The organism is Seongchinamella unica (genome assembly GCF_004354085.1).
GTDB lineage: Bacteria > Pseudomonadota > Gammaproteobacteria > Pseudomonadales > Halieaceae > Halioglobus > Halioglobus unicus.
In genome coordinates, this window is record NZ_SMSE01000002.1 from 979147 (window position 1) to 1036817 (window position 57671).

Here is a 57671-nt window from a genome sequence, read left to right on the forward strand (position 1 = left end):
TGCGCAGGCTTCAGGCACTGTTTCCTGATTCGCGAACCCGCCCAGGTCATCGCCTCTTACGTGCAGAAAATGCCCAACGTCAATGAGGACGCTATCGGTATCCGGCGACAGGCCGAGTTGTTCGAGCAGATCGCGGACCTCAGTGGTGAGGTGCCACTGGTTATCGACTCAAACGACGTGTTGAAAAACCCGGAAAGGGTCCTCGCCGAGCTGTGCCAGCGCCTGGGGATCCACTTTTACCGGGATGCCATGCTCAACTGGCCCACCGGTCGGCGTGACTCCGATGGCATCTGGGCCAGTCACTGGTATCACAACGTGGAACAATCCACCGGCTTTGGCCCCTACAGCCGACGCGATCCCGAGCTCAATGCCGGCCAGCGCGAACTGGCGGACCGCATGAGGCCCTATTACCTGCAATTGGCAAAGCAGCGAATTCTGCCTTGAGGCAGGGGGCACCGCATTAACAAGCCCCCAGCCGGCAAGTCGCGGCGGGGCCGGCTAGCCAAAATCAAGGGGATAGTGCCGGCCAAACTCTGACCTGACTTGCTGGTGATCGATTTTATTGCCCCAGTTTATGATAGTGAAACCCCTGTCCCGCAGCGACTCGAGTGGCGGTAAATGCCCTGAAAAAAAACCTTTGCGAAAGTTGCGGGCGAGCTCCGGTCGTATCCCGGCGTTGTGCCACGCCCAGAGCAGGTAGGTCGGCTCGAACAACAGCCGCTTGCGATTCCAGTTGTCAGGGATGCTCTCAAACAGGTCTCGCCTGATCAATCGCGGGGTATGCAGCACAGGATTCGGCGCATAGATATTCTGGCAACGAAAAAATGCCAGGGTTTCCCAGAGCCAGTTTTCCCAGTTCCGCAACTCCTTGTTGGGGCGCTTGCGCTGCCGGTGGGCGACCAGCGGTTCATCAAAGGTCGCAACCGGATCGGCCAGCGGGCGCAGCAGCAACATGTCGTCGTGCCACCAGATCCAGGCGTCGAAGTGTTTGGCAAAAATACTCTGGTGCTCCCAAAGCCTCAGCACCTTTCCTGCACCCGCGCTGTGGCTCCAGTCGGTGATTGAGGCGATCGAGTTTGCCTGCAACCAGCGGTGATCCGGCAGGGTCTGTTTTTCGGTCAGCAATACAATGGGCCAGTCGCCAAGATGCTCCCGTATAGCCGCAACTACCACTGGCAGATAGTCGTTTTCCTTGGGGCGATAGCTGATCGCTATCGGAGGCCTGGAATGTCTGTTCACAATTTTCCTGCTTTCATTGACCAGTCACATGGACTGGCATCCGTATTTTGACTAGGATTTGAGCATGTGACACGCCTGCTCGGCAAATATTAGAGGAATTGGATATGAAGAAGTTTTTCGCCGGATCGCTGATGGCCATCGGGGTGGCCTCTGCCAATGTCAGTGCAGCACCCACAGTACAGGTAAAAGGATTGTCCGGAGGCACCACCCTGTTCTTTTCCAGCCTCCTCATGAGCGAGCTTGAAGCTGCGGGAATCAGTGTCGACCAGGTCAAGCCCGCCAGGCTCAACCCATCCAAGCCACGAATTCGCTTTCCCATCGGTGGTGGTGTCCTCGACCTGGATGGGACAGTGGGGGAAATTGACCACAACGGCGGCCTTCGGCTGGAAAGCGCTGACGGCACCTCAGTCGTGCTGCATAACCTGACGATTGAGGCCCAGCCGGGCGATGTCTTTGTCACCGGCGCGGTGGAAGTAAACGGCGACCTCATCGGTCGCTCCAGGCTGTTTGACGTTAACCAGGATCTCAGCGATATCGAGATCAGGGCAGACGGCAAGGTTAGAATCCGCAAGCTGGTTCTGCTCGTTTCCGCGGATGCTGAGGACGTGCTGGCCATGCTGGGCCTGAACCTCGTCGAGTCCAACAAGGCCGGCGTGGTTTATAGCGGGATCGTCATTGACGAAGGAGATGATTCGGACGACTCCGACGACTCGGACGACTCGGATGACTCGGATGACTCGGATGACTCGGATGACTCGGATGACTCGGATGACTCGGACGATTCGGACGACTCGGATGACTCGGATGACTCGGATGACTCGGATGACTCGGATGACTCTGACGACATCGGATGAGCCCGATGCTTATCCCTGGGGATAAGCACTCGTTTAAAGAGGTCCGGGAGAACCGCCGCTGCACTGAGACCCGGCGGCGCCAGCATCAACCAGCGCTGCCACACCCGGGGGGGCGGCTGATGCGCTCAGGGCCACCCGTTGGTATCGTTCCTGCCCGGATGCGTGACATTTTGCACAATCGCTAGCCGATACCGGAAATCTCGTTGACGTGTTCCAGCGCCTCCGCATATTCGCTAAGCAGGCTGTACATGATGTCGCGGCAGGACTGCTCCTCGTTCATCTGGCCCACCACCTGCCCCACGGGGTTGAACGCCACTTTCTGGCAATCACCCACACCGGCGTAGCGATGGGTGCGGCGCACGGCATCAAAGGTGAGGTAACCCTGCAAGGGCATCGGCAGGGGATCGGGGGTATCCTCGCGCTCCCAGGCTTCCGTCCACTCATTTTTCAGCATACGTGCGGTCTTGCCGGTAAATGAGCGGGAGCGCACCGTGTCCTCGGAGGTCGCCGCCTTGTAGGATTCGCGCTGGGCGGGTTCGGCCTGGGCCTCCAGGGAAATTAGCCAGCGGGACCCCATCCAGACGCCCTGGGCGCCCATCGCCATGGCGGCCAACATCTGGCGACCGTTGGCAATCCCCCCCGCGGCCAGTACAGGCAGTGGTGCCACGGCATCGATCATCTGCGGCCAGAGCACCATGGAAGACACCTCGCCGGCGTGCCCACCCCCCTCGCCTCCCTGGCAGACCACAAAGTCGAGGCCAGCGTTTTTATGGTTAATGCCGTGCTTAAGCCGCCCGGCCAGGGCGCCGATCAGGCGGCCGGAGTCGTGGACCTGCCGGATCACATCCGCAGGCGGCGTACCCAGGGCGTTGACGATCATCCGGCACTTGGGCCGGGTCAGCGCCTCGTCCACCAGTGCCTGGGCCTGCACAGCGGAAAAACTCAGGGTGACATCGTCATCACCGTCGGGCCATTCGGGAACGCCCGCGTCGGCGAGCAGTTTCTCGGCAAACTTCCGGTGCTGTTCAGGAATCGCGTCCTGCAACATGGCCACCAGCTCCTCGGCGGAGGTCTTGTCCATGCCCTCGTACTTCTGGGGAATGGCGGTATCAACACCGTAAATGTGGTCGCCGATATGGGCGTCTATCCAGTCCAGCTCTTCCTTGAGCTGGGCGGCGGAAAACCCTACTGCGCCCAGCACGCCAATACCTCCCGCCTTGGACACTTCAACCACCACGTCGCGGCAGTGAGTGAAGGCAAAAATGGGGGCATCAACCCCCAGTTGCTTACAAAATTCAGTTTGCACGGACAATCCTCCTTTAGCGCTTTCAGCTTCAACAATGGCGGATATCGCCGCACTATAGAATGACGGGAAAGGCCGAAAGGCATGGCAGGAATTACGCCGCCACCCTCCGGCTCGCCGATTATTCCTGCAGGCTGAATAACTGGGTGTTACCGCCCTTGGCCACCACGTTGTCGGTCCGGGTCTTTTCGGTGACAAAACGCAACAGGTAATGGGGGCCGCCGGCTTTGGGGCCGGTGCCTGAGAGGCCCTGGCCGCCGAAGGGATTCACCCCGACCACGGCACCGACCATATTGCGATTGATGTAGGTATTACCGACCCGGGTGGCCTTGAACACCTCCCTGGCAAAGCCGTCGATACGGCTGTGCACACCCAGAGTGAGGCCATAGCCGGACGCATTGATATCCGCGAGTACCTCGGGAATATCGGCGACCTTGTAGCGGATCACGTGCAGCACGGGGCCGAACACTTCTCGCTCCAGCTGCGCCAGTGATTCGATTTCATACACCTGGGGGGCGACGAAATACCCCGCGCTGTGGCTTTCATCGAGTTTGCAGCTCGCCAGAACTTTAGCCTCCCGGCGCATCCGCTGCTCATGGCGCTCCAGCATCTGCCGGGCATCGAGGTCTATCACCGGGCCGATATCGGTGCTGAGGGCCGCGGGATTGCCAATCTTCAACTCCGCCATGGCACCGCGCAGCATGGCGATCACCTTATCGGCGATGTCCTCCTGCAAGTACAGTACCCGCAGGGCGCTGCAGCGCTGTCCGGCGCTCTGGAAAGCGGAGGTAATCACATCATCAACCACCTGCTCAGGCAGCGCTGTCGCATCCACCAGCATTACATTGAGGCCGCCGGTCTCGGCAATCAGGGGCACAATGGGACCGTCACGATCGGCAAGCTGGCGATTGATCAGTTTGGCTGTTTCGGTGCTGCCGGTGAAGGCCACTCCGGCAATCCGCTGATCGGCCAGTAGCGCACCACCGACGGCGGCGCCCTCGCCCGGCAGCAAGTGCAGCACATCGCCGGGGATACCCGCGGCGTGCAGCAGCTGCACTGCTCGCGCCGCTATCAACGGGGTCTGTTCTGCGGGCTTGGCGATAACACTGTTACCGGCCGCCAGCGCCGCCGTCACCTGGCCGACAAAAATAGCCAGGGGGAAGTTCCAGGGACTGATACACAGCCATACGCCGCGCCCGTGCAGGCTCAACTCGTTGACCTCGCCTGTGGGACCGGGCAGGGCCTCGGGGCTGCCCATATGAGCCCTGGCCTGCTGTGCGTAATAGCGGCAGAAATCGACCGCTTCACGGACCTCGGACAGGGCATCATCAATCGTTCTGCCCGCCTCGGCGGCGATGAGGCCGATCAGCGACTCACTCTGCTCCTCCATCAGGTTTGCCGCCTGTTCCAGGCACTGGGCCCTGAACCGGGCTCCCCTGGCGTCCCAGCCAGGCTGGACGGCACTGGCCCGCGCCAGCGCTGTGTCGATGGTTTGCCGACCGGTTTCCACGACTTCACCGACCTGCACACTGTGATCTGCCGGATTCATCACCGCCCGGGCCTCCCCCGGCAACAGTTGACCGCCGACAATCGGTGCGGCCCGGTGCCGGGTGGCGGCAGTGTCCTCTACGATTTTTAGCAAGGGCACAACCTCCAGCGGGTCCGCCAGGTCGATGCCGGCAGCGTTGGCCCAGGGATACTGCTCATCGCGGTACAGCTCTCGCGGCACGGGAATGCGGCTGTGGCGGGCCACCGGGTAGGAGCGGGTTTCTGCTACCGGGTCCTGCAGCAGGTCTTCCGGCGGCACCTTGGCATCGAGGAAGCGGTTCACGAAGGAACTGTTGGCGCCGTTCTCCAGCAACCTGCGCACCAGGTAGGGCAGCAGATCACGATGATTACCCACCGGTGCGTACACGCGCACCGCCACGTCCGGTCGACTGTCCAGCACCTCGTCATACAGCAGGTGACCCATGCCGTGCAGGCGCTGGAATTCAAAGCGGTCTGCCTGCGCGCCCAGTTCCAGGATGAGGGCCACAGTGTAGGCATTGTGAGTGGCAAACTGGGGATAGATTTCATCCGGCGCAGATAGCAGGATGCCGGCGCAGGCCTGGTAGGACACATCGGTGTGGCACTTGCGGGTAAACACCGGATAGTCAGGCATCCCCTGCTCCTGGGCATGCTTGATTTCACCGTCCCAATAGGCCCCTTTGACCAGCCGCACCATGAAGCGCCTGTCGCAGCTGCTCGCCAGCTCTATCAACCAGCGAGCCACATGGGTCGCCCGCTTCTGGTACGCCTGCAGCACAAAGCCCAGGCCGTCCCAGCCTGCCAGGTCAGGATCCCGCGCCAGGGCTTCGAATATATCCAGGGAGATATCCAGCCGGTCACACTCCTCGGCATCAATACTGAACCCGATGCGCCCCTGTTTTGCCATCAGCGCCAGTTCACGAACCCGGGGCAGGACCTCGTTCATCACCCGCTGCTTCTGGCGGAACTCATAGCGCGGATGCAGGGCCGACAGTTTTACCGAGATACCGTTTGCCTGCACCACACTGGCGCCGTCGCCGGTGGCAATGATTCTGCGAATCGCCTCGGCATAAGCGTCAAAGTAACGTTGGGCGTCCTCGCCGGTACGAGCGCCCTCGCCCAGCATATCGAATGAAAAACGGGTGCCCGGTCGATTGGCCTTGCTGCCCTTGTCGATGGCTTCTTCGATGTTGCGCCCCAGCACGTACTGCCCACCCATGATGCGCATGGCCTGCAGCACTGCCCGACGAACCACTGGCTCACCCAGGGAGCTGACCAGTTTTTTCATCCAGGAGTTGGTCTCACGGGTGATCTCGTCATCCAGGGTGACCACCCTACCGGTCAGCATCAGGCCCCATACCGAGGCGTTCACGAACCGCGAGCCGGACTTACCCTTGTGGGCAGCCCAGTCGCCGGAGAGGATTTTTTCCGCGATCAGCCGATCTGCGGTTTCCTCGTCGGGAACCCGAAGCAAGGACTCCGCCAGGCACATGAGGGCAATACCCTCGTTGTTCGACAGGCCGAATTCCTGCAGGAAGGCGTCCAGGGTGCCGGCCTTGTCGCTTTTGCCGCGGCAGCGCTCGACCAGCTCAATGGCGCAGCTGCGCACTGCCTCGCTGCTTTCCGGCTCCAGCGTCGCGCGGACCAGCAGCTGCTCAACCAGGGCGGGCTCATCGGCGTAGGTGGCCTGGCGAATGTCGTTTCTCAGTTGTGACAGCGTGTCCTGCACGGTGCATCTCCCATAGAGTGAATCGCTATATTTTCCACACTTTTACCGATATATGACTCTGTAATTCCTGTTAAAACAGATTATTATCCTGAATTAAATTCATACACAGGAAAATCTGTCGCATGAGTAAGGCGAAAACCCTGGATCGCACCGACCGCCTCATCCTCAGCGTGCTGCAGCGCGATGGGCGTATATCCAACGTGGACCTGGCCAAAAAGGTAGCACTTAGTCCGACACCTTGCCTGGAGCGAGTGAGAAGGCTGGAAAAGGCGGGCTATATCAAGGGCTATGTCGCGTTACTGGACCCGAACAAACTGAATGCTGACACCCAGGCGTTTATCCAGGTGTCCCTGGCCAACACCAGCACCCGCAACCTGCGGGAGTTCAACCAGCGCATGCGCGAGTTGGAGGAAGTGGTAGGCTGCCATATGGTCGCGGGAGGCTTCGACTACCTGCTGCAAATACGTTGTGCCGACATGCAGGACTACCAGCGGTTCCTGGGCGAGAAGCTGGCGACGATACCGCTCATCGCCCAGACCCACACCTACGTGGTCATTGAGGAGGTGAAGTCCGAAACCGCCATCAGCCTCGACTATATCGACCGCTGAGGGCCCCGGGCTCAGGCAGCAGCCGGAGCCCGGTTGAGTTCAGGCACCGCGCGCCGGATCACTTCCAGGTAGCTGCCGGCCAGGGCGCCCTCATGCCCGACGTAGAAGCCGCGTTGCAACAGCAGCTGGTGCAGGGCCTTCAGGTGGTGCACCGGGACGCTCGCGAGGAGGTGATGCTCGAGGTGGTAATTGACCCGATTGGGACACAGAATCAATCGCTCCAGCGGATTGGCATAGGTGGTGCGGGTATGGCGCCGCGGATCGGGGTCATAGAGATCCGGGACATTGCCGTGTTCCGCGACCTGGCGGATGCGGGCAACCAGCGGATAGGTCGTGAGGTAGGCAACGACCCACAGCAGGTAGTAGCCGCCGACACCCAGGGCCAGCATCAGCAGGAACAGAGCCGCGTTAACCAGCAGCCCGCGTTTTTCAGCGTTGGTTTTTTCACCCTCCCGGAGCATCAGGTTGCGGCCTTCGCCGCCGAACAGCATACGCAGCAGGGAGAAGCCGGTCTGGCCGCTGAGGTCACGGCGGATTTTACGCAGGAAGCTGGCGCGGCTCACCGGGTAGGCGCGGTAATTGGGCAGGTCGGGATCCTGTTCGGTACCGGCATGGCGGTGGTGTACCCGGTGAGAGGCGCCGTAGGCGGCCACATCCCCCAATACCGGATAGGCGCACAACCACTGCCCCACCACCTCGTTGAGGCGATCACTGCGGAACAGCATCTTGTGGCCCGCCTCATGCATCAGCACTGCCAACCCCAGTTGCCTGCCACCGAGGACCAGGACTGCCAACACCACCGTGACAGGATTGGTCCAGTTAATGACCACTGCGAACACGCCGGCGATCAACAGCCAGTTGCTGGCCACCAGCCACCAGCCCATCAGGTCGCTACGGGCAGTAAACTGCTTGATTTCTTCCTTACTCAGGTAGTCTGTTGCTTTCACCATCGCCTCACTCACTGGCCCAGTCACCGTCCATTTATAACATTCATATACTTTTTAGTCCATTTTGTGTTATATGCATATTGCATAACAACGACATCCCGCTATGACCAGAGCTGAATTTCCCTCCGCCAAACGCCTGATCCTGTCCATGCTCGCAGCGCCCAGCATTCGGGAGGCTGAAATCGGGACACTGGTTACCTGGGGCGCGCTATTCGACATTGATAGTGCCACTATCCGGGTAACCGCCAGCCGCCTGGTGCGCCAGGGAATACTCACCTCCCCGGCCCGCGGCCTGTACCGGATTGGCCCGCAGGGACAACTCCTCACCGAGACCGCCCGCGCCTGGGTAGCGGCGGAACAGCGGGTATGCGGCTGGCGGGGTGACTGGCTACTGGTGCATACGGCGCATCTTGGCCGCAGCAACAAAACCGCCCTGCGCGCCCGGGAGCGCGCCTTCCGGCTGAGCGGCTTCGGTCAGTGGAGACCGGGCCTGCACTGCCGACCGGCCAACCTGGTCGAACCCGCAGCGGACACCAGACAACGATTGCTGAAACTGGGTCTGGAAAGCGATGCGATTATTATCGTTGCCAGCGCCCTGCCGGGCAGCAAACCGTCGGAGCTGTCCAGGCTGTGGCCAAGGAAACAGCTGGAAGCAGCATACAGCCAGCACATCAGGGCCATGCAGCGCAGCCTGAAGCGACTGTCAGCCATGTCGTTGCCTGACGCCGCCCGCGAAACCGTTCAGATCGGGGAAGCCGTCATCCGGCAAATCACCACCGACCCCTTGCTACCCCGGGAGCTGACCAATACCGCCCGTCGACGGCAAATGACCGAACTGATGATTGAGTATGACCAGGCCGGACGCTTGATCTGGGAACAATTCAGCGAGCAGGCGTAACCATTACTCTGCGCGTTATACTGCAGTGACATCGCCAGCGCCGAGATCGTGAGTGAGCGAACCACCATGGAAGATTATCAGCCCGTACCCCTGCCTGACCGCAACAACTACAGCGAAGCACAGATTCAACAGCGGGCCGACGACTACTACCGATTGATCAGGCGTCGACACTCGGTGCGCCACTTTAGCGACAAGCCCGTGGCGAGGTCGGTGATCGAAACCTGTATTCGCTCAGCGGGCACCGCCCCCAGCGGCGCCAATCACCAGCCCTGGCACTTCGTTTGCGTTAACGACGCTGATACCAAGCGCAAGATCCGCATTGCCGCGGAACACGAAGAGGAGGCGTTTTACAGCGGCCGGGCCAGTGACGAATGGCTGGCGGACCTGGACAAGATGGGCACCGACGCCAACAAGCCATTTCTGGAAACGGCGCCCTGGCTGATTGCCGTCTTCCTGCAACGCAGTGGGGTCGACGACAGGGGTAACAAGCGCAAGCACTATTACATGTCCGAGTCAGTCGGCATTGCCACCGGGTTCCTGCTCAGCGCCCTGCATGCGGCGGGCCTTGCCACGCTGACCCACACCCCCAATCCGATGAAATTTCTCAGCCAGATACTCGGCCGCCCGGCCAACGAGCGCCCGTACATGCTGCTGGTCGTCGGCCATCCGGCGGAAAACGCCACCATGCCCGCTGCCGCACTGGTTAAGAAGCCGCTGGAGGTGATTGCCAGTTTTATCGACTAACCCTGGTAGCCAAGTGCCGCCTGGAAGCCCTTGTCCATGATGGTCTTGATAATGCCCTGGACGGCCTCGGTATCGTTGATATGCGGAAAGTCCCCTTCCGGAGCGGGCAGCCCCAGAAACTCACACAAAGGCTCCCAGCCATCCGCCACCTCGAACACCAGCAGGCGCTCCGGTGGGATTGTTGCCCTGACCTCAGCCACGTGCTCGTTGAAACGTCGCACCAGGTGATCGTGATCGTGCATTCGGCCATCAAAGTAATTATTTATGGTGGTCGTGGTGAAGGCGCCGGCCTCGCTACCGGGCAGGAACCTGATCCATTCTTCGCCGAAAATTGTGTCCTGCACTGAGGTAAACCATTTCTCCGGATCGCGGACGGTCAGTACGACTTTGGCATCCGGGTAGTACTCTGCCAGGGCGGCGTAGCTGGTACAGGCAGGGAAATCAACGGTCGCAGTAAAGCCCTCGAAGATCGCATCCCAGTCCGGTGAGCCGCTGCCGACCTGCTCCCAGTGTTTCCAGTGTTCAGGCCCCCTGGGGAAACACTCAATCATGTGGTAACAGGGATAACCCAGCTGCTCCAGGGCGACCTTCAGGGACATGGTGCCCGTTCGCCCGAAGCCGGCGCCGATAATCTCCAATGCCATCCTGCTCTCCTTTCAGTTATAACCGTAGTAACCGAGTGTAGCCTATATAACCGGATCGATTATATCTCCGGCGAAAGGGCAACCATGATGGCCCGGAATGGCATTCACCCCGGACCGTGTCGGCGCACGGCCTGCGTCTGCACTCGAACAGTGGGTAAGCAATGAAGTGTCTATGCCGCCAGAAAGACAGCGGCCGCTATTGCCCTCGAGCGACCGGCAGGGAGCCGTGCTCCTTGACCGCGAGCAGGCTGAAATTGGACTCGATATTCCTGACGCCGGGAAACTTGAGTATGCGCTGCATGGAGAGCTCGGAGAAGTGGTCCATACTGCGGGCCACCACCTTCAACAGGTAATCGTGAGAACCGCTGAGCGCGTGGCACTCCACAATGTGCTCCTCCGCTTCCACGTGAGCCAGGAACGCACGCTGCTTTTTGTCGTCCTGCTTGTCCAGGGTCACCTGGACGAACGCGGTTACCTGCAGCCCCAACTCACGTTGATTGAGCCGGGCACTGTAGCCGGTGATTACGCCCGCCTCTTCCAGCCCGCGCACCCGGCGGAAACAGGGCGATTCCGACAGCCCGACCTGCTCAGCCAGTTCCACATTGGAGATGCGGCCGTTCTTTTGCAGTATCTGGAGAATCTCTTTCTCCACTCGCTCCAGCGTCATCGCAATATTCCTTCTTTTTTCTATTAAAAATAGACATATTCCTCCTATTTTTAACACTTTTACGGGGCATTTAGAAGAAATCTTGCCTCGCTACCCGCCTATCATGATCTACGGTACTGACCTGGATAAACGAGGCATAACACAATGGCTGACCTGTTTGAAAATCCCATGGGCCTGAACGGCTTTGAATTTGTCGAGTACGCCGCTACCGAGCGCGGCCTGCTGGAACCGGTATTCGAGATGCTGGGTTTCACCCACGTTGCCCGCCACCGCTCCAAGGATGTGGACCTCTGGCGCCAGGGCGACATCAACTTCATTATCAATTACGAAAAGCATTCCCCGGCCTATTACTATTGCGAGGAGCACGGCCCCTCCGCCTGTGGCATGGCATTCCGGGTCAAGGATGCGAAGCAGGCCTACCAGCGGGCGCTGGATCTCGGCGCCCAGCCCATCGACATTCCGGTCGGCCCTATGGAACTGAAACTGCCGGCCATTCGCGGCATTGGCGGCGCCATCCTCTACCTGATCGATCGCTATGAGGAAGGGGCGTCCATTTACGACATCGACTTTGAATACCTGGACGGGGTCGATCATCATCCCGCGGGCTGTGGCTTCAAGCTGATAGACCACCTGACCCACAACGTCTATCGCGGCCGCATGGACTATTGGGCCAACTACTACGAAAAACTGTTCAACTTCCGCGAGATCCGTTACTTCGACATCAAGGGCGAGTACACCGGCCTGCGTTCACGCGCCATGACCGCTCCCGATGGCAAGATTCGCATTCCGCTCAATGAGGAAGGCGGCCAGGGAGGCGGCGGCCAGATTGAGGAATACCTGCTGGAATACAACGGCGAAGGTATCCAGCATATCGCCTTTTCCTGCGACGATTTGCCCACCTGCCTGGACCGGCTGAAGCAGTTGGGCATGCGCTTCATGACGCCGCCCCCTGATACTTACTACGACATGCTCGATGAGCGCCTGCCCGGCCACGGCGAACCGGTGGAAGAATTGAAGTCCCGTGGCATACTGCTCGATGGCAGCACCGGCGACGGTTCGCCTAAACTGCTGTTACAGATATTTTCTGAGACCCTCATCGGACCGATTTTCTTTGAATTTATCCAGCGCAAACACGACGAGGGCTTTGGTGAGGGCAACTTCCAGGCCCTGTTTGAATCGATCGAACGGGATCAACTTGCCCGCGGGGCAATCGATGCCGATTCGGCGGCCTGAGGGAACCCTGCCATGCAGCTAAAACGCATTCATCACGTGGCCTATCGATGCCGCGATGCCAAAGAGACGGTGGAGTTCTATCAGCGGGTGCTGGGCATGGACTTTCAGTTGGCCATCGCCGAGGACCAGGTGCCCTCCACCGGCGCCCCGGACCCCTATATGCACGTGTTCCTCGACGCTGGCATGGGGAACGTACTGGCGTTTTTCGAACTCCCAAATTCCCCGGACATGGTCTTCGATGGCAACACCCCGGACTGGGTACAGCACATTGCTTTCGAGCTCGAGGACATGGACGCCCTGCTGGCGGCCAAGGCCGCAGTGGAGGCCGAGGGACTCGAAGTCATTGGCCCCACCAATCACGGAATTTTCCAATCGATCTACTTCCGCGACCCCAACGGCCACCGGCTGGAACTGGTGGCCAATACCCGAAGCGCCGCGGAAATGGACGAGTTGCACCGGGTGGCGCCGGCGATGCTGGAAGAATGGAGCGAAACCAAAAAGGCACCCCGGCACGCCGCCTGGTTGCACGAGAAACAGTTTAAAGGAGAAAGCCAATGAAGCTTGCCAGTCTCAAATCCGGTCGCGATGGACAACTGATAGTGGTATCCAGGGACCTTGGCGAAGCTGTCGCGGCAGCGGATATCGCCCCCACCCTGCAGGCCGCACTGGACAACTGGCATGAAGCCGCGCCTGCGCTGCAGGCGCTCTACGAAGCACTGTGCGCCGGAAAGGCAGCCAACAGCTTCAACTTCGATCCCGGCCGGTGTGCCGCGCCCCTTCCCAGGGCCTATCACTGGGCCGATGGCAGTGCCTACGTGACCCATGTTGAACTGGTCCGCAAGGCGCGCGGGGCCGAGTTGCCGGAATCCTTCTGGACTGATCCGCTGGTGTACATGGGAGCCTCGGACGCCTTTATCGGCCCCTGCGACGACGTCGAAGTAGAAGACGAGGACTGGGGGATTGATTTCGAGGCGGAGGTGGTTGTTATCACCGACGACGTCCCGGCCGGGGTCAGCGCCGAACAGGCGCGCGAGCACATCAAACTGCTGGGCCTGGTTAACGACGTATCGCTGCGCAACCTCATTCCCGGCGAACTGGGCAAGCAGTTCGGCTTCTACCAGTCCAAACCCTGGACCAGTTTCACTCCGGTGCTGGTCACCCCGGACGAACTGGGCGACGCCTGGGATGGCGCCAAACTGAGCCTGCCGCTGCGGGCCACACTGAACGGCACACTGATCGGCGCACCCAATGCCGGCCAGGACATGACCTTCGACTTCCCCACCCTAATCGCCCACTGCGCCAAATCCAGGTCGCTGATGACAGGTACCGTCATCGGCTCCGGTACGGTCTCCAACGTGGGCAGCAAGGTCGGCTCCTGCTGCCTCGCCGAGGTGCGCTGCCTGGAAACTATCGAGCACGGCGCACCCAGCACGCCCTTCATGTCCTTCGGCGATCGCATCGAAATCGAAATGCTGGACGCCAGCGGGGAATCCATTTTTGGTAAGATCGACCAGCGTATCAAACAGTACCATCCCCCGCGCTGAGGAGAAGCCCGTGGAGCTCTATTCCTACTACCGCTCATCCGCCGCCTTCCGGGTGCGGATTGTCCTCAACATCAAGGGGCTGGACTACGGCTACCTGCCGGTCAATCTGCTGCAAAGCGAGCAGAAAGGTGAGGACTACCTGGCCCACAATCCCCAGGGACTGGTACCCGCTCTGCAGCTGGACAGCGGCGAGGTACTGACCCAGAGCGTGGCCATTCTGGAATGGCTGGAAGAAAGCTACCCGGAGCCTGCCCTGCTGCCGGAAGACCCCCTGCAACGCGCCAGGATTCGCTCCATGGTCAACAGTATCTGCTGCGATGTACACCCACTGTGTAATATCGCGGTGACCAACTACCTGAAGGCGAACTACCAGGCCGACGAAGAGGCAGTGCACAACTGGTATACCACCTGGATGCACCGCAGTTTCAGCCCCATTGAGCAACAGCTTGCGGCCAATAACAGCACCTACAGCTTTGGCGAAGCACCCTGCATGGCCGACGTACTGCTGGTGCCACAGTTGTTCAACGCCCGCCGCTTCGCCATCGCACTGGATGAGTTCCCTCACCTGCAGCGGGTGGTCGATAACTGTCTGGAACTACCCGCCTTCGCGGCGGCCGCTCCCGACCGGCAACCGGACACCCCGGAGTAAGCACGGCCCATGACCCAGCGTGAGATAATAGCGTCCCTGCCAGAACACCTGCGGCCCTTCGTCAAGGAACAGCACTACGAACACTATACCGCCCGGGACCAGGCGGTCTGGCGATTCGTGATGAAACACCTGACCCGACAGCTGGCGGACTCCGCCCACCCGGTTTACCTCGAAGGCCTGCAACGGACAGGCATCGCCCTGGACCATATCCCCTCTATCGAGGAGATGAACCAGTGTCTGGCAAAACTGGGATGGCGGGCGGTTGTGGTAGACGGTTTCATCCCGCCGGCCATCTTTATGGAATTCCAGGCGCTGAAGGTGCTGGTTATCGCCCTGGACATGCGTAGCATAGACCATATCTTTTACACCCCGGCGCCCGATATCCTGCACGAATCGGCAGGCCACGCGCCGTTTATCGTGGATATCGACTACGCCGAGTTCCTGCAGAGTTTCGGCGAAGTGGGCATGAAAGCCATCGCTACCTGGGCAGATCTGCAGCAGTACGAAGCCATTCGCAAACTGTCCATACTCAAGGAATGTGCCGACTCCAGCGATCAGGAGATCCAGGCTGCCGAGGCCGAGTTGCAGGGCCTGGCCAACGCCGATGCCCAACCCTCCGAGGCCGCCCTGCTCACCCGCCTGCACTGGTGGACCGTGGAGTACGGCCTTGTGGGCACGGTGGACGACTACCGGATATTCGGCGCGGGTCTGCTTTCCTCCCTCGGCGAGAGCGCCAATTGCCTGGACGACGAGGCGGTCAGGAAAATTCCGCTCACCGTCGACGCAGTGTTAACGCCCTACGATATCACCCGCGAGCAGCCGCAGCTGTTCGTTACCCGCAGCTGCAAACACCTCAGCCAGGTGCTGGAAGAGTTCGCCGAGTCCATGTGTTTTCGCCGCGGTGGCGCCCCCTCACTGGAGATTGCCATCAACGCCGGCAGCGTCTGCACCGCCCGCTATGACTCGGGCATGCAGGTCAGTGGCGTATTCTGCGAGGTACTGCGCGACGCGGTCGGCAACGCCACCTACCTGCGCACCGAGGGCCCGACCCAACTCGCCTACCGGGACCGGGAGATCATCGGCCACGGGGTGGACTATCACGCCGCGGGTTTCGGCTCGCCCATCGGCCACCTGAAGGACTTCAGCCGCTGTCTCTCGTTCTATACCATCGATGAACTCAAGGCCCACGATATCAATATCGGCGAACGGGTTAGCCTGGAATATCTTTCCGGCATTACGGTCAGCGGCGTGCTGGACCACGTGCACCGCCAGGATCATCGCAACCTGGTACTCAGCTTCAGCGACTGCACGGTACGGGACCTGAAGGGTCGGATACTGTTTGACCCCGCCTGGGGAACCTACGACCTCGCCGTGGGCGCCGCCATCGACTCCGTCTACGGCGGCGTCGCCGACCGGGAAAAATTACAGCTTTATAAACCCACGCCCACCACCGCAACGCCCAAACCAACTGCGGACGATGCCCTCATGGCCTGTTACCGACAAGTGGCTGGGCTGCGCGGCAAAACCGCCGACGCGGACCAGGAACAACAACTGCAGGACATGCTGGACGCCTACCCCGCAGAATGGCTGCTGCGAGCGGAAATGCTGGAGATCGACAGCACCGCGTTACGGCAACAGTTGCTGGCGGAACTGTCCGCAATCGGCGGGCAATCGGCAGAACTGGCGCGCCTGACGGCGCTGGTGCTGAACTCCCGCTAAGCTCCCGCCTCCCGCTTACGGCGTTGCTAGTCGATCCGGGGCACGCTTTTCAATAGCGCCTGGGTATAGGGATGCTGTGGCCGGGTCAGGATCTGTTCGGCGGTGCCCTGCTCTACCAGCTTGCCCAGTTGCATTACCCCCACCTGGTGTGCCAGTGTCGGCACGATCGACAAGTCGTGGGTGATGAACAGGTAGGAGACCGCGAACTCGCGCTGCAGCTCCTGGAGCAGGTCCAGTACCTCGGAGCGAATGCTCACGTCCAATGCACTGGTGGGTTCGTCGCAAATAATGAGCTCCGGTTCCACTGCGAGGGCGCGGGCGATCGCTATGCGCTGCAGCTGGCCTCCGGAAAATTCGTGGGGATAGCGACTGACGACCTCCGGACCCAGTTGCACCCGGGTGAGCAGGTCGTCTATCCGCTTGTTGCGCTCTTCCTTGCTCAGGCCCAGCCCCAGGCTTTCCATCCCCTCGGAAATGATTTCACCGACCGATAGGCGTGGGTTCATCGACGAATAAGGGTTCTGGAAAATCACCTGGATCTGCTTGCGATAGGGCAGCATGGCCTTGCGACCCAGGTGCTGGATCTCCTCGCCATTAAATTGCACGCTGCCGCCGGCAACAGACTCCAGGTTGAGTATGGCGCGACCCAGGGTCGATTTGCCGCTGCCGGATTCGCCGACCAGGGCGTAGGTTTCCGCCCGGCCGATATGCAGGGACACGCCATCCACCGCCCGGGTGTAATCGACGGTACGTTGCAGGACACCCTTGCGTATCGGGAAGTGAACCTTGACGTCATCCAGCTTGAGTAGTGGCTGTTCGGCGGCCGCGCTCTGGAAGTGGGTGAGATCCGGCAAGGCGTCAATCAGGCGGCGACTGTACTCTTCCTTGGGGTGGTGGAAAAAATCGTCCACGCTGGCGCGCTCGATAATTTCCCCGCGATACATCACTGCGACATCGTCAGCAGTGTTGCTGACCACGCCCATATCATGAGTGATCAGCAACACCGCCAGCTGGCGCGACTGGGTCAGGTCGCGGATCAGTTTCAATACCTGTTCCTGTATGGTCACGTCCAGGGCAGTAGTCGGCTCGTCGGCGATCAGCACCTCCGGTTCGCAGGCCAGGGCCATGGCGATCATCACCCGCTGCTGTTGTCCACCGGACAACTGGTGGGGATAAAAGCTGAAACGCTGGTCCGGGTCGGGTATACCCACCTCGGTGAACAACTGCACCACCCGCTGGCGCAGTGGGTCACCGCGCAGCACGGTATGCAGCTTCAGGGTTTCCGCCACCTGCTGGCCCACGGTCTGCACCGGGTTGAGGGCCGTCATGGCGTTCTGGAAGATCATTGCCACCCGCCGTCCGCGGACATCCCGCATGGCGGACTCGGAGAGGTCGAACAGGTCCTGGTCACCGACCTGCACCGCCCCGCCGGTTATCTCCAGCGCCTCCGGCAGCAAACGCATGGCCGCCATGGAGGTCACCGACTTGCCGCTACCGGACTCACCCACCAGGGCGAAAATCCGCCCGGCGTGCAGCTCTACCGACACCCCCTTGAGAATCTCGACGCCACTTTCCGCCAGGGCGACCCGCAGGTCCTGTATGCGCATGCGCACGTCTGCTTGCCCGCTCATGAGTCGGCCCTCCGGTTGATGGTTCGCGGATCGAAGGCATCGCGCACCAGGTCGGAGAACAGGTTGGCGGCCAGTACCAGGATAAACATGAAGAAGAAGGCCCCGGTGAGCGTCCACCAGACCGCCGGTTCCCGGGAGAGTTCAGAGCGGGCGCCGTTAATCATATTGCCCCAGCTGCCCATGGAGGGGTCGATGCCCACGCCGATATAGGACAGCACCGCCTCGGCGAGGACCAGGGCGGAAAAGTCGAGCACGAAGGTAATAAGAATGATGTGCACCACGTTGGGCAGGATATGCCGGCTGAGAATGCGGAAGTGGCTCACCCCGAAGGCATGGGCCGCCTGCACGTAACCGAGCTGGCTTATTTTCAGGGTTTCGGCGCGGATCAGGCGACACAGGGTGGACCAACTGGTGACCCCGAGGATAAAGCACAGGGCGATAAACTTGGCGTCGGCCTTCTCCATACCGATGGAGAAAAAGTCCGGATTGAGGTCAATGTAGACCTGGAACAACAGCACCGATGCGGCAATCAGCAAAATGCCCGGGATGGAACTCAGGGTGGTGTAAAGGTACTGCACCACGTCGTCGACCCAGCCCTTGAAGTAGCCGGCCATGACACCGAGGGAAACGGCGATGGGCAGCATCACCAGGGTTGACAGTGTGCCGAGTAGCACCCCGGTACGGATGCCCTTGATACTCTGGTAGGCCACGTCCGCGCCGCCCTTGTCCGTGCCAAGCACATGGTAGTGATGGCTGATGCTGACCAGCCAGGTGAAGAAACAGATCACCACCAGTTGCACACCCCAGGAGGCATGCCAGGGGTTATAACTGTTGCGCAGCAGCAACCATTGCGGGGCGATCACGATCGCCGCAATCAGCACACCCCAGAGCAGCGCCACCAGGCTCTTGGCCAGCAGGTCCGCGCCTCGTTCGGAGGGGTCAGCCAGGTGGGTACCCGCATGCTTGAGCTGCGGAAAATCGCGGATGGAATTGCCCTGCTCGTCTTTCATGTTCTGTTTTTCGAAGGATTTCAGGGCAAACGGGGCGGAATAGGTGCGCTCGAAACGGTCCCCCATCCCATCCAGCATGACATCCAGGACACTGGTGACCTTGTTGTCGTAAAACACCTCCTCGGTTTGCAGTCCCTCCGGATTTTCCAGGGCGCGGCGGAAGTGCAGCGAATCGAGCAGCGCCACACCCACGTAGGTGATAATGATTGTGAACGCGATCATACCCAGGCGGGACGAGAAGACCTGACCCCAGCGTTCCCGGGTTTGCGGGTCTTCCCGCAGCTTGTAGAAGAAGATCACCAGTGCGATGACCAGCATGAAAATCAGGGCGTCGGACCACAACAGAACAGGTTTCATTCTCGCGCAGCCCTCAGTTCAGCCGGACCCGGGGGTCAGCCCAGGTATAGGAAATATCGGTGAGAATCAGCCCGATGATGTACAGGATCGAGCCGATAAACACCATGGTGCGGACAATCGCGAAGTCCTGTGACTTGATGGCATCGAGCATGTAACTGCCCAGGCCCGGTATCCCGAAGAAGGACTCGATCAGCAGGCTGCCCATGAACAGCGCAGGAATCAACACCACCACCCCGGTGAGAATGGGGATGAGGGCATTGGGGAGGATATGCCGGAACAGGATGCTGATCTCGCTGGCACCCTTGGCGCGGGCAGTGCGCACGTAATCCTGGTTGGCCTCTTCCAGGAACAGGGTGCGATACCACCTGGCCCCTGAGCCTATGCCGGCGACCACCCCCACCAGCACCGGCAAGATCAGGAAGCGCCATATCTGGCCCTCGCTGTGGAAGCCTGACACCGGCACCAGTTTCCAGGTCTTGGCCACCAGGTACTGGCCCCCGATGATATAGAACAGATAGGAGATCGACATCAGGGCGACGAACACAAAGACCGCCCAGCGGTCCAGCCTGGTGCCGTGAAACATCACCACCATGAGGGCCACGCAGATGTTGACCCAGATGCCCACGGCGAAGGTCGGCAGCGCCACGGCGAGACTGGGCCACATGCGGGTGGAGACATCGGTGGTGATGTCCCTGCCACTCTCCGAGCGACCGAAGTCGAACGCGAACAGGCGCACCGACTTGTTGAAGAAAATGGTCTCGGTCACGGCTCCCAGGCCTTCGGCCTCGTCGTTGATGAACAGCGGTTTGTCGTAACCGTTCTTGACCTTCCACTTCTGGATGGCTTCGGGGGTGACGTATTTGTCGCCCAACTGGGAAACCGCCATATCATCCGGGGAATTGACCACGAAGAACAGGGTAAAGGTCAGCAGGTTCACCCCGATAAGAATGGGGATGGCGTAAATCAGGCGTCTTATGATGTAGGCGAGCATTAGTTGTTATCCGATCTGCGGGCGGTGGCGTTCTGGCGGCGGCGATAGGCTGTCACCCCGGGCAATATCATGGCGGCAACGAGCAGGGCGCCGGCATAGAGGGGCCAGGTCACGGGCTGGTTCCACTCGGCCCGCTTGCGCTGGCGCAGTTCGTCGTCGATATTGATGTACTTGAGGGTGGCCTTGGAAATCCCGTGGCGCTTGGTATTGCTGACCCAGGGGTTGCTGAGGTAAATGTCCTTGGGATAGAACGCATACAGCCATACCGCTTCCCGGCGGTAAATCTCCACCATGCGGGCGACCATGGCCTCGCGCTCGGGGCCCGGCGGCGTGATCCGTACCTGGCGGAACAGTTCGTCGTACTCTTCACTTTCAAAGTTGGAGTTGTTGGAGCCGTCACACTTGCAGTTGAGCGGGCCGTCAGGACCGTATAACAGGAACAGGAAGTTCTCCGGATCCGGGTAGTCTGCGATCCAGCCGTAGGAATAGATCTGGGTGTTTCCGGTCAGCAGTTTTTCCCGCGTACGGTTCCAGTCCGCGGGACGATACTCGATTTGCACACCGATCTGGCCAAAGACGCGGTCCATCCAGTTCATCTGGGTATTGCCGATGGCCTGTGACTGCACGTCGATGAACAGTTTCAGGGGCTCCCCGGTGCGGGCGTCGCGCCCGTTGGGGTAGCCCGCCTCGGCCAGCAATTGCTTCGCTTCATCAATAGAGCGGCGAACCGGCTCCCCATCGATCCACCGGTGCGTATAGGGGTTGATACCCGCCTCACCTTCCAGGTGCCCGGGAATTCCGGGCGGGATGATGTTTTGCGCGGTAATCCCGTTACCGTTGTAGAAAATCGCCAGATATTCCTCGACGTTGAAGGCGATTTGCAGGGCCCGGCGCAGCTTGCGCTTTTCCTCGGTGTAGCCGCCCACGACCGGATCTCGCATGTTGAAGCCGTAATAGTAGATGGCGGGTTTCACGTCCGGGTCCATCTTGATACCGTGGCTGGCAATCTCCGGTGACATTTCCACGCCGTCGGGCCCTACCACAAAGGCCTGGTCGAACATGCGATTGGTGTTGCCATGATTTTCACCGGAGCGGTCGTAGTAGCCCTGCAGGAACTTGGTCCACAGGGGCAGAACTTCTTTCTCCAGGCGGAAAACGATACGGTCCACCAGAGGCAGGCGCTTGCCGGCATCTGCCAGGTTGCCGGCCTCCAGGTCACCCGGCTCGCCCTCGCTGGGGAAATAGTCCTCACGGAAGTGGGGGTTACGGGCCAGCACAATTTCACTGTTGGGGTCGTTCCTGACCATCATGAAAGGCCCGGAACCCACTGGCCACCAGTCCAGGGTAAGGTTGCGATCGATAAAACCCGGATTTTTGTAGAAGCGATCGGCTTCCGGGGGAATGGGTGAGAAAAAGCGCATCGCCAGCCAGTAGACGAACTGCGGATAGCGACCGTGAATGCTGATGTTGAGGGTGTGGTCGTCGACTACCTCCAGCCCCTCCATGGTGTAATCGTCCAGGTTCAGCCAGCCATCTCGCTCGACACCGGTGAGCTCCTCGGTCAACTCCCTCATGCCGACGATGTACTGGGACATAAAGGACAGCATGGGGGAACCCAGGTCCGGATCTGCCAGGCGCTTGATGCCGTAGGCATAGTCGCTGGCCTTCACCGCGCGGTGGCCGGTTTCCGGGAAATCCGGAATCTGGGTGTAACCGGCGCCTTCGCTGGCGGATTCAAACAGGTAGAGCGGCTCTCCCTGCTCGTTGGTGGCAAAGGCCGGATGCGGCTGGAAATGGGCGTCCTTGCGTACTTTCAGGGTGTAGCGGGTATAGGCCAGGGACTCGTCGTCCTCGCTGACCTCATTGCCCTCGGCGTCCAGGAAGGTCACCTCGGGGTCCTCGCCAACGCCCAGCGGAATCAGCTCATAGGGCCGTTTGAGGAAGTGATAGCCCATGGGCGATTCGTAGATCTGGCTGAGAATCAGGTTCTCGTCAGAGGCATAGGAAATCGCCGGGTCCAGATGCTTCGGCGGCGCCGGGGACATCATCGACTGGTAAACCAATTCCCCCTCCGGATTGGGCGGGTGGGGGTTGTTCCAGGGGCCTTTGCCGCATCCGGATAGGAGCAGTACAGCTGCCAGGCCAATGGCAGCGCGCGAGGCGCACAGGATATTCATAGATACGAAACCTGGTAATTGTTGTTATCAGCGCTTGTGGCGCCAGCGGGCAAGGTTACATGGACTACTCTCGAGTCTCAATGCCGCTAACGCCCGTCCCTCTCCATAAGACGACTGAGCCGCCCATTTCCTCAACTGCGCTCCCTCCATATTTGACATATTTGGCATATTTGGGGTCAGAGTAAAAACTATGCTGGCCCGCCTGTCCCTTAAGCGATTGACGCCAGAGTTTTTACTCTGACCCCAAATATGCAGGGCCTGAGTTACTATGGAACCCGCTTGAAGGATTATCCGGAATTCAACTAATGACCATGGTAAAAAAACAGGCGGATCAGCCGGGGTGTTGCCTACCCGGGCCAGGTGCCGATGCCTGACCTTGCCGCACATATTGACGCCTCACATGGGCCCAGCGGAAGCAATCGGGATTACCTCCTGTAACTGGCAAACGCCCTGCGCGGCCTCGGCGAGAGTGACCCCCACGTGGAGGACCTGGCGTCGCTGCTCCTGCCACAGGACGGGGAGTTGTGCCGGGAGTCGGAGTAAATTCTTGTCAGCCAAGCTTTTGTCGATCTCATCTGTGGATTCAATCTCCCACCGCTCTCACCCAGCGCCTATGATAGATTCATGCCGGCCGGCGGCGCTGTTACAGGCTATGCAACTGCGCCGGACAACGTTCATCCCAACAATAAAGGACGAAGTTTAATGTTAAGCACCACTTTCTCCTCGATGCGCCAACTGGGGCTCCTGCTGGCATTCACGACGCTCATGGCCTGCGACGACAGCTCTCAGCGCACAACCACGCCACCAGAGCCGGAGTATTTGCCGATCGCCCAACCCCAGGTCTCCCTGCCTCCAGATGCAGGCTCGATCAACTTGCTGGCGCTTAACTTTGATCTTGAAGACGTCGGCTATCGCCAGTCCGAGTATTTCCTCGAAGGCACCGCCTCCGCTTTCACCAACGTCAATTCGCTCCTTGCCGATGGCGCGTGGGAAGCCGAACCCAGCGAGCAGGCGACTTACAAAACCCGCATTGTGGTCTATCGACCGATTGACCCGGACGAATTCAGCGGCACCGTGATTGTGGAATGGTTGAACGTTACCGCGGGCTTTGAAACCCCGCCCAGCTGGGGCACAGGCCACCTTGAAATGCGCCGCGGCGGCGCGGTGTGGGTGGGCGTCTCGGCACAATATGTGGGTATCGAGGGAAGCGAGAATGGGCTGCTGCCACTGCACCTGAAAGCGGTCAACCCGGAGCGCTACGGGTCACTCGTCCACCCCGGCGACAGCTATTCCTATGATATTTTTTCGCAGGTTGTCCAGGCCCTGCGTGAACCGGCTGACATCGATCCGCTGGACGGGCTCATCCCCCAGCGTCTCATCGCCTATGGCGAATCCCAGTCCGCAGGCCGCCTGACAGCCTATGTGAACGCACTGCAGCCGCTTTACAACAGCTTTGATGGCTACATGATCCACAGCCGCGGCGGTTTCAGCGCACCACTGTCACAGGCGCCCTTGCCAGACATTCCCGCACCGGAGGCGACCCGGATCAGGACCGACGTGAATGTGCCGGTGATGACCTTCCAGACCGAGACCGACGTGGTGTTCCTGGGCTTCACGCCCGCGCGACAGGAGGACACCGACATGATCCGGACCTGGGAAGTCGCTGGCACCGCGCATGGCGACATCTACACGTTTGTCACCGGCCGTGACGACACCGTGGGCGACCCCCGATTCGCGTCCGTGATTGAAGAAAATTCGGTACTCGGGTTCATAAGCTGTGACCAGCCCATCAACAATGGGCCCCATCATTACGTGTTCAATACCGCCGTACGGGCGCTTGACGCCTGGGTAACCAGCGGCGAACTGCCGCCCCCTTCCCCACGACTGGAGATCAACGACGATGGCTCTGACTATCTCTACGACGAGACCGGCAATGCCCTGGGCGGCATACGCACCCCCTACGTGGACGCACCCTCCGCCATTCTGCGCGGCGAGCCCAATACCGGCGCCGGTTTCTGTCGCCTGTTCGGCACCACAAAGCTGCTCAGCGCTGCCGAAATGGCTACGCGATATGTGGACGAGAGCGGCTACGTGGAAGCGGTAAAGGACGCCACCGAGGCTGCGGTGAACGAGGGTTTTCTGCTGCGTGAAGATGCGGATGCCATCATTGCATGGGCGCCGCAGCAGTGGCGTAACCAGGTCACAGACTCGCCCTGATGGGGCGAGCAGCAGGTAGAAGTCCGTAGGAATAACCCGTTCGCGGGCACAATCCAACTGCTGCGGGGCAAGCAATTCGAGCGCCGGCTTTTTTGGTTCTTCTCACATTTGCGGGGAGCCAGAAATTAGAAAAGCGGTGAAATGGAGTACAGTTGGAGTTGCTAAGCTTCAACCAATAACTACCAAGACACCGCTTTATGGTTATCCATTCTCCTCTCGATTGCTTTCTTAGGGAAGGCTTTGGCGTTGATCGTCAACTGCGCTTCCTCCATATTTGGGGTCGGAGTAAAAACTACGGTGTCAATCGCCTAAGGGACAGGCGGGCCAGTATAGTTTTTACTCCGACCCCAAATATTCAGGACGTGAGTTACCATGGAGCCTGCTTGAGCAGATTATCCGGAATTCAACTAATGACCATCGTGAAAAAGCAGGCGGATCAGCCCGGCGCGCCGACCTGGGTATTCGGCTATGGCTCACTGATCTACAAGGTGGACTTCCCCTACCTGCAGCGCGAGATTGGCAGCATCAGCGGCTGGCAACGGCGCTTCTGGCAGGGCTCCCACGACCACCGGGGCACACCGGAAGCGCCCGGGCGTGTGGTTACGCTGGTGCCGGCCCGAAACAGGATCTGCCGGGGCGTTGCCTATCTGGTACAGCCCAAGGTGTTCACACACCTGGACCACCGGGAGAAAAATGGATACACACGGCTGCCCTGCTCAATCGCCCTGGACGGACACAGCGAACCGGTGGATGGGGTCGTCTACGTCGCCGATGCGGACAACGAGGCCTACATGGGACCGATGCCCATCCGCGCGTTGGCCTCCCACATCCAGCTATCCCACGGCCCGAGCGGCAGCAATCGCGAGTATGTGTTGCGCCTCGCCGACTCACTTCGCGAGTTGGGAGAGAGCGACCCCCACGTCGAGGAACTCGAGTCTCTGTTGGTCTCCGTACATTTGGGGTCAGAGTAAAAACTAGTCTTGCGCCTGTTGGTTAAGCGTGTGACCGCAGAGTTTTTACTCTGACCCCAAATGTAAAATCGGCTAGACTGCGCGAACTGAGGTCCGATCATGCTGAATCATCAATGAACGAATACGATTACATCGTCGTTGGCGCAGGCACCGCCGGTTGCGTGCTGGCCAATCGTCTCAGCGCCGATCCCGACACGCGGGTCCTGTTGCTCGAGGCCGGCGGCAAGGACGACTACTTCTGGATCAATATACCGGTCGGCTATCTGTTCACTATTGGCAATCCCCGCACTGACTGGTGCTTCGAGACAACCCCCGAACCCGGATTGAACGGGCGTTCACTCGGCTATGCGCGCGGCCGCGTGCTCGGCGGCTGCTCCTCGATTAACGCGATGATCTACATGCGCGGCCAGCGCCACGACTACGACGAATGGGCGGCCCTGGGCAATCGCGGCTGGGGCTGGGACGATGTGCTGCCGGTATTCAGGCGATCCGAGGATTACCAGCATGGCGCCAGTGAATTCCACGGTAGCGACGGTGAGTTGAGGGTGGAGGAACGCCGGGTCAGCTGGGAGATTCTCGATGCCTGGCGTGAAGCGGCCGCCGAGACCGGCATCCCCAAAATTGAAGAATACAACCGCGGTGACAACTTCGGCACCGCCTACTTCCAGATGAACCAGCGCAGGGGCCGGCGCTGGAGTGCGGCCCACGCCTTTCTCAATCCGGCGAAATCACGCCGAAACCTCACCATCCTGACCCACGCCATGGTCCAGGGACTGGCACTGTCCTCAGCCTCCGGGGAACTGCGTGCCACGGGCGTACGGGCCAGTATCGCCGGCGGACCGGAACAGGTGTTCAGGGCACACCGGGAGGTGATCCTGTCGGCGGGCTCCATCGGCTCCCCGCAACTGCTGCAACTGTCGGGCATCGGCCCGGCACCACTGCTGGAAGAACATGGTATCGAGCTGCACAAAGACCTGCCCGGCGTGGGCGAGAACCTGCAGGACCACCTGCAGATCAGGACCGTGTTTAAAGTCAGCAACACCACGACCCTGAACAAGCTCTACCACTCCCTCTGGGGCAAGCTCAAAATGGGCCTGCAATACCTGCTGTTCAGGACCGGGCCACTGACCATGCCTCCCTCGCAGCTGGGCGCCTTTGCCAGGAGTGATCCAGAGCAGCCCACACCCAACCTCGAATGGCACGTCCAGCCCCTGTCGCTGGACCGGTTTGGCGAACCGCTGCACAAATTCAACGCCATCACTCCCTCGGTGTGTAATCTGCGACCCAGCAGCCGCGGGCATGTGCGCATCAAGAGCGCCAGCCCGGAGGCGTCACCGGAAATCAGGCTGAATTACCTGTCCACGGAAGAGGACCGGAAAATCGCGATCGAGGGACTTCGCTTTACCCGCCGTATCATGGCCAGCGAGGCGCTGCGGCCATTTGCACCGGAGGAGCTGAAACCCGGTGCGGACCTGCAGTCCGAGGAAGACCTGGCCAGGGCGGCGGGTGACCTGGGCACCACCATTTTCCACCCCGTTGGCACCTGCAAAATGGGCAGCGACCCCATGGCGGTGGTCGATGACCGCCTGCGAGTACATGGCGTCGCCGGCCTGCGGGTCATCGACGCCTCAATCATGCCCAGCATCGTCTCCGGTAACACCAATGCCCCCACGGTGATGATTGCCGAGAAAGGGGCGGAATTTATCCTTGGCGGTGAATAGCGCCCCTCAGGGAGGCCCAAACAAAAAACCCCCGGCTCTGAAAGAGCCGGGGGTTTCGTGTTTGGTGGAGCTAAGCGGGATCGAACCGCTGACCTCAACACTGCCAGTGTTGCGCTCTCCCAGCTGAGCTATAGCCCCAAATTTGATGCTAACTCGTTGATCCGTCTGGTTTTTTGCCGAAGCAAGATCAACGAAGAGGTGCGCATTTTAGTGATAGCGGCATAGCCTGTCAAGCACCTCCCCGCTCCTATCCTGCAATCTCCTGGCGGCATTTTGCAGTACACTGGACAAACATCGGCACAGCCAGTCACCAGACCCCGGGAGCCACGCCACATGCTGGGAAAAATCGTACTCTGGGCCAGCGGCCTGATCTTCGCGGCTTACGGCGTCGCCTGCTTCGTCTCGCCCGAACTGCCCGCCGGCTATGCCGGCCTGACGATTGGCAGCGGCGACGCCTATGCGGAGATGGGCGCCATGTATGGCGGGCTGCAGTTCGGCTTCGGCCTGTTCTGTCTGCTGGCGGCGCTCAAGCCGGCATTCTACCGCCCGGCACTTACCCTGCTGGTGATGTCGATCGGTTCCCTCGCGCTGGCCAGGCTGTACTCCGCCTGGGACACACAATGGATGGTTGCCGGGTACACCTGGGGCGCCCTGGCTTTTGAGTTTGCGGTCGCCGTTCTGGCTGCAATTGCCCTGCGCAAAGAATGAGCAAGGCGTGTAAGATACGCACCCTCTGACAACAACTGGAAAGCCTCAAGTGAACATCGGTCCCAACAACGTCGCGATTTTCCACTACACCCTGCGCAACGAGTCCGGGGAACAACTGGAAACATCCCGGGGCGGCGAGCCCAGCGCCTATCTGCACGGCGCCAACAACATCATCCCCGGCCTGGAGAAGGCCATGGCAGGGCACGCCGCGGGCGACGTATTCAGCGCCACCCTGGTCCCGGAGGATGCCTATGGCGAACGCGACCCGGAGCGCCAGCAACGGGTGCCGGCCAAGCACCTGGTGTTCAAGGGCAAACTCAAGTCGGGCATGGTCGTCCAGCTCAATACCAGTGACGGCCGGATGCCGGTGACCGTCATCAAGGCGGGCCGCCACAGCGCCCATATCGATACCAATCATCCGCTCGCCGGTCAGTCCCTGACCTTTGACGTCGAGGTCATCGACGTGCGCGCCGCCACCGAGGAGGAGATCGCCCACGGCCATGCTCATGGCCCCGGCGGCCACCATCACTGATCGGGGTCACAGCGTGAGCGATTTGAGCTTTGACCGCCTGCCGCTGCCGACGGAGCAGCTGGATAACCTCGAGAGTCTCGGCTACCGGGAAATGACCGCCATCCAGGCGGCGTCGCTGCCGCTGGCCCTGGCGGGCCGGGACCTCATTGCCCAGGCCAAGACCGGTTCCGGCAAAACCGCCGCCTTCGCCCTGCCCCTGCTGGACAGGATCAACCCCCGTGACTTCGGCGCCCAGGCCCTGATCCTGTGCCCCACCCGGGAACTGGCAACCCAGGTGGCCGCTGAAATCCGCCGGCTCGCTCGCTACCGCCAGAACATCAAGGTGGTCGTGCTCTGCGGCGGCCAGTCCATCGGCCCGCAGATCGGTTCGCTGGAACACGGCGCCCATATCGTGGTGGGTACGCCGGGCCGAATCCTCGACCACCTGCGCAAGAAAACCCTGTCGCTGGCCCGGGTAAACACCCTGGTACTGGACGAAGCGGATCGCATGCTGGAGATGGGCTTCATCGACGATATCACCCATATCATCGGCCACACCCCGGATGCCCGGCAAACCCTGCTGTTTTCTGCCACCTATCCGGAGGACATCCTCGCCCTGAGCGCGCGCTTCCAGCGGGAGCCGGAAACAGTGACGGTGGAGTCACTGCACAGCCAGCAACAGATCGACCAGCAATTCTATATTTGCAGCAAGCAGGGCCGGCTGGATGGCCTGGTCACCCTGCTCAACCATTTCCGCCCCCAGTCCGCCGTGGTCTTCTGCAATACCAGGCAACTGGTGCGCGAGGTCTGCCAGCACCTTGCCGATAACGGCATCAGCGCGCAGGGTCTGCACGGTGACCTGGAGCAACGGGATCGCGACCAGGTGTTAATCCAGTTCCAGCAACGCAGCTGCAGTGTGCTGGTGGCGACCGATGTCGCCGCCCGGGGGCTGGATATCGACGAACTGCCGGCGGTGATCAACTTCGAGCTGCCGCGTAACGCCGAGGTCTACATTCATCGGATCGGCCGCACGGGTCGGGCGGGCAACAGCGGCCTCGCCCTGAGCCTGTTCGCTGACTCCGAGCGTTACAAGCTGGATGCGATCGCCGGGTACCAGGACACCGAAATCAGCTTCGAGGCCATTGAGACCATTAACATCGGCGGCGAGTACATGCCCCCTCCTCCCTATGTCACCCTGTGTATTGCTGGCGGTCGCAAGCACAAGGTCCGCCCGGGAGACATCCTCGGCGCCCTGACCGGGGAGGCCGGTATCGACGGCAAGGCGGTGGGCAAAATCAACGTCACGGACTATGCCGCCTATGTCGCCATTGAACACGCTGTCGCCGACAAGGCCCTGGGGCGCCTGCTCAACGGCAGAATCAAGGGGCGCAAGTTCAAGGTGAGGCGTCTCCCTTGAAGGTACCCAAGCGCCTGCGCCCGCTGGTGGAAGACGGCATCATCGACGAGGTCCTGCGACCGCTGATGAGCGGCAAGGAAGCGGACGTGTTTGTCGTACGCTGTGGCGGTAAAACCCGCTGTGCGAAGATTTACAAGGACGCGGTCAAACGCAGTTTCAAGAAGGCGGCGCAGTACACCGAGGGGCGCAGGGTCCGCAACAGCCGCCGCGCCCGGGCCATGGAAAAGGGCTCCAGGTTCGGCCGCAAACAGCAGGAAGAAACCTGGCAGAACGCGGAAGTCGACGCCCTGTACCGGCTGGAACGGGCCGGGGTCCGCGTGCCTACCCCCTACGGTTGCTTCGACGGCGTGTTGCTGATGGAACTGATCACCGACGAACACGGTGACGTGGCGCCCCGGCTGGACGATGTCAGCATGTCGGAAGAACAGGCGCTGGAAGATCACGCCCTGGTAATGCGGTACGTGGTGCGCATGCTGTGCGCAGGCCTGATTCACGGCGACCTGTCCGAATTCAACGTGCTCGTTGACGAGGATGGCCCGGTCATCATCGACCTGCCGCAGGCGGTGGACGCCGCCGCCAACAACAACGCCCAGGCGATGCTCACCCGTGACGTCAACAAAATGACCGACTACTACAGCCAGTTCGCCCCCGCACTCAAGCACACGCGATACGCCCAGGAAATCTGGGAGCTGTATGAAGACGGCGACCTGCACCCGGACATCGAATTGACCGGTAACGCGGAGGAAGACACTCACGACGCGGACGTGGATGCGGTCATGCTGGAAATCAAAGCGGCCCTGGAGGAGGAACAGGCGCGGCAGGCGCGCATTGCCGAGGCCGACGAGGACTAGGGCGCCCTGTCCGGCCTACAGGTGATCGCCGTCGAGGTAGAACCAGCGGCCCTCGATGTTTTCAAAACGACTGCGCTCGTGCAACCGGTGGCCCTTGCCGGCAATTTTGAAGCGGGCGACGAATTCAACCACGCCATTCACATCGTCTTCCCGTCCCGCTTCCGTAGACTTGATCGATAAACCAATCCACTTCTGCTGCGGATCCAGGCGCACCCGGGAGGGGCGCGTGCGCGGGTGCCAGGACGCCAACAGGTAATCCTCCATTCCCAGGGCAAAGGCGGAGTAACGGGAGCGCATCAGGGCCTCCGCCGTTGGCGCAAGCGCTTCGCCCTGCAGGTAGCGCTGGCAACAGTCGCCATAGGCGCCCCCGCCGCAGGGGCAGGCCTGCTGTGTATTGTGGTCACTACTCACCATGACCCTCGTACTTGGGCAGCCGCAGGTCAAACAGGATGGCACAGGCACGCAGGGTGAACGCGGCCACAATCGCCAGCGGCAGCGCAAATGCCGCGGTGGCCTCAAAACCGATCAACAGGGTATAGCAGGAGGCGCCCAGCAGGGCCGCAGTCACATAAATTTCAGGCCCAAGCAACACCGGCTCCTGGTTGAGCAGCGTGTCGCGAATCATGGAGCCAAAGGTGGCGGTCATCACCCCCATTCCGACGGCGACAATATCCGGCGCGCCAAGCTGCACCGCCTTGACGGCACCCAGCACACTGAACAGGGCCATGCCCACGGCGTCGGCCCACAGCAGCACCTTGTGCAGGGAATTGAATTGCGGGGCCAGGAACCAGGTGGCCACCGCCGCACCCAGGCAGGTCCACAGGTACTGCGTATGGTGTAACCAGAACACCTCATCGGCACCCAGCAGCAGGTCTCTAACGGTACCGCCGCCGATCCCGGTAATCGTCCCAAAGAGGATAAAGCCGAGGATATCGTTGCGCTGCTCCGCCGCCGCCAGCGCGCCGCTGATGGCAAACACCGCGGTGGCGACCAGGTCGACGCTTGTGATCAGGCCACTGGTCAGCATTCGATGATATTCACCGGCACTTCGAGCACGTTCACCGCCAGGCCACCGCGGGCGGTTTCCTTGTACTTGTCCTGCATGTCGCGCCCGGTGTCGCGCATGGTGCGAATCACCTGGTCCAGCGACACATAGTGTTCGCCGCTGCCGCGCAGGGCCATGCGCGCGGCGCTGATGGCCTTGATGGCCCCCATGGCATTGCGCTCGATACAGGGCACCTGCACCAGTCCGCCAATCGGGTCACAGGTCAGCCCCAGGTTGTGCTCCATGGCAATCTCGGCTGCGTTTTCCACCTGCGCCGGGGTACCGCCCAGGGCATCGGCCAGCGCCCCCGCCGCCATGGAACAGGCGGAACCGACCTCCCCCTGGCAGCCGACCTCGGCGCCGGAGATGGAGGCATTGGTTTTGTAAAGAATGCCAATTGCCGCGGCGGTCAGCAGGTAGCGAACAATATCGTCCTCACTGGAGCCGCTGCAGTATTTCAGGTAGTACTTGAGGACTGCCGGGATAATGCCAGCGGCTCCGTTAGTGGGTGCGGTAACCACCCTGCCACCGGCCGCGTTTTCCTCGTTCACCGCCAGGGCATAAAGTGTCACCCAGTCCATGGTATTCAGCGATGGGTCCCCCAGGGCGTTCTGTTCACTCTTCAACTGACGGTGCAATTGAGCAGCCCGGCGCTTTACTTTCAGGCCACCGGGCATAATGCCCTCGGTAGCTATCCCGCGCGAGATACAGGCATCCATGACCTGCCAGATCTGCAGTAACTGCTGACGGATATCACTTTCCCTGCGCCAGACTTTCTCATTTTCCAGCATCAGCGCACTGATGGACAAACCACTGTGCCTGCACTGCTCCAGTAGTTCCTCGGCGGTGGTAAATCCATAGGGTAAGGGGGTGGAATCTTCGACAATGACATCCGCACCGGCCGCCTCCTCGTCGACGATAAAGCCGCCACCGACCGAGTAGTAAACACACTGGGCCAGTAAATCTCCGCTACCGTTCCAGGCGGTAAAGCGCAGCCCGTTGGCGTGGTAAGGCAGCGACTCGTTGCGATGCATGACCAGGTCGTCGCGATAGCTGAAGGCGATGGGCTTGCTACCGAGCAGATTCAGCGAGCCGCCCTCGCGGATGGCCGCCACCCGCCCGGCAATGTCGTCGACGTCGACGGTTTCCGGCAATTCACCTTCCAGTCCCATCAGGATCGCCTTGGGGGAGCCGTGGCCCGCGCCGGTAGCGCCAAGAGAGCCGTAGAGTTCCGCACAGACGCGCTCACAGCCCGCCAGGCTTCCCTCGTCCTGCAGTCGTGCGGCGAACATCCGGGCGGCATGCATGGGACCCACGGTGTGCGAGCTGGATGGCCCTATGCCGATTTTGAATAAATCGAAAACACTGATGGACATGGTCTGTGATGCCTTTCGGGAATCGGCGTGCTGCAGGGTATCAGGCTGATTCAGCTGCCGTAGTGCTGATCAAGGTAGTCGAGGATGTCTGCGGATTCAAACAGTCCCTGATCGGTATTGGGGTCAAACAGGTAGGGAATGGATAACTTGCCCTCCCGCGCCAGCAGGTGCCGTCGGTTGTCCAGTTCACTTTTCGGGGTAATGTCCAGGGCGCTGCGCACCGGCGGGAACAACCACTCGCTGGCCAGGGTGCGCCCACAGTTGCGCACGATGTAGGGGATCTCCATTTCACAGAGTTTTTCCCGCACCAACCGCGCATAGGGGCTGGATTCAAAGCTGTAAAGCTCCAGCAATTCCGCCGGCTCTTTCCCCGGCCTGGCCCGCATGCCCCGGTGCAGCCGCGGCGCACTGGCCAGCATCGAGCCCAGGGTCTGCAGGCGACCCGGCTTCCACTTCAGCGGCAGGCCACTACCGTAGGTATCGAACAGGTAGGTCACTATATCCAGGGACTCGTACATCTCCACCCCGGTGTTGGGATCGACCAGGTAGGGAAACTGGGCCTTGCCGCCCCGCTCCACCAGCTCCGGGCGGAAACGCGCACCGTTTTTGGGGCACGGCAGGATCAGGGCATCGAGGTCCAGTTCGGTGAGGGCCTCGCGCACCAGCCGGCAGTAGGGGCAGTTTTCGATGTCATAGAGCTGCAGAAGCTTTGCCGGCTTGTCGGTGTTGACCCTGCTCTGGATGCCGTTGGTGGGGCGGATGAGGGTGGAGATCAGGGAGGTAGTGGTATTGAGTAGCATTGTCTCTTGTTCCGTCATTCCCGCGCAGGCGGAATCCAGCGGCTGGCGATCCAGTGGCTGGATGGGTTTGGGTAGTGAAGTCTACTGGATTCCGGTATGCCGGAACACCGCCTTCGCGGGAATGACGAAGAGGAGCGCGGGAATGACGAAGAGGAGCGCGGGAATGACGAAGGGGAGCGCGGGTGTTCTGTGGATTCCGGCGTGCGCCGGAATGACAGGGAAGTAAATGATAGGGGCTGGTTACAGCCCCTGGTATTCCTTCTCCAGGCGCTTCATCCCCTTCTTGGACACACCGCCGAGCACATCGATCGCGTGGCGCAGGCGGGCGCGGCTCATGTCGGGGCCCAGCATTTCCATGGAATCCACCACCGAAAAGCTGGCGCTGGTGCCGGCGATGGCAACAAAAATCGGCGCCAGGAAATCCTTGACCTTGACCCCGGTGGCATCCGCCACGGCTTTCAGCTCATCCCAGATATTGTCGCGGTTCCACTGTTGCAGGGCTTCCATGCGCCAGAGAGCAAACTGCAGGCCCTTGACCACGTCATCCCGCTCACCCTTGACCGCAGCAAAACTCTCCTCGGTGATGGGCAGGGTGCCGGACACCAGGAAGCTTGCCAGGGGCGCGAAATCGCTCAGGGTCTCCATGCGCTTCTGCGCATGGGGCAGCACTTTCATCAGGTTGGCCTCGTTGTAGGCCCAGGCAATGAGCCGCTGGGCCAGCGCCTGCTCATCCAGGTCTTCTCGAATCCACAGGCCATTGAGCCAGGACAGTTTCTCCACATCGAAAATGGGGCCGCCCAGGGATACCCGCTGAATGTCAAAGTTCTCCACCATCTGCTGCAGGGTGAACTTTTCACTCTCGTCGGGCATCGACCAGCCCATGCGGCCCAGGTAGTTGAGCAGTGCCTCGGGCAAGTAGCCCATGCGCTGGTAATACAGGATACTGGTGGGGTTCTTGCGCTTGGACAGCTTGGACTTGTCCGGGTTGCGCAGCAGCGGCAGGTGGCACAGCTGAGGCATGTCCCAGCCAAAGTATTCATAGAGCAGTTTGTGCTTGGGCGCAGAATTGATCCACTCTTCGCCGCGAATCACGTGGGTGATACCCATCAGGTGATCGTCCACCACATTGGCCAGGTGGTAGGTCGGCATGCCGTCGGACTTGAGCAGTATCTGGGCGTCCACCATGCCCCAGTCCAGTTCTATGCTGCCGCGCAGCATATCATCCACCACACAGGCCCCCGCTTCCTCGGGCACCATCATGCGCATCACGTAGGGCTCGCCGGCGGCGCGACGCTTCTCGACCTCTTCCTCAGGCAGATACAGGTCCGAGGGCTTCAGCGCATTGCTGTTGCCGGCTTCACGCCGCGCCTCCCGCAGCTCATCCAGTTCCGCCGCGGTGCGATAACAGATAAAGGCCTTGCCGGCGTCCACCAGTTGCCGGGCATACTCGCCGTAAATCTCCATGCGCTCGCTTTGCCGGTAGGGTCCGTGATCACCACCCACGTCCGGGCCCTCATCCCAGTTCAGACCCAGCCAGTTGAGGGAATCCAGAATGGCCTGCTCCGATTCCGGTGTGCTGCGAACCTGGTCGGTATCCTCGATACGCAACAGGAACTGACCGCCGTGGGCGCGGGCAAAACACAGGTTGAACAGGGCGATATAGGCGGTCCCGACGTGGGGGTCTCCGGTCGGTGAAGGCGCAACGCGGGTGCGAACGGTCATGGCTATCCTGGGGGTCATTTTCGAGAGCGGCGATTATACGGCCTACAGGGGTTAAATCCCACCGCTACAGGACCCTATTCAGGCTATCTCTAGCGCCTGTTCCTCCACTACCGGGGACCAGCCAAAGCGCTCCACCAGCCGGGCAAAGCTGTCACCCAGCGGGGCCCGTAACGCCAGGGCGTCACCGCTGAGCGGGTGCCGTAAGGTCATGGCGGTACAGGCGAGCAGCAGGCGGTCACAATCGAGCTGCGTCTGGAAGAAGCGGTTGTGTACGCCCTTGCCATACTTGGCGTCGCCAATCATCGGGTAGCCCAGGTGCTTCATATGGCGCCGGAGCTGGTGTTTTCGCCCCTGCCGGGGCTGCAGCGCAACCAGTGAATAACGGCTTTGCGGGTAGCGGTCCACCGCGAAGGGAAGCTCCACTGTGGCCAGTCGGCGATAGGCCGTTTGCGCCTCGCGGGCTGGCGGCTCTGCCTGTCGGTGTCGGTCAGCGAGTTTATCGGGCCGGTCCCTGATGGCATGGTCTATCAGCCCCTGTTGCGGGCACCAGCCCCTGACAACGGCAAGGTACTGCTTGTTGACCGCGTGAGCTGAAAACTGTGCCGAGAGTTCCCGGGCGATTGCGGGTGACAGCGCAAACAACAGGACACCGGAGGTGGGTTTGTCCAGGCGGTGGACGGGATACACCCGTTGGCCGATCTGGTTGCGCACCAGCTGCAGGGCAAACCGGGTTTCATGCCGGTCAATCGGGCTGCGATGCACCAGCAGGCCACCGGGCTTGTTCACCGCCACCAGGTGGTCGTCGCGGTAGATGACCGGGAGCGATTCGGTGGCGTCAGTAGGTGTCGAAATAGGCCTGGACATCCGCCGGCAGGTCGGTTTTGGTGAGCACCAATTTCAATAACACCCGGGATTGGGCCGGGTTCAATTCACCCGATGCCACCGTCCCCAGTGCATCGTCGTCAATCTCTATGTTGCGGCCCACGGTACCGCTGGTCACCCGGGTGGATCGAACCACCACGACGTTTTTCTTCCTGGCTCGCTCGAGTGCGGCCAGGGCGGCGGCGGTCATATTGCCGTTACCCACCCCAGCGGTCACGATGCCCTTGGCGCCATTGGCGACCGCTGCATCGATCAAGTCAGGGGACACACCGGCAGAAATGTAAATAATGTCCACCCGCGGCAGCGACGCCAGACCGGTAATGGAGAACTCTGAGTCAAGGGTGTGCAGGCGATAAGGGCGGCGATAGTAGCGGTTCTGGCCGTACAGGGTCGCCCCCATCAGCCCCCGTTCGGCAGACACAAAGGTCTGCACATCGGTGGTGCTGGTCTTGGTCATGCCCCGGGCGCCGTGGATGTCGTCGTTGATCACCACCAGCACGCCCCTGCCCCGGGCGTTGGGATCTGCCGCCACCGCGACGGCGTTATAAATATTCAGGGGGCCATCGGCGGACAGTGCCGTCGCCGGCCGCATGGCGGCTGTCATTACTACCGGTTTGTCGCTGTTTACCACCAAATTCAGGAAGTAGGCTGTTTCTTCGATGGTATCCGTGCCATGGGTGATCACAATGCCGTCGACCTCGTCCTCCGCCAGCCGGTCGTTAACCCGCCTGGCCAGCTGTAACCAGACTGCATCGTTCATGTCCTGGCTGCCGATGTTGGCCACCTGTTCGCCACTGACATTTGCCAGTTCCGACAGCTGCGGTACGGCCTTGATCAGGGTCTCAACGCCCACCTCGGCCGACGTGTAGCCGGCCTGGGTCTCCGTCGCCGCGGCGCCGGCAATGGTGCCTCCCGTTGCCAGGATTACGATGTTCGGTTTCATGTGTTCTCCCGCCACTGTGACAGCGGCATTGACCAGCATGCAGGCCAATACCAGGCTTTTGCTGAACGCGTTCATAAAGATTCTCAGCTGAGAAGGCAATGTCGATGCAGTATCAAGGAATTGTGAGCGGTGCTCAAGGCTTGCGATCAAACACGCGAGGAGGCTGCTGGCAGCCCCGTGCCTGGAAGATGAATGACGGATAAGGTCTGATGAGAGCGACGGTAAAAGTCAGCCGCGACCCCGGAAGATATCTCCGGGGCCAGGGAAAAAGCACACTAATACGCTGGGTGATACACGCAGCGCCCGGGGTTTGCCCCGATGCTATATCAGTCGTTAATGCTGCCGACCTGCTCGACAGTGACGACTCCCTCGCGACCAAACTTCGGCGCAAGGTACTGGCTGACATCCTCGGCGCCCATAGTGAACGCGAATTCATCGAGACCCATGTCATTGCACTCGTAGAGCAGATGAGAGCGTTCCAGCAGCGTCCGCCGCTCATGTCGCAGTGCGTGTTTCAATCCATGCACATCGTCGTAGACGATTGACATGCATATATCCCTGGCGGAGATCTCACCCTCGTAGATGTAGACCACTGTTCCGTTCTGGTCACCGTGGCCCCAGACCGCGCCCGCGCCAACCATTGCCAAAACACCCACTGTCCTTAACGCTACTTGCTTAACCATTTGCCAGTCTCCTGTCCCGTTTAACCGGATGACAAAATCCGTCTGTCCAGTATTGAACATTGCGCTACACTGAAGACCACTACATGCAGCAGTCACGGATACTAATAATTTGAAGGGGATTAAGCCTGATCGAGAGGGGATATTGTGTTGATTTTTTTCTTTGCAAAGGCCGACGATTACCTCAGGGTAAAGAAATCGGACGCTACTCCCAGCGCAGAGAGCATCAGGAAAATAACCGCGGCAGTGATCAGCAGGTTAACCGCGGTCTTGGGAGAATCGCCAGCCGACTGCGGCTGATATTCAGTGTGTGACGAGGCAGAACAGTGCCCGGGCGTGACCTCTTCGACGGGGCCGTTAAAGCGGTAGCCTTTCTTCGCTATGGTTTCGATCAGATGCCGCTGATCTCTGTCTGCCAGTTGTGCGCGAAGTAGCGAGACACAGCGGGTTACGCTTTCGTCGCTGGCGTAACGACCCTTCCAGGCCTCAGCAACCAGTGTATCTTTCGACACCACCTCGCCCCTGTGCCTTATCAAACAGGCCAACACACTGCTGACCTGGGGCTGCAGATGTGTCGCCATTCCGCGGACACGGATCTCGCTGGCATCAGTATCAAAATCCACTTCACCGATACGATAGACCATCATAGGTCACCCATTCGCACTGTGGTGGTGATGCACCACAAAGTATAGCAATCTGGCGGCGAGCCACCATATAAGGCGCTCTGATGCTTAAACCATTTTGGCCTATCGAAAGACTTCCATTTAAGTAAAAAGCATAAATCCACAGGGCAGACCGGGTTATGTATTTCCGCTCCGCCTTCCCTGCCGAAAAATTTCGCAACGGCCGGAATCCAATGCAGGGTCGACTTCAGTTAGAATTGCCGCTGGATTCAACAAGCGCGCCCTCCATGACAAACGCACTCACAACGTCCCGTCGATTTTCCATTGCCCCGATGATGGACTGGTCGGATCACCACTGCCGGTTCTTCTGGCGGCTGCTGACAAAACAGGCGCTGCTGTATACCGAGATGGTCACCACCGGTGCCCTGATTCACGGCGACCGGGAGCGCTTCCTCCACTTCAACCCCGAGGAGCACCCGGTGGCCCTGCAACTTGGCGGCAGCAATCCCGGGGAACTGGCCCGCTGCGCCCGCTGGGCCGAGGACTGGCAATACGACGAGGTCAACCTCAATTGCGGCTGTCCCTCGGACCGGGTGCAGTCCGGGATGTTCGGCGCCTGCCTGATGGCGCAACCGCAGCTGGTGGCCGATTGCGTGAAGGCCATGTGTGACAGCACGGCCCTGCCGGTCACGGTCAAGCACCGTATCGGCATCGACGACATGGAGTCCTACCAGCAGCTGCTGGATTTTGTCGCCCCGGTGGCCGAAGCGGGTTGCAGGGTATTCATCGTGCACGCGCGCAAGGCCTGGCTGCAGGGGCTGTCGCCGAAGGAAAATCGCGAGATACCGCCGCTGAACTACCCCTGGGTATACCGCCTCAAACAGGATATGCCGGCGCTCGAGGTCGTTATCAATGGCGGCATCCAGACGCTTGAGCAGTGCCGGCAACACCTCGAGCGGGTTGACGGGGTAATGATCGGGCGCGAGGCCTACCAGAACCCGTGGATGCTCGCCCAGGTAGACGCGCAGCTGTACGGGATAGACAAATCCCCAGTTTCCCGCGAAGATGTGATCGTCCAGTTGCTGCCCTACGTGGAACGGCAACTGGCTCGTGGTGTTCACCTGAATCACATTACCCGGCACATTCTGGGGCTCTACCAGAGTGTTCCCGGGGCACGTAAATTCCGGCGGCACCTGAGTGAAAACGCCTACAGGAAGGACGCGGGGCTGGCCGTCTTGACCGACGCTCTGGCCATGGTAAAACCGGCCGCCGCCTGAGCCGCAGAACAGGAATCAACAGTGACAAGCAAACTAGATCAACTCAGGGCCATGACCGACGTGGTGGCCGATACCGGCGACATCGAGGCCATCCGCCGCTTCCAGCCACTGGACGCCACGACCAATCCCTCATTACTGCTCAAGGCAGCCGCGCTGCCCCACTACGCCGAGTTGCTCGACAAGGCGAAAGCATGGGCGACGGCACAGGGCGGCTCCGATGCGGAGCAACTGGCCAACTGCTGCGACCGTTTCGCCGTCGACGTCGGCAAGGAGATCCTGGCGATTATTCCCGGAAGAATCTCCACCGAAGTGGATGCCAGGTTGTCCTTCGACGCCACCGCCACCCGGGAACGTGCCCGTAAGCTGATCGGCATGTACGAGGAGGCCGGCATTGGCCGCGAACGCATCCTGATCAAAACGGCGTCTACCTGGGAGGGCATCCGCGCCGCCGCCGAGCTGGAGAAAGAAGGCATCAACTGCAACCTCACCCTGTTGTTCGGCTTTGGCCAGGCGGCAGCCTGTGCCGACGCCGGGGTTTTTCTCATCTCTCCTTTTGTCGGCCGTATCCTGGACTGGTACAAGGCCAACACCGAACTGGATATCGAGACCCCGCAGGACGATCCCGGGGTGCAGTCGGTCAGCCTTATTTACAATTACTACAAGACCCACGGCTACCAGACCGTGGTGATGGGCGCCAGCTTCCGCAATACCGGCGAAATCGAAGCCCTGGCCGGCTGTGACCGGCTGACCATCAGTCCGGCCCTGCTGGAGGAACTGGCGGCGGATAAAGGGGAACTGCCGCGTCAGCTGCAGGCGCACAGCGTCGCTTCCACGGCAGACAGACAGAACCCCAGTGAAGGCGAGTTCCGCTACGCCCTCAACGCCGACGCCATGGCCACAGAAAAACTGGCGGAAGGCATTCGCAATTTTGTCGGCGACCAGATCAAACTGGAACAACTGATCAGCACGCGATGATTGGCGCCCTCAAAGCCCTCTTCGAGCGACCGGACGCCGAGTCTGCAGAGGACCTGGCCCACCGTCTGCAACTGGCCTCGGCCGCCCTGCTCATCGAGACCGCTCGCGCGGATTTTACCCAGGACGCGGCCGAGCAGGAGACCATGGAGGCACTGCTCTGTACTACCCTGAAACTGGACGAGAAGGAGGTCAAACAGCTGATCTCCAGGGCCAGTGCGCGGGTGGACGAGTCTATCTCCCTCTACGAATTCACCCGGCTGATCAACGACCACTTCACCATGGAGCAGAAACTGCAGCTGGTGCACAACATGTGGATGGTCGCCTGGGCGGACAACAGCGTGGACAAGTACGAGGAGCACCTCATCCGGCAGGTGGCCGAGCTTACCTATGTCCCGCACCAGGATTACATCCGCAGCAAGCACCAGGCGCGGGACAAGGCGCTGGCCCTGTAGCCTCAGCCGTGCTCGAGGACCTCGAGCAGATCCTTGAAGCGAGCCCGGTTCTCAGCGGAAAGGTCCATCAGCACCCGGTGGGCTTCTATGACCTTGTTTTTCACGTCGGCCTCGTCGCTGGCCACCTGGGGTAACTCTGCCACGTCGTCAGTGCTGGCGCAGGCCTCCTCGCGCAGGTCAAACAGGCGCTGGAAGCCCATACTTTTGAGCAGCCGGTTGATACCCGGATCGCAGGAGAAAATGGCAGGCTGGAAGTGATAGCGCTCTTCGGTCTTGATGGCCAGTTTGGCCAGCAACCCGAGGGTGGTGGAATCGATGCCCTCGACTTCGCACAGGTCCACCCAGACGCTGGCAAATTCCGGGTCGTCGAACATTTTGCGAAAGTAGGCGTCAATGGTGGTGCACAGGGTCAGTCGTACGTCGCCCAGCATGCGAATAACGTACGCGCCATGGTGGCTGGCGGCCTGAATTTTCCCCTCGTGCATCTCAGCCCCGCTTGCTGATGAAAAGTGCGGCGATATCATCCGGTGCAGTGTCCACCTGGTCAAGCCCTAATCGTGTCACCATTTCTTCCGGTGAATTGGCTGTCTGCTCGAACACATTGAGGAAATACTTCTCTTTTTCAATGAGATTTTTGGGCGGCAGGATCTCCAGAATGCCGTCGGAAAAAAGGGCCAGCATGAAGCTGTCGGGCAGGTCGATCATATGCTCTTCGTAGCTGGCATTGTCGATTATCCCGACCGCGGAGCCCTCGCCACGCAGATAGCGGGCTCCGTCGCCGGAAACCAGCACCGGTTGCGGCAAGTGACCGGCAACGCTGTAGCGCAGGCTGTTGCAAGCCATGTCCAGCACGCCCACCACCATGGTGGCAAATTTGCCCACCTCCAGGTCCATGATCTCCTTGTTGGCTCGCTTCAGCAGAGCCACCGGGCTGAGGATGGTGTCATCGTTCCTGCGCAGGAAGTCCGAGCGCTTGCGGGCGAACAGGTTCTTGAGCAGGACCGTGGCAAAAGCGGATGAACTGCCGTGGCCGGAAACATCGGCCATAAAGAAGGTGACGAAGTGGTCGCCGACGGTAAAGTAGTCGGTAAAATCGCCACTGAGGTAAAGCGAAGGTATCACCGTGTGGCTGAAAACGTAGTCCCCCAGCACCAGCGGTGAAACCGGCAGCATGCGCAATTGTACCTGCCGCCCCGCCTGCTGGTCCTGTTCCAGCATCTCAATGGTACCGGTGAGTTCCGTATTGGCCGCCTGCAGACTGCGACGTGACTCCTCCAGTTCACGCCGCACCTGGCGCTGGCGAACACAGCGATTGAGGGAGCGCCGCAGTGCTTCCACGTCCTCTACCGGGCGGACAAAGAAATCGCTGGCGCCAACCCGCAGTGCCCGCATCATTCGCGAAGCCTCGGCTTCGTCACTGAACAGGATGACCGGGATCTGTACATCCATTTCCCGCAGGGTGCGCTCGGCCGAACTCCAGCTCAATCCTTCCATATCCATTTTACAGAGAATGGCATCCAGGTCGGGCCGGGTATGCAGGAATTCGCGGGCGGCGTTGGCATCGGTGTACTTAAGTGCGGTGAAACCCAACTCTGTTACCAGCGCGGCCAGCTCTTCCAGGCGCTCTGGATCATCATCGGCGACAAGCGCAGTACCAATTGAGTCCATGGGGGACCATGTGCTGTCTGTATTTGCCGAGACACTACGCCCATCCCCGGGGGCAGGCAACCATTTATGGCCAGGATTGGGCAGGATTTCACACTTTTGCGCACTGCGATAGTGCACCAGCGAGGCTAGAAGTCTTCGAAGTCCTCACCTTCCTCAAAATCAGAGAAATCATCCGTGATCACCCCCTCATTGACGAACGCCTCCCGGTTGGACAGGTAGACGTCGCGAAGGAAGATATAGCGGTCCCCGCTGATGAGCTCATCGGCTTCCAGCAGGCGGGCGCGGCCATCGATCAATTCCAGCCCCCAGAGGCTGTTACGCAGGGCAACGCTGGGCATGTAAGTGGGCACCGACGTATAGGCTTCAAAAATGGTACCGACGCCACTGCGCACGGTTCTGGGGCCAAAGAACGGCACCATCAGGTAGGGCCCGGACTCGAATCCCCAGATCGACAGGGTGTGTCCGAAATCCGTGCGATAGGGTGGCACTCCCATGGGCGTGGCCACGTCGAATATACCGACCAGACCGATGGTGCTGTTGAGCAGGAAGCGACCACCGCTCTGCCCCGCCCCGGCAAACCGTCCCTGTAACACACTGTTAATGGCCGAGTTGAAGTCATAAAAGTTGGCGAACACATTGCCCACGCCACGCTTGGCAAAACCGGGCAAAACCCAGTCATAACCCACCGCCACCGGGCGGATAAGGTATTTGTCCAGGCTGTTGTTGACGCTGAACATCACCCGGTTGAAGGGCTCAAGCGGATCCACATTGCGCTGTTCTTCCTCGGCACCGCTAACGGCGACAGGAAGAGCCAGTGCGAACAACAGCAGCAGCAAACGGGAGAGCGTCATTTATCGGGAAATACCTGTACTCAGAGGCGCAGATGGTAAGCGCGAACCGGGCTTCTGACAAGTCCGGCTAGCGGACGACCAGAACGCCCAATTGTATCATCTGCTCGAGTTGCTGCAGACCGAAGTCGTGGAGTTGCGCCGGCGGCAACTGCATTTCTTCGGCCAGGGTCGCCAGGATTTCGACAGAGGAGGCAGAGTCGTTATCGCGGGTGAGCTCCAGCAGGCGCGCGCTGGCCGCGTTGAGTTCGATAAAGCCCACCGTGTCCTGGCGATTCCGGTAGACCACCAGGTAGGTCGGCTGCTCAGCCGAGTCCGGGCGATAGTCAGCGCCTATCCGGTGCACTGGAAACCGGTAGCTGAGCACCCAGGCCAGCGGCGAGAGCAGCGGACAGGCGGATTCGACATCCACCTCGCCCACCATCGCCGGCAGCTCGTCTTCGGCGATGTCGAGCGCCAGTTCCACCCACTCGTAATGGGCCAGCTCCGCCATGAAGGGTGGATCGCACTCGCGCAATGCGTGTTCGTTGAGCAGGTAGCTGATGAATTCCTGGCTGATTTCGAGAAAGTACGGTGATTGACAGCGATGCGCGTCCATAAACAGGCGCACCAGCTCATCCCACGCCTGCTGTGGATACAGGCTGCGCAACACCGGAAAACCACCGCTGATAAAGCCCTCGATATTGTTGTAGATCAGCTCCCGGTAAATTTTCAGCCGGCGCTCCTCGATACCCGCGGGTGCCGGTGAGCGGTCAGGATCCCGCAGATGCGCGGCCATTGCCAACTGGGCATCGCGCAGGCTGGCCGTACTCATCGTTCACCCACCGCTTGCTGTCGTCCGGCGGCAGCGGCCGCCTGTAATTGCCTGATCTGCTCTACCTCGAGCAACAGCGCCGCCAGCGGCGGCAGGTTGAAGTCACGCTCCAGCAGGGTGGGCAGTACGCCGGCCCGGCGATAAGCCTGTGCCAGCAGTTGCCACACCGGGTCGATCACATCCGTGCCGTGAGTATCCACCTTGAGATCGTCGGCCTCATCGTAGTGACCTGCCACGTGGATGTAGCGGGCCCTCTCCAGGGGCAGGGCGTCGAGAAACCCGAGGGCATCGTATCCATGATTGATGCTGTTGACGTAGATGTTGTTGACATCCAGCAGCAGGTCGCAGCCACTTTCGGCCAGCACCGCGCCGATGAACTCCGCCTCGCTTAAATCGGTGTGGGTCTGGGCGTAATAGGAGGCGTTTTCCAGCGCAATGGGGGCGCCGATAATATCCTGCACCTGGCGCACCCGGTCGGCCACATAGTGCACCGCCTCCTCGGTAAAGGGGATGGGCAGGAGATCGTACAGGTGCCCGTCTGCCGCACAGTAGGTCAGGTGCTCACTGTAGAGTGGCACATCGAACTCGTCCATGAACCGACGGACCGACCTGACCAGGTCCTGGTCCAGCGGGTCAGGACCGCCAATATCCAGCGACAATCCGTGCAAAACGATGGGGAAGCGCTCAGCCAGGGTGCGGAACTGCCGCCCGAAGCGGCCGCCGACGCCGACCCAGTTCTCCGGCGCCACTTCCATAAAATCCACGGCCCCGGGATCCATAGACAGAAGCGGGCCCAGAAGGGCCCGTCTCAGGCCGAGTCCCGCTCCCTGGAACCCGGAGGTGTTGTCAGGCATCAGCCGCCGCACTTACCTTCGGCGCCTTTGCCTTCAGACTTGCCCTCACCGCACTTGCCTTCGCCGCACTTGCCTTCGCCTTCAGACTTGGCCTCACCGCACTTGCCTTCGCCGCACTTGCCTTCACCTTCAGACTTGGCCTCACCGCACTTGCCTTCGCCTTCAGACTTGGCCTCACCGCACTTGCCTTCGCCGCACTTGCCGTCTTTATGCTTGTCGTAGTTAGCCAGGTCATACCCGCCGCTCAACTGCTGGGCAGAGAAGGGGTTCACCTCAGCGGAAGCCAGAGGTGCGATTGACGAAGCCAGAAATGCTGCACCGAGGGCGGCAGCAAGAGGTTTTTTAGATTGAGCCATGTTGTATTCCCTGTATCTAATCCGAGGTTTTTAGTGACACACGCCACCGGGCTGAACAACTTACCGCGGCTAACGCGTGTTGCAGGTTATGACCGGGCTTCGTTGGGTAAGTTTCAAAGCCCGAGCAAAACAGTCGGTAATTTTTCACATTCAAACCAAAAGGGCAATGAACAATAACCTAGTGGGGATTAGCATCCAGCCACGCCTGCACGTCCTGCCACTGCTGCTGCAGGCGCTTCTGCGAAACAGCCTGGCGCGTCCCGAGTTGCTGGGCAAACAACGACACCCGCAGTTCCTCCAGCATCCAGCGATACTGGCTGGCGGCGACACACAACTGCAGCAAGCCCTCCCTGCTGGCCTGGGCCTCAGCCAGGGGCTGGTATAACTGCTGCAGCAGCGCGGTGTGCTGCAAATCCTTGGGCACCTGTCCCGGCAGACGTTCCACCCGGTTCAGCAGGGCCTTCATGTAGCGAGGATACTGGCCCAGCCAGTCCGCCGGCGTGTCCCGGACAAAACCCGGACAGAACAGTGCCCGCAGCTGTTGCTCCATATCGGCAATGTTTTCCCGCCACTTGCCGGACTCGAAGGACGCCAGCCGCCTTCGCGCTTCCGCCAGGGGGGTCAGGCTGTTCAGCAACAGGGTCTCGATGTCGTTCCCGCGGTTGACCAGTTCACCCTTGCCCTTGGCCAGCAGCTGTTCAAAGGCCTGCCTGTCCCGGGGCAATTGGGTATCGAGTGCCATGGCCTGCACGAACGCCCCGTCGATGAGGTCTTCTACCAGCGCTGACCGCTCCTGGCCCGCCCCCGCCAGCACAAGGTTGAACTCGTTACCCCGTAACATCTGTTTGCGCAGGTATTTCACCGCCTGGGCGCTATGCAGGCGCAGCAGCTTCAGCACGCCGCGCCGATGTTGCCGCCAGGCCAACCCGGGATAGTCGCAGAGCTCTATCGCGACGCTGTCACCCTTATCGACCAGGGCAGGATAAGACAGGATCTCAACCCCGGCCTGGCGGAAGCGCCACTCCCGGTCCAGCACATCGAAGTCCCAACGGGTGATGCCTTCCCTGGCGGGAGAGTCGCCCTTGTCCTCGCCAATGCTCTGGCGGGTGTCGCTGCGGTAGGTCTCGATGAGCGCGGCCAGGTCCCGCCCCTGTTCCAACAGCCGCCCCTGGGCATCCACCACCCGGATGTTCATCCGGTAAAAGTCGTCGAGCTTGTCACTGTTCCAGTCCGCCGGCTGCAACTTCAGCCCACCCAGGCGCCCCAGCACCCGCGACAGTGCAAGCAGCAGATCGCTGTCGTCCGCCTCCAGTTCCGCCAGCGCCTGGTCAACATAGTTCGGCACGGGTACCAGGCGCTTGCGCTTGTCCTTGGGCAGCCCCTTGACCAGGGCGATGCACTTGTCCCGCAACAAACCCGGCACCAGCCAGTCAAAGCGAAACCGCGGCACCCGGTTGAGCAGGGCCACGGGTACCGTCACCGTAACGCCGTCGCTGGCCTTGCCCGGTTCAAACTGGTAGCTCAGCTTGAATTCGAGATCCTGCCACTGGAGTTTATCGGGGAACTGGTTTTCCAGTTCTGCGCCTGGATCCCTGGCCAGCAGCACAGTTTTGTCCAGCCGCAGGCGCTCGTCAGCCCCGGGGGTTTTCTTCAGCCAGGATTGCAGTCGGCCGGCGGTATAGCAGGTCTCCGGCAGTTGTGCGTCGTAAAATTCAAACAGCACCTGTTCGTCCACCAGAAGATCACGGCGCCTGACCTTGGATTCCAGTTCCTCCAGTTCCCTGACCAGGCGCAGGTTGTGCTTCAGGAAGGGTGGGTGCTGGCGATACTGGCCGGCAATCAGGCCGTCGCGGATCAATAGTTCCCGGGACTCTGCCGGTGCTATGGGCCCGTAGTGCACCGAACGCTTATCGGCGATGGTGAGCCCATACAGGGTTAAACGCTCCCAGGCGACAACCCGTCCGCTGCGGGACTGCCAACGTGGTTGGTAGTAGTGGTGTTTCAGCAGCTGGGGATTGGTGTCCACCACCCACTGGGGATCAATCGCGCCCACGGTGCGGGCAAACACGCGCGACGTTTCCACCACCTCCGCAGCCACCAGCCACTTGGGCTTCTTGCGGGCCTGGGAGGAGCCGGGAAAAATCTGCAGCTTGCGGTTGCGCGCACCCAGGTACTCCCGGTCCTCCTGGTGCTGGGCGATATTGCCCAGCAAGCCCGCCAGCAGGGCCTGGTGAATGCCCTGGTAATTCTCCTCTTCCGGCAGGCGGGGGGGAGGCCTGAGCTGCTGCTGGCGACAGGCGATTGTCAGCTGCACGTGGATATCCCGCCACTCGCGCATACGCAGGTAGGAAAAGAATTCCCGCTTGCACAGCTTGCGCAACTGGTTCTGGCTCAGCGCCTGACGCTGCTCCTCGTAATAGCGCCACAGATTCAGCCAGGCCATGAAGTCTGAGCGGGGGTGCTTGAACCGCGCGTGCGACTGGTCGGACTGCTGCTGCTTGTCGGCGGGTCGCTCCCTTGGGTCCTGGACGGCCAGCGCACTGGCGATTACCAGGATTTCCGCCAGGCAGTTACGCTCACTGGCGGCGAGTACCATGCGCCCCAGCCGCGGGTCCACCGGCAACCGCGCCAGGCTGCGTCCCACTGGCGTCATCCTGCCATTGGCGCTCACTGCACCCAGCTCTTCCAGCAGTTTGTAACCATCGCGCACCATGCGCGGATCCGGCGGGTTGATGAAGGGGAACCTGTCTACTTCGCCCAACCCGAGGTTCAGCATTTGCAGAATCACCGCCGCCAGGTTGGTCCGCAGAATTTCCGGATCAGTAAACTCCGGCCGCAGGTTGAAGTCTTCTTCAGTGTAAAGCCGCAGGCATACCCCTGCTTCTACCCGGCCGCAGCGCCCCTGGCGCTGGTTGGCACTGGCCTGGGATATTGGCTCCACCGGCAACCGCTGCACCTTGGTGCGGTAACTGTAGCGGCTGATGCGCGCCTCACCGGGATCTATCACGTAGCGAATCCCCGGCACGGTGAGCGAGGTCTCGGCCACGTTGGTGGCCAGCACCACGCGGGTGCCTCGCCGACTGGAAATATCAAAGACCCTGTTTTGCTCGGCCTGGCTGAGGCGGGCATACAGCGGCAGAATGTCCAGTTCGGTGTCAGCGCGCAACTGCCGCGCCAGCTCCCGGATATCCCGCTCTCCCGGCAGGAAGACCAATATATCGCCCCGTTTGCCAAAGTTGCCGGCATCGATGTCCTGTACCAGGGAAGATATGCGACTGTAATCGTCCGTGTCCTGTTCGGCGCTGCTGCCCAGGTAATGGGTCTCCACCGGATAGGTGCGTCCGGACACCTCGATAACCGGGGCATCGTCGAAGTGGCGCGAAAAACTGTCCACGTCGATGGTGGCCGAGGTAATAATCAGCTTAAGGTCCGGGCGCCGGGGCAGCAGCTGTTTCAGGTAACCGAGCAGGAAATCGATATTCAGGCTGCGTTCGTGGGCCTCGTCGATGATCAGCGTGTCGTAGCGTTTAAGCAGCCGGTCGCGCTGGATTTCCGCCAGCAGTATGCCATCGGTCATCAGCTTGACGGCGGTCTCCTCCGAGACCTTGTCGGTAAAGCGGACCTGGTAACCCACCACGCCGCCCAGCTCTCCACCCAGTTCCCAGGCAATACGCTGGGCCACCGTGCGGGCCGCCAGGCGACGAGGCTGGGTGTGACCAATCAGTCCATTGTTTCCGCGGCCGAGTTCCAGGCAGATTTTCGGCAGTTGCGTTGTCTTGCCGGACCCGGTCTCGCCCGCCACCACAACCACCTGGTAATCCGCGATCGCCCGAGCGATTTCCTCCCGCCGCTGGGATACGGGCAGCTCTTCCGGAAAATGGATAGGCCGCCGGGATTCAATAACACTGTCTGCCATGGGGTGTGTTTTATCAGTCCTCGGGGATTATGGGTTATGCTTTCGAGACCAGTGGTAACGCAACCGAGAGATCAGGCATGTCGCAGTTGAGCAATTACACCTACGATGAAATCACCATAGGGCAAAGCGCGGAGTATTCCAAGGCGGTCACCGACGTCGATATCCAGATGTTTGCCGCGGTCTCCGGCGACGTCAACCCGCTGCATCTGGACCCGGAATTCGCCGCTCAAAGCCAGTTTGGTGAGCGTATCGCCCACGGCATGCTCACCGCCTCGTTTGTCTCCGCCGCCCTGGCCATGAAGTTGCCGGGCCCGGGCTGCATTTTCCTGGAACAATCGCTGAAGTTTCGCCTGCCGGTAAAAATCGGTGATGTCATCACGGTCAGGCTGGAAGTAATCGACAAGCAGGAGCGGCGCAAGGCGCTCACCCTGGACTGCAAGGCCTACAACCAAGGGGACAAGCTGGTACTGACCGGCACTGCCGTGGTTATGGCCCCACCCGAGAAGCTGGTCATCACCGCCCCGCAACTGCCCGCGGTTGATTGAAGTTCCGGACTAGGCCTTGTCGCCCGCCTCTTCCTGGTGCGAGGCCAGGAACTGCTGGTAGTCCAGGTACATCAGCCGCAACTGGATCACCGGCTCGCGGGAATCGGCATGGGTGGAAAGCACCAACACCGATGGCACACCGCGGTCCACGTTGACGCCGGTTACCCCGAATATAATGTTGTCGGGATTGCCCTGGGCACCAAAGGTGGTGATCTCCCGCCCGGATTTGATGGCATCGACAAGATTGGCCAGCAATGCTGTCAGGCTGGCCCGGAAGGCGCCAAAGTTCAACGAGCCACCGTACTGGGAATAATCCATACTCAGGTCGAAGCGAACCGTCGACTTGTCTTCCATCTGCACGTTGGTCAGGGGCGCCCGCCTGCCCTCGATCAGCTCGCGGAACAGGATTTTCGCGTCATCCCGCTTGGCGTCCATAAAAGCACGGTGCAGCAGGTTCACGGCGATCGTCAGGAACTGCTCCCTGGGCATACTCTGGGTTTCAATCCTGGACATGATTACCTCGGTCTGCAAAAAACCCGCAAGTCTACTGCCCACAGCTGCCGTGGGCAATGCCCGCAGACGTCAACAACCAGCTCAGGTAATACGTCACGCGACCTTTAAATTGGCCTCCAGGTCCTTGTTTCTGCTATCCTTTTTCCCTTCTGAATCCTGCGGAACAGCACCCTTGAAGCCATCCAGTATCCCGCCCGCCGGGCGCGAACCTTCGCTACCCCTATGAATCGCGACAACAGACCCTGGGGACCAACCCCGGCTCCCGCACTCACCTGGACGGAGAGTGGAGAGCCCTACTCCAGCAGCTTCGACGACCTCTACTACAGCCGCGAAGACGGCATGGCCGAGAGTCGACATGTATTCCTCGCCGGCAACCGGCTGCCGGAGCGGTGGCAGGCACACGGCGACACTGACTTTCGCATTGCCGAAACGGGATTCGGCACGGGATTGAATTTCCTGCTCGGCTGGCAGGCCTGGCGCCGGGAGCCGGGGACCCGGCCCCGCCTGCACTACGTGGCGGTAGAGAAGTTCCCCATGACCCGGGAAGAGCTGTCCCGGGCGCTGGCCTCCTGGCCGGAGCTCACGCCCCTGGCACAGGCCCTGTTGCAGGCCTGGCCCGGCCGACTGCCGGGGCAACACCGATTGCTGTTCGACGAGGGGCAGGTGGTGCTGGACCTGTGGTGGGAGGATGCCGGAGAGGCCTTCGCCGACCTGGCCCGGCAGGGTCCCCTGTTCGACGCCTGGTACCTGGACGGGTTTGCCCCGGCTCGCAATGAATCGATGTGGCAACCGGCGCTGTTTCACAGCATGGCGGCGCTTTCCCGACCGGGCGCCACAGTCGCCACCTTTACCGCCGCAGGAGATGTGCGCCGCGGCCTGGCCGCCGCGGGATTTCAAATGACCAGGGTCCCGGGCTTTGGTCGCAAGCGCGAATCGCTGGCGGGCCACATCGACCGGCCGGCGGCCGGAGCGCCTTGCCGGGAAACACCCTGGGACCTGCCCGATCACCCGGCGGACAAACCACAAAGCGCGCTGGTTGTTGGCGCCGGTCTCGCCGGCTGCCTGCTGGCAAAGGCGCTGGCTGAGCGCGGTGTCAGGGTGCAACTGCTGGACCGGGGCAGCCTGGCGGGCGAGGCCTCCGGCAACGAACAGGGCATCCTCTATACCCGGCTGTCGCGCAAGCACTCAGCACTGACCGACTTTGCGCTGCAGAGTTTCAGCCACGCCGCCCGTCTTTACCGTCACCATTTTGCCTCAGGCACCCTCCAGGCCGGGGAAGATGGCGCGCTGTGCGGCAGCTTCCACCAGCAGGCCGACCAGGCTGAACTGGCACTGATGAGCGATGCCCTCGAGGAACTGGGGGAACTGGCACAGGTGCTGGATGCCGGGATGGCGGAAGAAAAACTCGGCGCACAACCGGCACTGGGAGGCTACTGGTTCCCGGGTTCGGGGTGGCTGCGGCCACCGGCCGTGTGCCGGGCCATGCTGGCCTCCCCTCTCATCGAACTGAGGGAGCATTGCGGCCCGCTGGCATTAGCGGCAGATCAGGGCCGGTGGCGGGCTGTGGATGAGACCGGTAACACCATTGCCAGTGCACAGATTGCAGTGCTTTGCACTGGCACCGGCAGCACTGCATTCGACGCCACCCGCTACCTGCCACTGCAGAGCATACGCGGCCAGACCAGCTATTTGCCGGCAACCGGTGCCAGCCGTCGCCTGCGGGCCGCATTTTGCCACAAGGGTTATATTTCCCCGGCCAGGGAGGGTGTTCACTGCATTGGCGCCAGTTTCAAACTCCGCGACAACAGCGTCCAAATACGCGCTGCCGAGCACCGGGAAAACGTCGACAAACTGGCTTCTGCCCTCCCCCAATGGGCTGATGACCTGGCCCGACTGGACCCTGGGACGATGGCGGGTCGGGTCGGGTTTCGCTGCGCCAGTCCCGATTACCTGCCGGTGGCCGGGCCGGTGCCCCGGCGGACCGATTTCTTGCACACCTACGGGGCCCTGCGCAAGAATGCGAAACAACTGATCGACAGCAGAGGGGATTACATGCGGGGACTGTACATCAACACGGCTCACGGCTCCCGCGGGCTGAGCTCGGCTCCACTGTGCGCCGAGCTGCTGGCCAGCATGATCTGCAGGGAGCCACCGCCACTGTCCAGCGAGTTGAGCCGGGCCCTCTCCCCGGCAAGATTCCTTATCCGCGACCTGGCGCGTAACCGGGTATGAGTGTTTTGCGCATGACGCTTGCCGTTCTCCTCGCCTCAGCGTCGCTGAGCACCGGCGCACACGCCGTGGAAACTCTGGAATACCGGGTGACCGGGAAAAAGCCGCAGGAGCGGCGTAATTTCATCCAGGGTCTGGAGATACTGGATGGCAAACTGTATGTCAGCTCGGGCAATTATGGTCAGTCGCGACTGATGCGCTACAGCTTTAACGATATGACACTGGAAGTCAGCAAGCAGTTGCACCACAGGCTGTTTGCGGAGGGCCTGACCGTACTCAACGAGCGGGTTTACCAGCTCACCTGGCGGGCGAGAATGATGCTGGTTTTCGACCAGCAGAGCCTGGACGCCCTGGAGTGGTTTCCAATCAGCGGCCAGGGCTGGGGCCTGACCAACGATGGCAAGCAGCTTATTTACAGCGACGGCAGCGACCGGCTGCATTTCATGTCCCCGACGGAGCGCACTATCAGCCGCTCGCTGAGTGTCACCGAGGACGGCAAGCCAGTGTACAAGCTGAACGAGCTGGAATGGATAGAGGGCCGGGTCTGGGCCAATATCTGGCAATCAGACCGGATCGTGATCATTAATCCTGACTCGGGCGACGTCGAGGCCAGCCTCGACCTGCAGGGTTTGCTGCCCACCAGTGACCGCCGCGCCGACACAAACGTGCTCAACGGCATAGCCCGGGATCCCGCGGACGGCAGTATCTGGGTGACCGGCAAACGCTGGCCCTGGCTTTATCACATCGAGATCCAGCCGGGCGAATGAGCCGACAAAAGACTGCGCTTTCGCGTTAGAATACGCCCTTTCAATTTTCCTGGATTATCTGCATGAGAATGCCCCTACCCGAGGCGCACAGTGCCTTTGAAGCCGTGCGCCACGAGCGCATCGAGTCCCTGAACCTGGACGTACAGGAGTTCCGGCACCGGGAGACCGGCGCGGTGCACTATCACCTGGCGGCGCAAAATAATGAAAATGTGTTTCTGGTCGCCCTGCGGACCGTGCCCGAGGACTCCACCGGTGTCGCGCACATACTGGAACACACCGCACTGTGCGGCTCCGAGCGCTTCCCGGTGCGCGACCCGTTCTTCATGATGTTGCGGCGCTCGCTGAACACGTTCATGAATGCCTTCACCAGTTCCGACTGGACCGCCTACCCCTTTGCCAGCCAGAACCGCAAGGACTTCAACAACCTGCTCGAAGTGTACCTGGACGCCGTGTTCTTCTCGCGGCTGGACCCACTGGACTTCGCCCAGGAGGGCCACCGGGTGGAATTCCGGGAGCCCGGCAACCCCGACAGCGACCTGGTTTTCAAGGGTGTGGTGTTCAATGAGATGAAGGGCGCCATGAGTTCCATCCCCAGTGTGTTGTGGGGAAAAATGTGCGAGCACCTGTTTCCCACCACCACCTACCATTACAACAGCGGCGGTGACCCGGAGCACATCCCGGATCTCAGCTATGATGAACTCGTTGCCTTCTACCGCAGCCACTACCATCCCAGCAATGCCATTTTCATGACCTTTGGCGACATCAGTGCCGCTGAGCACCAGGCCGTGTTTGAGCAACGGGCGCTGCATCGCTTCCAGCGCCAGGACCTGCGTATCCAGGTCCCGCCGGAAACCCGCCTGGGCGCGCCTCTGCGGGTACAGGAAACATACGCCTTTGATGAATCCGGTGATCTGGCCAACAGAACCCACCTGGTCATGGGCTGGATGCTTGGCGAGAGCAGCAACCTGGAACAGATGCTCGAAGCGCAGCTGCTGTCCAGCGTGCTGTTGGAGAACAGCGCATCGCCCCTGCAGCATTTGCTGGAAACCACTGACCTGGGACAGGCCCCCTCTCCCCTGTGTGGCCTGGAAGACTCCATGCGCGAACTGGTGTTCGTCTGTGGCCTGGAAGGCAGCGAGGCGGAGCACGCGGACGAGCTCGAAGCCAGGGTGCTGGCAGTGATTGCCGACGTGGCAGAAAACGGCATCAGCCAGGAGCGACTGCATGCAGTGCTGCACCAACTGGAACTGCACCAGCGCGAAGTCAGCGGTGACGGATATCCCTATGGACTTCACCTGATACTGCAGGCGCTGGGCTGCGCCACCCACTACAGTGACCCGATAGCCGTACTCAATCTCGACCCGGTGATCGATTCCCTGCGCGAGAGGATAGAGGATCCGGACTACATCAAGCGCCTGGCCAGGGAACTGCTGCTGGACAACCCGCATCGGGTCACCCTGACGATGACGCCGGATCGCGAACTGTCGGCACAAAAGCTCGCCCGGGAAACCCGGCGCCTCGCGGACATCAAGGCCAGCATGAACGAGGCCGAAAAAGCAGCCACCATCAAACTGGCCACCGACCTCATCGCGCGGCAACAGCAGGTGGACGACGAAAGCGTGCTGCCCAAGGTCGAATTGAGTGACGTGCCGGCGACGGTGCCGGAACTGACCTACGAGGAATATGACGACGGGCCCCTGCACCTGACCACCTATAAACAGGGTACCAACGGGCTGGTCTACCAGCAGATGATAGCCCCCCTTCCCCAACTGGACGCAGACCAACAGGCGCTGCTGCCCCTGTACACCAGTTTTATGACCGAGCTCGGGGTAAACGAGGACAGTTACCTGGACACGCAGCACCGCCAGTCCGCCGAGGTGGGGTCTATCAACGCGTTTACCTCCATGCGCGGCAATGCCGAAAACGAACAGGAGGTCACCGCCAATTTCGTCCTGTCCTCCAAGGCACTGCAACGAAACTCAACCGAGCAGACCCGGCTGATGGTGGACACCCTGCTGGGGGTGCGCTTTGACGAAATAGACCGCATGCGCGAGCTGGTCAGCCAGCAGCGGGCCCGGCGGGAACAGTCTGTCACCGGCAACGGTCACGGACTGGCCATGGCGGCTGCCTGTGCCGGCATGAGCCCACTGGCGCGCCTCAATCATCAGGTATCGGGCCTGGCCGGGCTGCGCAGCCTGCGCCAGTTGGACTCGAGCCTGGCCGACAAGGGCGCGGCGCGGCAGTTCGCCGAGCGACTGGCGACGGTGCACGAGCAGGTTTGCACCATGCCCAGGCAGCTGCTGGCCATCGCCGAGTCGGAGGCACTGCCCGGGATTGTCGATACCGCCAGCCATATCTGGGGCCACGATCCCGCCAGCGGTGGTCACCGGTTCTCCCTGGAAGCGGTGCGGGAGCGGCGCAACGAATTCTGGACTGCCAATACCCAGGTCAATTTCTGCGCCCGGGCCTACCCCTCGGTGCCGGTACGACACCCCGATGCGGCAGCGCTTACCGTACTGGGCGGCTTCCTGCGCAATGGTTTCCTGCACCGGGCCATTCGCGAGCAGGGCGGCGCCTATGGCGGCGGCGCCTCCCAGGATTCCGGCGTCGCCGCCTTCCGCTTCTACTCCTACCGCGATCCCCGCCTGGCGGAAACCCTGGCAGATTTTGACGCGGCGGTCAGCTGGTTGTTAGAGGAACAACATGAGCCCCGGGCACTGGAAGAAAGCATCCTCGGCGTGATTGGCAGCCTGGACAAACCGAGTTCGCCGGCCGGTGAGGCCAAACAACACTTTCACAACCGCCTGTTCGGACGCACTCACGCCCAGCGAGAGGAGTTCCGCCAGCGCGTCCTGGATGTTTCGCTGGCCGACCTGCGCCGGGTTGCTGAAACCTATCTGCGGCCCGAGCTTGCGAGCACTGCGGTGGTCAGTAACAGTGCCCAACTGGAAACCAGTGGTGAACTTGTCGAGGCACTGGGACTGCAGGTTGAATCACTTTGACCTGCCCGGGTAGCGATAAACGGCCGATAAAAAAGGACGGCATCGCTGCCGTCCAGTGCAGGGTTAGCGGATCACGCTAGCGCGGATGTTTTTCCCGTCGCTTTTCGGAGCGCTGCTCGCGGCGCTCCGCCAGCACTTCAAAATGCTCCTGCTGCGCCGGCTCCAGCTGCTGATAAACCTGCGCCTGGGCGCTGGCCATGCGATAGGCCATGCGGGAAGTGATAACGCCGAGCTCGTCGGCCAGTTGCTGCGCCTCGCCAGCATTGAAGTCCGTACGCATGGCTTTGAGCTGCCCGCGGATCTCGTTCATCCGTTCCCTCTCGGCGCCGCCCTCCTCGCGGACCTCGTTCAGCAGGGTTTCAATACCGGCCTGCTGGCCCTCACTCAGGTTCAGCGCCTCCGTCATATGCGACAACATACGGTCCATGTCGCGTTCATGGGACTGCCCCATGGACCACGCGCTCACTGACAACAGCAATACGCCCATGAGCACGGTACCGGGTATCAATTTTGACAA

General features: G+C 60.9%; 52 protein-coding genes and 1 tRNA gene (2 of these 53 only partly in view). 24 read left to right on the forward strand and 29 right to left on the reverse strand.

The window, feature by feature from the left end; all coding sequences use genetic code 11:
- Positions 1 to 444, forward strand: partial view of a sulfotransferase-like domain-containing protein gene (locus E2F43_RS11565; protein WP_238946865.1) — the 3' portion only. The gene continues 285 nt to the left of window position 1, outside the view; the window shows 444 of its 729 coding nt (coding positions 286-729); its start codon lies beyond the left edge, outside the window; its stop codon occupies positions 442 to 444.
- A 54-nt stretch (positions 445 to 498) separates the two neighbouring features.
- Here E2F43_RS11565 and E2F43_RS11570 read toward each other — a convergent pair whose 3' ends face one another.
- Positions 499 to 1239 (reverse strand): hypothetical protein, encoded by a 741-nt coding sequence (locus E2F43_RS11570; RefSeq protein WP_133212755.1) that lies wholly within the window; start codon positions 1237 to 1239, stop codon positions 499 to 501.
- Positions 1240 to 1343: 104 nt separating this feature from the next.
- On the opposite strand from E2F43_RS11570, the gene E2F43_RS19275 reads away from it, so the two are divergent.
- Entirely contained in the window at positions 1344 to 2093 is a 750-nt protein-coding gene (locus tag E2F43_RS19275) for a hypothetical protein (RefSeq protein ID WP_238946866.1), read from the forward strand.
- Between the two features lie 181 nt (positions 2094 to 2274).
- Here E2F43_RS19275 and E2F43_RS11580 read toward each other — a convergent pair whose 3' ends face one another.
- Positions 2275 to 3399: an NAD(P)H-dependent flavin oxidoreductase gene (locus tag E2F43_RS11580; protein ID WP_133212757.1), complete on the reverse strand. Its 1125-nt coding sequence runs from the start codon at positions 3397 to 3399 to the stop codon at positions 2275 to 2277.
- Between the two features lie 118 nt (positions 3400 to 3517).
- Complete coding sequence (putA, locus tag E2F43_RS11585) at positions 3518 to 6652, reverse strand: bifunctional proline dehydrogenase/L-glutamate gamma-semialdehyde dehydrogenase PutA (protein ID WP_133212759.1); 3135 nt, start codon at positions 6650 to 6652, stop codon at positions 3518 to 3520.
- 122 nt (positions 6653 to 6774) lie between these two features.
- On the opposite strand from putA, the gene E2F43_RS11590 reads away from it, so the two are divergent.
- Positions 6775 to 7260 (forward strand): Lrp/AsnC ligand binding domain-containing protein, encoded by a 486-nt coding sequence (locus tag E2F43_RS11590; RefSeq protein ID WP_133212761.1) that lies wholly within the window; start codon positions 6775 to 6777, stop codon positions 7258 to 7260.
- 11 nt (positions 7261 to 7271) lie between these two features.
- Here E2F43_RS11590 and E2F43_RS11595 read toward each other — a convergent pair whose 3' ends face one another.
- The gene (locus E2F43_RS11595; protein WP_238946867.1) at positions 7272 to 8210 is read right to left on the reverse strand and encodes a fatty acid desaturase family protein; all 939 of its coding nucleotides are present in this window, start codon (positions 8208 to 8210) and stop codon (positions 7272 to 7274) included.
- Between the two features lie 100 nt (positions 8211 to 8310).
- Here E2F43_RS11595 and E2F43_RS11600 point away from each other — a divergent pair, with 100 nt between their 5' ends.
- Together E2F43_RS11600 and E2F43_RS11605 are read left to right on the forward strand one after the other, a co-directional pair.
- On the forward strand, positions 8311 to 9105 hold the full coding sequence (locus E2F43_RS11600) for a PaaX (RefSeq protein ID WP_133212763.1): 795 nt from the start codon (positions 8311 to 8313) through the stop codon (positions 9103 to 9105).
- A gap of 48 nt (positions 9106 to 9153) precedes the next feature.
- Positions 9154 to 9849 carry a nitroreductase family protein gene (locus E2F43_RS11605; RefSeq protein WP_338054590.1) on the forward strand — a complete coding sequence of 232 codons (696 nt, stop codon included), beginning with the start codon at positions 9154 to 9156 and terminating at the stop codon, positions 9847 to 9849.
- Here E2F43_RS11605 and E2F43_RS11610 read toward each other — a convergent pair.
- Both E2F43_RS11610 and E2F43_RS11615 read right to left on the reverse strand, forming a co-directional pair.
- Positions 9846 to 10493, reverse strand: a complete 648-nt coding sequence (locus E2F43_RS11610; protein WP_165954279.1) for a sulfotransferase family protein — start codon at positions 10491 to 10493, stop codon at positions 9846 to 9848. The genes E2F43_RS11605 and E2F43_RS11610 overlap by 4 nt on opposite strands.
- A 196-nt stretch (positions 10494 to 10689) precedes the next feature.
- Positions 10690 to 11160: an Lrp/AsnC family transcriptional regulator gene (locus tag E2F43_RS11615; protein ID WP_133212765.1), complete on the reverse strand. Its 471-nt coding sequence runs from the start codon at positions 11158 to 11160 to the stop codon at positions 10690 to 10692.
- 144 nt (positions 11161 to 11304) lie between these two features.
- Here E2F43_RS11615 and hppD point away from each other — a divergent pair, with 144 nt between their 5' ends.
- The 5 genes from hppD to E2F43_RS11640 are packed head-to-tail and all read left to right on the forward strand — an operon-like array spanning position 11305 to position 16305.
- Complete coding sequence (gene hppD, locus E2F43_RS11620) at positions 11305 to 12393, forward strand: 4-hydroxyphenylpyruvate dioxygenase (protein WP_133212767.1); 1089 nt, start codon at positions 11305 to 11307, stop codon at positions 12391 to 12393.
- A 12-nt stretch (positions 12394 to 12405) separates the two neighbouring features.
- On the forward strand, positions 12406 to 12951 hold the full coding sequence (locus E2F43_RS11625) for a VOC family protein (protein ID WP_133212769.1): 546 nt from the start codon (positions 12406 to 12408) through the stop codon (positions 12949 to 12951).
- Positions 12948 to 13937: a fumarylacetoacetate hydrolase family protein gene (locus tag E2F43_RS11630; RefSeq protein WP_133212771.1), complete on the forward strand. Its 990-nt coding sequence runs from the start codon at positions 12948 to 12950 to the stop codon at positions 13935 to 13937. Before E2F43_RS11625 ends, E2F43_RS11630 begins: the two co-directional genes overlap by 4 nt.
- Before the next feature lie 10 nt (positions 13938 to 13947).
- A complete protein-coding gene (maiA, locus tag E2F43_RS11635; RefSeq protein WP_133212773.1) occupies positions 13948 to 14586 on the forward strand; it encodes a maleylacetoacetate isomerase in 639 nt (212 codons plus the stop codon).
- Between the two features lie 9 nt (positions 14587 to 14595).
- A complete protein-coding gene (locus tag E2F43_RS11640; RefSeq protein WP_133212775.1) occupies positions 14596 to 16305 on the forward strand; it encodes an aromatic amino acid hydroxylase in 1710 nt (569 codons plus the stop codon).
- Between the two features lie 26 nt (positions 16306 to 16331).
- Here E2F43_RS11640 and E2F43_RS11645 read toward each other — a convergent pair whose 3' ends face one another.
- The 4 genes from E2F43_RS11645 to E2F43_RS11660 are packed head-to-tail and all read right to left on the reverse strand — an operon-like array spanning position 16332 to position 22471.
- Complete coding sequence (locus E2F43_RS11645; RefSeq protein WP_133212777.1) at positions 16332 to 17936, reverse strand: ABC transporter ATP-binding protein; 1605 nt, start codon at positions 17934 to 17936, stop codon at positions 16332 to 16334.
- On the reverse strand, positions 17933 to 19303 hold the full coding sequence (locus E2F43_RS11650; protein ID WP_133212779.1) for an ABC transporter permease: 1371 nt from the start codon (positions 19301 to 19303) through the stop codon (positions 17933 to 17935). Before E2F43_RS11650 ends, E2F43_RS11645 begins: the two co-directional genes overlap by 4 nt.
- Positions 19304 to 19316: 13 nt before the next feature.
- Positions 19317 to 20294: an ABC transporter permease gene (locus E2F43_RS11655; protein WP_133212781.1), complete on the reverse strand. Its 978-nt coding sequence runs from the start codon at positions 20292 to 20294 to the stop codon at positions 19317 to 19319.
- Positions 20294 to 22471 carry an ABC transporter substrate-binding protein gene (locus E2F43_RS11660; RefSeq protein WP_238946868.1) on the reverse strand — a complete coding sequence of 726 codons (2178 nt, stop codon included), beginning with the start codon at positions 22469 to 22471 and terminating at the stop codon, positions 20294 to 20296. Before E2F43_RS11660 ends, E2F43_RS11655 begins: the two co-directional genes overlap by 1 nt.
- A gap of 702 nt (positions 22472 to 23173) precedes the next feature.
- On the opposite strand from E2F43_RS11660, the gene E2F43_RS11670 reads away from it, so the two are divergent.
- The 3 genes from E2F43_RS11670 (at position 23174) to E2F43_RS11680 (ending at position 27380) form a co-directional block, all read left to right on the forward strand.
- Complete coding sequence (locus E2F43_RS11670) at positions 23174 to 24688, forward strand: alpha/beta hydrolase domain-containing protein (protein ID WP_133212783.1); 1515 nt, start codon at positions 23174 to 23176, stop codon at positions 24686 to 24688.
- A gap of 410 nt (positions 24689 to 25098) precedes the next feature.
- On the forward strand, positions 25099 to 25659 hold the full coding sequence (locus tag E2F43_RS11675) for a gamma-glutamylcyclotransferase (RefSeq protein ID WP_133212785.1): 561 nt from the start codon (positions 25099 to 25101) through the stop codon (positions 25657 to 25659).
- 113 nt (positions 25660 to 25772) lie between these two features.
- Entirely contained in the window at positions 25773 to 27380 is a 1608-nt protein-coding gene (locus E2F43_RS11680; RefSeq protein WP_133212787.1) for a GMC family oxidoreductase, read from the forward strand.
- A 62-nt stretch (positions 27381 to 27442) separates the two neighbouring features.
- Here the strand turns inward: E2F43_RS11680 and E2F43_RS11685 are convergent.
- A tRNA-Ala gene (locus E2F43_RS11685) sits at positions 27443 to 27518 on the reverse strand.
- A 195-nt stretch (positions 27519 to 27713) separates the two neighbouring features.
- Here E2F43_RS11685 and E2F43_RS11690 point away from each other — a divergent pair.
- The 4 genes from E2F43_RS11690 to E2F43_RS11705 are packed head-to-tail and all read left to right on the forward strand — an operon-like array spanning position 27714 to position 30867.
- The gene (locus E2F43_RS11690; RefSeq protein WP_133212789.1) at positions 27714 to 28088 is read left to right on the forward strand and encodes a DUF4345 family protein; all 375 of its coding nucleotides are present in this window, start codon (positions 27714 to 27716) and stop codon (positions 28086 to 28088) included.
- A 49-nt stretch (positions 28089 to 28137) separates the two neighbouring features.
- Positions 28138 to 28620, forward strand: a complete 483-nt coding sequence (locus E2F43_RS11695; protein WP_133212791.1) for an FKBP-type peptidyl-prolyl cis-trans isomerase — start codon at positions 28138 to 28140, stop codon at positions 28618 to 28620.
- A gap of 13 nt (positions 28621 to 28633) precedes the next feature.
- Positions 28634 to 30016, forward strand: coding sequence for an ATP-dependent RNA helicase DbpA (gene dbpA, locus E2F43_RS11700; RefSeq protein WP_165954280.1), 1383 nt, complete (start codon positions 28634 to 28636; stop codon positions 30014 to 30016).
- Positions 30013 to 30867, forward strand: coding sequence for a PA4780 family RIO1-like protein kinase (locus E2F43_RS11705; RefSeq protein ID WP_133212793.1), 855 nt, complete (start codon positions 30013 to 30015; stop codon positions 30865 to 30867). The genes dbpA and E2F43_RS11705 overlap by 4 nt, the downstream gene beginning before the upstream one ends.
- 15 nt (positions 30868 to 30882) lie before the next feature.
- Here the strand turns inward: E2F43_RS11705 and E2F43_RS11710 are convergent, their stop codons facing one another.
- The 9 genes from E2F43_RS11710 to E2F43_RS11750 form a co-directional block, all read right to left on the reverse strand.
- Positions 30883 to 31278, reverse strand: coding sequence for a YchJ family protein (locus tag E2F43_RS11710; protein ID WP_238946869.1), 396 nt, complete (start codon positions 31276 to 31278; stop codon positions 30883 to 30885).
- Entirely contained in the window at positions 31271 to 31894 is a 624-nt protein-coding gene (locus E2F43_RS11715; RefSeq protein WP_133212795.1) for a trimeric intracellular cation channel family protein, read from the reverse strand. Before E2F43_RS11715 ends, E2F43_RS11710 begins: the two co-directional genes overlap by 8 nt.
- Entirely contained in the window at positions 31888 to 33288 is a 1401-nt protein-coding gene (locus tag E2F43_RS11720; RefSeq protein ID WP_133212797.1) for an L-serine ammonia-lyase, read from the reverse strand. Before E2F43_RS11720 ends, E2F43_RS11715 begins: the two co-directional genes overlap by 7 nt.
- 50 nt (positions 33289 to 33338) lie before the next feature.
- Complete coding sequence (locus E2F43_RS11725) at positions 33339 to 34088, reverse strand: glutathione S-transferase N-terminal domain-containing protein (RefSeq protein ID WP_133212799.1); 750 nt, start codon at positions 34086 to 34088, stop codon at positions 33339 to 33341.
- Between the two features lie 240 nt (positions 34089 to 34328).
- Positions 34329 to 35810, reverse strand: a complete 1482-nt coding sequence (gltX, locus tag E2F43_RS11730) for a glutamate--tRNA ligase (protein ID WP_133212801.1) — start codon at positions 35808 to 35810, stop codon at positions 34329 to 34331.
- Positions 35811 to 35888: 78 nt separating this feature from the next.
- On the reverse strand, positions 35889 to 36674 hold the full coding sequence (locus E2F43_RS11735) for a tRNA pseudouridine(65) synthase TruC (RefSeq protein ID WP_133212803.1): 786 nt from the start codon (positions 36672 to 36674) through the stop codon (positions 35889 to 35891).
- Positions 36646 to 37710: a type II asparaginase gene (locus E2F43_RS11740; protein WP_133212805.1), complete on the reverse strand. Its 1065-nt coding sequence runs from the start codon at positions 37708 to 37710 to the stop codon at positions 36646 to 36648. Before E2F43_RS11740 ends, E2F43_RS11735 begins: the two co-directional genes overlap by 29 nt.
- A gap of 251 nt (positions 37711 to 37961) precedes the next feature.
- Positions 37962 to 38318, reverse strand: coding sequence for a hypothetical protein (locus tag E2F43_RS11745; RefSeq protein ID WP_133212807.1), 357 nt, complete (start codon positions 38316 to 38318; stop codon positions 37962 to 37964).
- A gap of 176 nt (positions 38319 to 38494) precedes the next feature.
- On the reverse strand, positions 38495 to 38962 hold the full coding sequence (locus E2F43_RS11750) for a winged helix-turn-helix domain-containing protein (RefSeq protein WP_133212809.1): 468 nt from the start codon (positions 38960 to 38962) through the stop codon (positions 38495 to 38497).
- 263 nt (positions 38963 to 39225) lie between these two features.
- Here E2F43_RS11750 and dusA point away from each other — a divergent pair, with 263 nt between their 5' ends.
- Genes dusA through E2F43_RS11765 form a run of 3 tightly spaced genes read left to right on the forward strand, consistent with a single transcriptional unit; the run spans position 39226 to position 41642 of the window.
- On the forward strand, positions 39226 to 40215 hold the full coding sequence (dusA, locus tag E2F43_RS11755) for a tRNA dihydrouridine(20/20a) synthase DusA (RefSeq protein WP_133212811.1): 990 nt from the start codon (positions 39226 to 39228) through the stop codon (positions 40213 to 40215).
- 21 nt (positions 40216 to 40236) lie between these two features.
- Positions 40237 to 41190, forward strand: a complete 954-nt coding sequence (gene tal, locus E2F43_RS11760) for a transaldolase (protein WP_133212813.1) — start codon at positions 40237 to 40239, stop codon at positions 41188 to 41190.
- A complete protein-coding gene (locus tag E2F43_RS11765) occupies positions 41187 to 41642 on the forward strand; it encodes a tellurite resistance TerB family protein (protein ID WP_133212815.1) in 456 nt (151 codons plus the stop codon). The genes tal and E2F43_RS11765 overlap by 4 nt, the downstream gene beginning before the upstream one ends.
- A gap of 2 nt (positions 41643 to 41644) precedes the next feature.
- Here E2F43_RS11765 and E2F43_RS11770 read toward each other — a convergent pair whose 3' ends face one another.
- From E2F43_RS11770 to hrpA, 7 genes are all read right to left on the reverse strand, one after another.
- A complete protein-coding gene (locus E2F43_RS11770) occupies positions 41645 to 42127 on the reverse strand; it encodes an STAS domain-containing protein (RefSeq protein WP_133212817.1) in 483 nt (160 codons plus the stop codon).
- Between the two features lies 1 nt (position 42128).
- On the reverse strand, positions 42129 to 43310 hold the full coding sequence (locus E2F43_RS11775) for a PP2C family protein-serine/threonine phosphatase (RefSeq protein ID WP_133212819.1): 1182 nt from the start codon (positions 43308 to 43310) through the stop codon (positions 42129 to 42131).
- A gap of 125 nt (positions 43311 to 43435) precedes the next feature.
- On the reverse strand, positions 43436 to 44161 hold the full coding sequence (locus E2F43_RS11780) for an MlaA family lipoprotein (protein ID WP_133212821.1): 726 nt from the start codon (positions 44159 to 44161) through the stop codon (positions 43436 to 43438).
- A gap of 67 nt (positions 44162 to 44228) precedes the next feature.
- Positions 44229 to 44972 (reverse strand): HvfC family RiPP maturation protein, encoded by a 744-nt coding sequence (locus E2F43_RS11785; RefSeq protein WP_133212823.1) that lies wholly within the window; start codon positions 44970 to 44972, stop codon positions 44229 to 44231.
- Positions 44969 to 45826 carry an HvfB family MNIO-type RiPP peptide maturase gene (locus E2F43_RS11790; protein WP_133212825.1) on the reverse strand — a complete coding sequence of 286 codons (858 nt, stop codon included), beginning with the start codon at positions 45824 to 45826 and terminating at the stop codon, positions 44969 to 44971. The genes E2F43_RS11785 and E2F43_RS11790 overlap by 4 nt, the downstream gene beginning before the upstream one ends.
- The gene (locus E2F43_RS11795) at positions 45826 to 46182 is read right to left on the reverse strand and encodes an HvfA family oxazolone/thioamide-modified RiPP metallophore (protein WP_133212827.1); all 357 of its coding nucleotides are present in this window, start codon (positions 46180 to 46182) and stop codon (positions 45826 to 45828) included. The genes E2F43_RS11790 and E2F43_RS11795 overlap by 1 nt, the downstream gene beginning before the upstream one ends.
- Positions 46183 to 46360: 178 nt before the next feature.
- Entirely contained in the window at positions 46361 to 50098 is a 3738-nt protein-coding gene (hrpA, locus tag E2F43_RS11800; protein ID WP_133212829.1) for an ATP-dependent RNA helicase HrpA, read from the reverse strand.
- 77 nt (positions 50099 to 50175) lie between these two features.
- On the opposite strand from hrpA, the gene E2F43_RS11805 reads away from it, so the two are divergent.
- Positions 50176 to 50643, forward strand: a complete 468-nt coding sequence (locus tag E2F43_RS11805; RefSeq protein WP_133212831.1) for a MaoC family dehydratase — start codon at positions 50176 to 50178, stop codon at positions 50641 to 50643.
- Positions 50644 to 50652: 9 nt separating this feature from the next.
- Here E2F43_RS11805 and E2F43_RS11810 read toward each other — a convergent pair whose 3' ends face one another.
- Positions 50653 to 51156 (reverse strand): hypothetical protein, encoded by a 504-nt coding sequence (locus E2F43_RS11810; RefSeq protein WP_133212833.1) that lies wholly within the window; start codon positions 51154 to 51156, stop codon positions 50653 to 50655.
- 222 nt (positions 51157 to 51378) lie between these two features.
- Between E2F43_RS11810 and mnmC the strand changes: the two genes are divergently transcribed.
- The 3 genes from mnmC to E2F43_RS11825 all read left to right on the forward strand — a co-directional run bounded on the left by mnmC (position 51379) and on the right by E2F43_RS11825 (position 57154).
- Complete coding sequence (mnmC, locus tag E2F43_RS11815) at positions 51379 to 53388, forward strand: bifunctional tRNA (5-methylaminomethyl-2-thiouridine)(34)-methyltransferase MnmC2/FAD-dependent 5-carboxymethylaminomethyl-2-thiouridine(34) oxidoreductase MnmC1 (protein ID WP_133212835.1); 2010 nt, start codon at positions 51379 to 51381, stop codon at positions 53386 to 53388.
- On the forward strand, positions 53385 to 54152 hold the full coding sequence (locus E2F43_RS11820) for a glutaminyl-peptide cyclotransferase (protein ID WP_133212837.1): 768 nt from the start codon (positions 53385 to 53387) through the stop codon (positions 54150 to 54152). Before mnmC ends, E2F43_RS11820 begins: the two co-directional genes overlap by 4 nt.
- A 62-nt stretch (positions 54153 to 54214) precedes the next feature.
- Positions 54215 to 57154 (forward strand): insulinase family protein, encoded by a 2940-nt coding sequence (locus E2F43_RS11825; protein ID WP_133212839.1) that lies wholly within the window; start codon positions 54215 to 54217, stop codon positions 57152 to 57154.
- Positions 57155 to 57230: 76 nt separating this feature from the next.
- On the opposite strand, the gene E2F43_RS11830 is transcribed toward E2F43_RS11825, so the two are convergent.
- On the reverse strand, positions 57231 to 57671 hold the 3' portion of the coding sequence (locus E2F43_RS11830; protein WP_133212841.1) for a Spy/CpxP family protein refolding chaperone. It continues 12 nt past the right edge of the window; the window shows 441 of its 453 coding nt (coding positions 13-453); the start codon falls outside the window, past its right edge — the gene reads right to left on this strand; its stop codon occupies positions 57231 to 57233.

Coding starts and splice junctions, on each gene's coding strand:
- E2F43_RS19275 (WP_238946866.1), top strand. CDS start 1,344: ATGAAGAAGTTTTTCGCCGGATCGCTGATGGCCATCGGGGTGGCCTCT.
- E2F43_RS11590 (WP_133212761.1), top strand. CDS start 6,775: ATGAGTAAGGCGAAAACCCTGGATCGCACCGACCGCCTCATCCTCAGC.
- E2F43_RS11595 (WP_238946867.1), bottom strand. CDS start 8,210: ATGGTGAAAGCAACAGACTACCTGAGTAAGGAAGAAATCAAGCAGTTT.
- E2F43_RS11600 (WP_133212763.1), top strand. CDS start 8,311: ATGACCAGAGCTGAATTTCCCTCCGCCAAACGCCTGATCCTGTCCATG.
- E2F43_RS11610 (WP_165954279.1), bottom strand. CDS start 10,493: ATGGCATTGGAGATTATCGGCGCCGGCTTCGGGCGAACGGGCACCATG.
- E2F43_RS11615 (WP_133212765.1), bottom strand. CDS start 11,160: ATGACGCTGGAGCGAGTGGAGAAAGAGATTCTCCAGATACTGCAAAAG.
- hppD (WP_133212767.1), top strand. CDS start 11,305: ATGGCTGACCTGTTTGAAAATCCCATGGGCCTGAACGGCTTTGAATTT.
- E2F43_RS11625 (WP_133212769.1), top strand. CDS start 12,406: ATGCAGCTAAAACGCATTCATCACGTGGCCTATCGATGCCGCGATGCC.
- E2F43_RS11630 (WP_133212771.1), top strand. CDS start 12,948: ATGAAGCTTGCCAGTCTCAAATCCGGTCGCGATGGACAACTGATAGTG.
- E2F43_RS11640 (WP_133212775.1), top strand. CDS start 14,596: ATGACCCAGCGTGAGATAATAGCGTCCCTGCCAGAACACCTGCGGCCC.
- E2F43_RS11645 (WP_133212777.1), bottom strand. CDS start 17,936: ATGAGCGGGCAAGCAGACGTGCGCATGCGCATACAGGACCTGCGGGTC.
- E2F43_RS11650 (WP_133212779.1), bottom strand. CDS start 19,303: ATGAAACCTGTTCTGTTGTGGTCCGACGCCCTGATTTTCATGCTGGTC.
- E2F43_RS11655 (WP_133212781.1), bottom strand. CDS start 20,294: ATGCTCGCCTACATCATAAGACGCCTGATTTACGCCATCCCCATTCTT.
- E2F43_RS11660 (WP_238946868.1), bottom strand. CDS start 22,471: ATGAATATCCTGTGCGCCTCGCGCGCTGCCATTGGCCTGGCAGCTGTA.
- E2F43_RS11670 (WP_133212783.1), top strand. CDS start 23,174: ATGTTAAGCACCACTTTCTCCTCGATGCGCCAACTGGGGCTCCTGCTG.
- E2F43_RS11675 (WP_133212785.1), top strand. CDS start 25,099: ATGACCATCGTGAAAAAGCAGGCGGATCAGCCCGGCGCGCCGACCTGG.
- E2F43_RS11680 (WP_133212787.1), top strand. CDS start 25,773: ATGAACGAATACGATTACATCGTCGTTGGCGCAGGCACCGCCGGTTGC.
- E2F43_RS11690 (WP_133212789.1), top strand. CDS start 27,714: ATGCTGGGAAAAATCGTACTCTGGGCCAGCGGCCTGATCTTCGCGGCT.
- E2F43_RS11715 (WP_133212795.1), bottom strand. CDS start 31,894: ATGCTGACCAGTGGCCTGATCACAAGCGTCGACCTGGTCGCCACCGCG.
- E2F43_RS11720 (WP_133212797.1), bottom strand. CDS start 33,288: ATGTCCATCAGTGTTTTCGATTTATTCAAAATCGGCATAGGGCCATCC.
- E2F43_RS11725 (WP_133212799.1), bottom strand. CDS start 34,088: ATGCTACTCAATACCACTACCTCCCTGATCTCCACCCTCATCCGCCCC.
- gltX (WP_133212801.1), bottom strand. CDS start 35,810: ATGACCGTTCGCACCCGCGTTGCGCCTTCACCGACCGGAGACCCCCAC.
- E2F43_RS11735 (WP_133212803.1), bottom strand. CDS start 36,674: ATGTCCAGGCCTATTTCGACACCTACTGACGCCACCGAATCGCTCCCG.
- E2F43_RS11740 (WP_133212805.1), bottom strand. CDS start 37,710: ATGAACGCGTTCAGCAAAAGCCTGGTATTGGCCTGCATGCTGGTCAAT.
- E2F43_RS11745 (WP_133212807.1), bottom strand. CDS start 38,318: ATGGTTAAGCAAGTAGCGTTAAGGACAGTGGGTGTTTTGGCAATGGTT.
- E2F43_RS11750 (WP_133212809.1), bottom strand. CDS start 38,962: ATGATGGTCTATCGTATCGGTGAAGTGGATTTTGATACTGATGCCAGC.
- dusA (WP_133212811.1), top strand. CDS start 39,226: ATGACAAACGCACTCACAACGTCCCGTCGATTTTCCATTGCCCCGATG.
- E2F43_RS11765 (WP_133212815.1), top strand. CDS start 41,187: ATGATTGGCGCCCTCAAAGCCCTCTTCGAGCGACCGGACGCCGAGTCT.
- E2F43_RS11770 (WP_133212817.1), bottom strand. CDS start 42,127: ATGCACGAGGGGAAAATTCAGGCCGCCAGCCACCATGGCGCGTACGTT.
- E2F43_RS11775 (WP_133212819.1), bottom strand. CDS start 43,310: ATGGACTCAATTGGTACTGCGCTTGTCGCCGATGATGATCCAGAGCGC.
- E2F43_RS11780 (WP_133212821.1), bottom strand. CDS start 44,161: ATGACGCTCTCCCGTTTGCTGCTGCTGTTGTTCGCACTGGCTCTTCCT.
- E2F43_RS11785 (WP_133212823.1), bottom strand. CDS start 44,972: ATGAGTACGGCCAGCCTGCGCGATGCCCAGTTGGCAATGGCCGCGCAT.
- E2F43_RS11790 (WP_133212825.1), bottom strand. CDS start 45,826: ATGCCTGACAACACCTCCGGGTTCCAGGGAGCGGGACTCGGCCTGAGA.
- E2F43_RS11795 (WP_133212827.1), bottom strand. CDS start 46,182: ATGGCTCAATCTAAAAAACCTCTTGCTGCCGCCCTCGGTGCAGCATTT.
- hrpA (WP_133212829.1), bottom strand. CDS start 50,098: ATGGCAGACAGTGTTATTGAATCCCGGCGGCCTATCCATTTTCCGGAA.
- E2F43_RS11805 (WP_133212831.1), top strand. CDS start 50,176: ATGTCGCAGTTGAGCAATTACACCTACGATGAAATCACCATAGGGCAA.
- E2F43_RS11810 (WP_133212833.1), bottom strand. CDS start 51,156: ATGTCCAGGATTGAAACCCAGAGTATGCCCAGGGAGCAGTTCCTGACG.
- mnmC (WP_133212835.1), top strand. CDS start 51,379: ATGAATCGCGACAACAGACCCTGGGGACCAACCCCGGCTCCCGCACTC.
- E2F43_RS11820 (WP_133212837.1), top strand. CDS start 53,385: ATGAGTGTTTTGCGCATGACGCTTGCCGTTCTCCTCGCCTCAGCGTCG.
- E2F43_RS11825 (WP_133212839.1), top strand. CDS start 54,215: ATGAGAATGCCCCTACCCGAGGCGCACAGTGCCTTTGAAGCCGTGCGC.